The sequence below is a fragment of the Cryobacterium sp. M96 genome (assembly GCF_002929845.1).
Taxonomy (GTDB): Bacteria; Actinomycetota; Actinomycetes; order Actinomycetales; family Microbacteriaceae; genus Cryobacterium; species Cryobacterium sandaracinum.
Genome location: NZ_PJJS01000049.1, coordinates 56626 through 112682, shown reverse-complemented (window position 1 = coordinate 112682; position 56057 = coordinate 56626). Strand labels below are relative to the sequence as shown.

Here is a 56057-nt window from a genome sequence, read left to right as displayed (position 1 = left end):
GAGGAATACGAGGTTGACGCTCGCGACACCAAGCTGGGCAAGGAAGAGATCACCCGCGACCTGCCCAACGTGTCGCCTGATCTGCTCGCCGACCTCGACGAACGCGGCATCATCCGGATCGGTGCCGAGGTTCGCCCCGGCGACATCCTCGTCGGCAAGGTCACGCCCAAGGGCGAGACCGAGCTGTCCGCCGAGGAGCGCCTGCTGCGTGCCATCTTCAACGAGAAGAGCCGCGAAGTTCGCGACACGAGCCTCAAGGTTCCCCACGGTGAGCGCGGCACCATCATCGGTGTCAAAGTCTTCGACTCGCAGGACGGCGACGACGAGCTCGGCTCGGGCGTCAACCAGCGCGTCGCGGTCTTCATCGCGCAGAAGCGCAAGATCACCGAGGGTGACAAGCTCGCCGGCCGTCACGGCAACAAGGGTGTCATCTCCCGCATCCTGCCGATCGAGGACATGCCGTTCCTCGCCGACGGAACCCCGGTCGACATCATCCTCAACCCGCTGGGCATCCCGGGCCGAATGAACTTCGGTCAGGTTCTGGAAACCCACCTGGGCTGGATCGCCAAGCAGGGCTGGCAGGTGGAAGGCAAGCCCAAGTGGGCCGGCCGTCTGCCCGAGGCCGCGCACAGCGCAGCTCCGAACACCAAGGTCGCGACCCCGGTATTCGACGGCGCGCTCGAGGTCGAGATCGAGGGTCTTCTCGACTCGACGACCCCGACTCGTGACGGCGACCGCCTGATCGACCGCACCGGTAAGACCCAGTTGTTCGACGGCCGCTCCGGCGAACCGTTCCCCAACCCGGTTTCCGTGGGCTACATGTACATCCTGAAGCTGCACCACCTTGTCGATGACAAGATCCACGCCCGTTCCACCGGCCCCTACTCCATGATCACGCAGCAGCCGCTGGGTGGTAAGGCGCAGTTCGGCGGACAGCGTTTCGGTGAGATGGAGGTGTGGGCGCTCGAAGCATACGGAGCCGCTTATGCCCTGCAGGAACTCCTGACCATCAAGAGCGATGACATCCTCGGCCGGGTGAAGGTCTACGAGGCCATCGTCAAGGGCGAGAACATTCAGGAGCCGGGTATCCCCGAGAGCTTCAAGGTTCTGATCAAGGAAATGCAGTCGCTGTGCCTGAACGTCGAGGTGCTGTCGAGCGACGGTACCGCCGTCAGCCTGCGCGACACGGATGACGAGGTGTTCCGCGCTGCGGAAGAACTCGGCATCAACATTTCCACCCGGTTTGAGTCGTCTTCGATCGACGACATCTAGGCCCGGCCGATGACGAACACTTCGAATACTTTCCAAGGAGAGAAATTGCTCGACGTAACCACATTTGACGAGCTTCGCATTGGCCTTGCGACCGCCGACGACATCCGTCGCTGGTCTCACGGTGAAGTCAAGAAGCCCGAAACAATCAACTACCGCACGCTCAAGCCGGAAAAAGACGGCCTGTTCGGCGAGCAGATCTTCGGCCCGTCCAGGGACTGGGAATGCTCATGCGGCAAGTACAAGCGAGTGCGCTTCAAAGGCATCGTCTGCGAGCGCTGCGGCGTCGAGGTCACGAAGTCGTCGGTGCGCCGTGAGCGCATGGGCCACATCGAGCTCGCCGCCCCGGTCACCCACATCTGGTACTTCAAGGGTGTCCCCTCGCGTCTCGGCTACCTGCTGGACATGGCTCCGAAGGACCTCGAAAAGGTCATCTACTTCGCCGCGTACATGGTCATCACGGTTGACGAAGACGGCCGCCACCAAGACATGCCCGGCCTTGAGAACGAGCTCCGCCTCGAGATCAAGACCATCGAGGGCCAGCGCGATTCCCGCATCGCTGACCGTCTGCAGCGCCTGGAAACCGACCTCGCAGCGCTGGAGGCCGAAGGTGCCAAGAGCGACCAGAAGAAGCGCACCAAGGACGCCGCCGAAAAGGAGATGAGCCAGGTCCGCAAGTCTCTCGACGAGCAGATCGCTCACCTCGAGCGCGTTTGGGAAGACTTCCGCACCCTCAAGGTCGGCGACCTGAAGCCCGAAGACTCCGTCTTCCACGAGCTGCAGGACCGTTTCGGCATGTACTTCGAGGCCTACATGGGCGCCGAAGCCATCAAGAAGCGCCTGCTGGCCTTCGACCTGGTCACCGAGAGCGAAAACCTGCACCTGCAGATCGCCGAGGGCAAGGGCCAGAAGAAGATCCGTGCGATCAAGCGCCTCCGCGTGGTCAACGCGTTCATCATCACCGGCAACTCGCCGGCCGCGATGGTGCTCGACGTCGTCCCCGTGATCCCGCCCGAACTACGCCCGATGGTGCAGCTCGACGGTGGCCGCTTCGCGACCTCCGACCTCAACGACCTCTACCGTCGCGTGATCAACCGCAACAACCGCCTGCGTCGTCTGCTTGACCTCGGTGCCCCCGAGATCATTGTGAACAACGAGAAGCGGATGCTGCAGGAGGCCGTTGACGCGCTCTTCGACAACGGTCGTCGTGGCCGCCCCGTCACGGGTACCGGTAACCGCGCCCTCAAGTCACTGAGCGACATGCTCAAGGGCAAGCAGGGTCGTTTCCGTCAGAACCTGCTCGGCAAGCGCGTCGACTACTCCGGCCGTTCGGTCATCGTCGTCGGCCCGCAGCTCAAGCTGCACCAGTGTGGTCTGCCCAAGCAGATGGCACTCGAGCTGTTCAAGCCGTTCGTGATCAAGCGCCTGATCGACCTGAGCCACGCTCAGAACATCAAGGCCGCCAAGCGCATGGTCGAGCGTTCACGCCCGCAGGTCTGGGACGTGCTCGAGGAGATCATCCGCGAGCGCCCCGTGCTGCTGAACCGGGCACCGACGCTCCACCGCCTTGGCATCCAGGCGTTCGAGCCTCAACTCGTGGAGGGTAAGGCGATCCAGTTGCACCCTCTCGTCTGTGCCGCGTTCAACGCCGACTTCGACGGTGACCAGATGGCAGTTCACCTGCCACTGTCGATGGAAGCCCAGGCCGAAGCGCGCATCCTGATGCTCGCCTCGAACAACATCCTGAAGCCGTCTGACGGTCGCCCGGTGACCCTGCCCACCCAGGACATGATCATCGGTCTGCACCACCTGACCACGCTCAAGGAAGGCGTCATCGGCGAGGGCCGGGCGTTCTCCTCGATCGCGGAAGCGATTCTCGCTTTCGACCAGAAGAAGGACGCGAACCAGGGCCTCGACCTGAACGCCAAGGTGCGCATCCGTCTGGCCGACAAGTACTTCGAAGAGGGCACGCAGCCCGAAGGCGTCGAACTCGTCAACGGCCAGGCCGTCGGAACTGTGTTGGTGACCACCACGCTCGGCCGCGCGATCTTCAACGAGGCCATGCCGGTTGACTACCCGTACTTCGAAAAGGTCGCCGACAAGGGCAGCCTCTCGGCGATCGTCAACGACCTCGCCGAACGGTACCCGAAGGTGGAAGTCGCCGCGACGCTTGACCGCGTCAAGGACGCCGGTTTCTACTGGGCCACCCGGTCCGGTGTGACCGTGGCGCTCAGCGACATCCTGACCCCGCCGAACAAGCCGCAGATCGTTGCCGGCTACGAGAAGCAGGCCGCCAAGGTGCAGTCGCAGTTCGAGAAGGGTCTCACGACCGACCTCGAGCGTCGCCAGGAGCTCATCCAGATCTGGACCAAGGCAACCGAAGACGTCGCCGCGGCCATGCAGGAGAACTTCCCGGCTGACAACACCATCAACCGCATGGTCACCTCCGGTGCCCGTGGTAACTGGCTGCAGGTGCGGAACATCGCTGGTATGCGAGGCCTGGTCAACAACCCGAAGGGTGAGATCATTCCTCGCCCGATCATCTCGAGCTACCGCGAAGGCCTGTCCGTCGCCGAGTACTTCATTGCTACTCACGGTGCTCGTAAGGGTCTGGCCGACACGGCTCTGCGTACCGCCGACTCCGGGTACCTCACGCGTCGTCTCGTGGACGTCTCGCAGGATGTCATCATCCGCGAAGACGACTGTGGCACGACCAAGGGCCTGGAACTGCCGATCGCCGAGGTCAACCCGATGGGCGATCTCGTCCGCCACCCCAACGTGGAGAACGCGGTATACGCTCGCAGCCTGGCCACCCCGGCGGTCAACGCCAAGGGTGAGATCGTGGCTGACGCCGGCGACGACGTGGGTGACGTGCTCATCGACAAGCTGGTCGAGGCCGGTGTCGAGACCATCAAGGTGCGCTCCGTGCTGACCTGTGAGTCGGCCGTCGGAGTGTGTGCGGTCTGCTACGGCCGCTCGCTCGCCACCGGGCTGCTCGTCGACATCGGTGAGGCCGTCGGTATCATCGCCGCACAGTCCATCGGTGAACCGGGTACCCAGCTCACAATGCGTACTTTCCACACCGGTGGATCGGCATCCGCCGACGACATCACCCAGGGTCTGCCTCGTGTGCAGGAACTGTTTGAGGCCCGTACCCCCAAGGGTGCGTCGCCGATCGTCGACACCGCCGGTCGCATCACCATCGAGGACACCGACCGCAGCCGGAAGGTCATCCTGACCCCCGACAACGGCGATGAGCCGATTGCCTACCCGGTGCTCAAGCGCTCCACTCTCCTCGTCGAGGATGGCCAGCATGTCGAGCTCGGCACGCAGATCATCATCGGCGCCGTCGACCCGAAGGAAGTTCTTCGCGTCAAGGGTGTTCGCGCCGTGCAGAAGCACATCGTCGGTGGAGTGCAGGATGTCTACCGGTCGCAGGGTGTGCCGATTCACGACAAGCACATCGAGGTCATCGTTCGCCAGATGCTGCGCAAGGTGACCGTCGTCGAGCACGGCGACACCGGCCTGCTCCCCGGCGAGCTCGTTGACCGGTTGAAGTACAACGACCTCAACCGCACCGCGCTCACCGAGGGCAAGAAGACGGCGTCGGCTCGTCAAGAAGTCATGGGTATCACCAAGGCTTCGTTGGCGACCGAGTCCTGGCTGTCGGCCGCTTCCTTCCAGGAGACCACCCGGGTTCTGACCCAGGCGGCCATGGAAGGCAAGAGCGACCCGCTGATGGGCCTCAAGGAGAACGTGATCATCGGTAAGTTGATCCCGGCCGGCACCGGTCTTCCCCGCTACCGCGACGTCACCGTCGAGGCAACGGATGAAGCCAAGGCTGAGCGTTACCCGAACCGCATCTTCACCGATGATGCAGCGTTCAACGAGGGTGACCTGAGCTTCGTCGACTTCGACAGCTTTTCGTCGGATGACTTCACCCCCGGCACCTACAACTAGTCACTAGCGATAGGTTCCACGGACGGCCTCCTGCCTCGGCAGGGGGCCGTCCGTGGTTAAGCCCGTTCGCCCCCGCTGGTCGAGCCTGTCGAAACCCGAGCCTGTCGAGACCCGCGATAGGCTGGTCCAGAATCTTTCTGGGGGTATCGCATGGGTGCAGGTCCGGTGTCCGCTTCGGCAATGACGCGTCGACGGATGTGGGTGCTCCTCGGCGCCGTCGGCTCCATGCTGGTCATCGCCCTCATTGTCCTGCTCATTGTCTGGCGGGGCGGCGCGGGCGCGCCGGAGGGAGAGGCGGTCGGGCGGCCGCAGCCGCACTCGTCCCCTGCGCCCCTGGCCCTCGCCAGTGTGCCTGCTCCGACGGCCACGACGGATGGGCCGCATCCGTCGACCTGTGATGAGCTCTACAGCCCGGCGATCGTGGCCGCTTTCGATGACCTGGTGCTCAACCCGGCCTGGGTCGCTGAGGAGAACTCGGACGTCAACCGCGGGTCCGGGGACCCGGAGTTGATCGCCCTGATCGACGCTACCGGGGAGCGCCTCACCTGCGTGTGGGCGAACGCCAACGGCGGGTCCGGCCTGGGACTGACCACGGAGTTGGTGTGGGTGACCCCGGAACAGTCGACCAAGATTCAAAGCCGGCTGACCGCCGCAGGTATGAACTGCTACGAGGAACTCGGCGGAATGCGTTGCCTCATCGAGACAACCGAGGATGGTGAACTCGTCGGTGAGTCGCACTTTCTTCGCGACGACATCTGGCTGGCCACCAGATATGTCAATACCGGACCGGACGGCTACACGCACGACATCATCGCCAACGTGTGGGCCGACGAGTAGTCGCCCGGGAGATCCGCAATCCGCGCACAAAGTAGGGTAGAAGCAACGACCGGCAGACCTGCTTTTCGGGAGCAGAGGAACAGTATGCGGTTGGTCGGGCAGCTCGGTGGAGCGCTAGTCGGTGCCATGGGTCTCCTGGTGCTGGTCAGTTGGTACGTCGGAGTCGACGCCCTGCCGCCCGTGCTCCGCGACCTGCTGGCGATGAAGCCGATGGCAGCCCTGGGGCTCGTGCTGGTGGCGGTTGCCGTGCTGGCCGTCGATCGTCGCAGGCTGACCGTGATCCTGGGTCTGCTGGCACTGATGATCGGCGCCCTCACGATCGCGGAGTTCGTCGTCGGCCGATCACTCGGCATCGATGTGCTCCTGCCGGGAATCGACTTCGGCGGGCGGTCGGAGCGGATGGCGCCGTCCACGTCGGTGGCGCTGGTCCTGCTCGGTGCGTCCGTCATCGCCAGCCGGGCCGCTCGATCCGCCGTGATGCTCGGCTTCGCATTCGCGGCTCTGGGCGTCAGCCTGGTCGCGATCCTGGGTTATGCCTATGGCGTCTCCTCGCTGTATTCGCTGGGCGGCTACACGAGTATGGCCTGGCAGACGGCCTTGGGCGTCGGAATCCTCGCCACGGCCCTGTTGATTCAGCGCCCCGATGCCGGTCTGATCGGCCTCTTCCGAGACGGTGGCAGTGCGGGTCGGCTCCTCCGCCAGGTCATTCCATTCCTAGTTCTGGGACCGTTCATCCTCGGTTGGCTGCGGCTGTGGGGACAGCGCCAGGGCTGGTACGACACGGCCTTCGGCGTCGCCATCCTGATTCTCGGCATGACAGTGCTCAGCTGCGTGCTGGCGTGGGTCGCTGCCCGCCGGCTGCGTGACCTCGATCGTCAGCGTGATGGCGCGATGCAGGCTCTCGCTGAGGCCAACCACACGTTGGAGGCGACGGTCGAGAACCGAACCCGCCAGCTCGCGGAGACGGCCGACACGCTGCACACCCTCATCAAGATCGCACCCGTTGGAATCGTGCAGATGGATGCCGCGGGCGGGCTCGTGTCCGCCAACGACCAGTGGCTGGCACTCAGCGGCCTCACGAAGAGTCAGTCGCGCCGCGACGGCTGGGCCACCGCGCTCCATCCGGATGACGCGGAACGGGTGCTCCTCGGTTGGGAAGCGAGCGCCGCAGCCGGCGAGCCCTTCGAAACCACCCTGCGGTTCCGCACCCCTGAGGGCCACATCAACTGGGTGCAGGTGAACACCGCTCCGATGCGTGATGAGAAGGGCATCATCGGGCACCTGGCCAGCGTCACCGATGTCACCGCGCAGCGTGAGGCCGAGAACGCGGCCACGGCCGCCGCGGCCCGGTTCGAGGCTGCCTTCGCTTCCTCGCCGTTGGGAACGGCCATCGTGACGCTCGACGGACAGGTAGTGGCCGCCAACAGGCGGCTCCTGGAACTGGCGGGTCACCAGAACCCGCTTGTCAGCGCCCATATCGAGACGATCTTCATGCCGGCTGAGGACGCTGACGATGAGGAGATGGAGAGCGCTGGCCTGGAAGGTCCGTCGACCCGACAACGCATCGACCGGCGGATGCGCCACGAAGGCAATCAGGAAACCTGGGTCAAGGTCAGCATCGCCGAGATCTTCGAGGGCGACCAGGCCGGGGGACTGCTGTACCAGCTGGAGGACATCACCGCCCGACGCCTGGCCGAGGCGCGGGTTGAGCACCTGGCATTCCACGACCCGCTGACGAACCTGCCCAACCGTCTGCTCCTGCTCGACCGGTTGAAGCAGGCGCTTCTGCAGGCGTCGCGCCAGGGTCGCGGCGTTGCGGTGCTATTCATCGACCTCGACCGGTTCAAGTTCGTCAATGACAGCCTTGGGCACCACGCCGGTGACACAGTGCTGAACGAGGTTGCCATCCGCCTCCGGCAAAGCATCCGGGCCGGCGACACGGTGTCCCGAATCGGAGGCGACGAGTTCGTCGTGATCTGCCCGGATGTCGGTGGCAGCGAGGATGTGCACCGGATCGCCGATTCGATCCAGGCGGCCATCGCGCGGCCGATCACGATCGGCGACCAGTCGGCATCCGTCGACGCCAGCATCGGGATTGCTTTCGGCCTCGGGCACGACGATGCCGAACTGCTCCTGCGCAATGCGGATCAGGCCATGTACCTGGCGAAGGACCGCGGGCGCGCCCGCTACGAGGTCTTCGACGACGACCTGCGGTACCGCATCCATCAGCGGCTCGACAGCGAGTTGGCCCTGCGCGACGCGGTGGAACTGGGCCAGATCGAATCCTGGTATCAGCCGATCGTGGATCTGCAGGACCACAAGGTGGTGGCGACCGAGGCTTTGGCACGCTGGCGAAGGCCCGAGCGCGGGCTCGTGATGCCGGGTGACTTCATTGCTCTCGCCGAGGAAGTGGGTCTGATCAAGGGAATCGGATCGACGGTGCTCGGCCAGGCGTGCCGGGCGGCCAGGGGGCTGGCTCAGGGAGTGGCGGTCAGCGTCAACGTGTCCGCGCGGCAATTCGTGCAGGATGACTTCGGTGACGTCGTCAAGCGGGCCCTCGCCGAGTCGGGTCTGCCGCCGGAACAGCTCTGGCTGGAGCTGACCGAGAGCGCGGTGCTCGACGCCATCGATTCCGCGGCCCGGACCTTCCAGGAGCTGCGGAGCCTGGGCGTGCGGCTGGCCATCGACGACTTCGGCACGGGGTATTCATCTTTCACGCACCTGCGCGCGTTCACGGTTGACCTGCTCAAGATCGACCTGACGTTCATTCGCGACGTCGAGAGCTCCGATCACGATCGCGCGATCGTGGAGGGAATCCTGCGTCTGGCCGATTCCCTGAACCTGGATGTCGTCGCCGAGGGCATCGAGACGACGAGCCAGCGGGACCTGCTGAGATCCATGGGCTGCCGCTTCGGCCAGGGCTATCTTTTCTCCAAGCCCACGCCGTCCGTGCATCCCGAAGTGCAGTTCGCCCACTAGCCCTGGCGCTCTGCGGTGCCCGGGGCGGAGGGTGATGTCGCAGCCGCCCTATGAGAGTGCCACTGCTCGGCCTTATCCCGTCGGGTTCGCCCGGTCGAATTGAAGGCCGGCCTCGTAGCCCACCCAGCGTCGTTTCACCCACCGCACCTCGGCCACCTCCGGTTGTGCCAGGCTTCCGGGGATCTCGACGATGACGAGCGCTCCCGGTTCCAGACGGTGGCGGAGCGATAGGCGGCACCCGCCGAAGCCGATGTCCTCGACCGCTGCCGTGAGCGCCCCGGGATCCCGATCCAGGGATTCCGCTTCCGGATGATCGACGACGTCGAGTGCCAGCCCTCCCGCCGCGGCGGTGGGCACGCGGTCGACGGCGAACGCGGCCTCACGTTCCCGGGCGAGTTCGAGAGCTGGGCCGCGCTCGAAGAGGGTGACGGGATGCAAAACAGCCGACGAGCTGGTAGCCATCCGAACCTGGGCGCGCCGCCAGGGAAGCGTGGGCGTTGTGGCCCCACGTACTGCACGCCAGCCGGCAGTGGCGAGGTAGGCCTTCTCCTCCTCGTCTCCCCGGACCCAGCTCGGTGATTCGGTGATCACCTGTACCAGGTCCACGGTCTGCTCTGGGGTGAGCGGATCGAAACGGAAGCCGATCGTCACACCGTCCGAGGAGTTCACGATCCAGCTGCCTATTCCGGGCAGTTCGCCGACCTCAGGGATCTGAAGAGCGGTGACCGACGATGCCTTGGAGGCGAAGCCCTTCGGGTCGAGCCGCTCCGACCAGGGAATGGATATGCGTGCCCCCATCAGGCTCAGGTCGACGAGTTCACCCGGGTGAGCGCCAAAATTCTGGAAGGCTGCGGTCACCGGTGTACTCATCGGCGTGCGCTCGGCTGACCGGAGGCGTGGACGCTCAACGCACAGAGTGACGGCCAGCACCAGGCCGACCACGAAGTACAGGCACCAGAAGACGTTGATGTACAGCGCGCTCGTGTTGGCGAGTTCCGGGCTGAGGAAGATTCCTCGCACCAGGCCGACGGCCGCCAGGGTCAGAAGCACCAGGTGGGGGAGCGCGATTCGCCAGTGGAAGACCTGTTCTTTCAGGCCAACGCCCTTGGGGGTGACGTTGAAGGCTTTGACTCGCAGGCCCAGCGTCTCAGCTGCCGCGGAGAGCGCGATGGCGGGGGTCAGAGCCAATTCGTAGATGTTGCTCCAGGAATGGCTCCGGCGACGTCCGACGATGATGGCGAAACACAGCATCACGCAGAGATAGGTGGGCAGCCAGAAGATAAGCAGGGCCTCCACGCTCGTGTCCAGGGCGACCACCCCGAAGAGGAGGAAGAGCAGCGGTGTAATGATGTAGATCAGCTTGAAAACCCCGAAGTACCAGTAGACGACCGCATCGGAATAGAGCCACCTCTGCATGAGTGTGAGTCCGGGCAGGGTCAGTGGGTTCCACTTGCGGGCCGTCTGGATGTTGCCGCGGCACCAGCGGTCACGCTGCTTGAGCATGTCGGCCAGGTTCTCCGGGGCCAGCCCGGCCGCAATGATGTCCGGCACGAATTCGGTCCGGTACTTGGCCCCCTGGATCAGGAGGCCCGTGGCGAGATCCTCCGTGATCACACCCACTGCAAATCCGCCCACGCTTTCCAAAGCCGAGCGGCGGAACATCGTGTTGCTCCCCACGTACATCACCGCATTGAAGCGTGATTTGCCGGCCTGCAGGGTACGCATGAAGAAGTCCTGCTCGTTCGGCAAAGCCTGACCGGAGAACAGGTTGTACTGGAACGGGTCCTCGTTGTAGAACGCCTGGGGCGCCTGGACGAAGCCCAGCTCGGGGTCCTGAAAACGACCGACGGTGCGCTCCAGGAAGTCCGGCCGGGGAACCATGTCCGCGTCCAGGGTCACGATCAGGTCCCCGTCGCTCCGCCCAAGCGCATTGTTGAGGTTGCCGGCTTTGGCGTGAGCGTGGTCAGGCCGGGTGAGATGGATGGCCCCGTACTCTTCGGCAAGTTGGCGCACTTCCTCACGCGCGCCGTCATCGCAGACGAAAACGCGAACGCCGTCGGTCGGATAGCGCATGCCCACGGCGCCGGCGATGGTCATCCGGAGCATTGACACGGGCTCGTTGTAGGTGGCAATGAACACGTCGACCCGCGGGAGCTCGTCTGCTGGCGGCAACGGCACAGTGCGCCCGGCGTATGGGGTCCAGAGGGTGACATACACCGCCAGCGATTGTGCGAATCCGAGTACTTCGACCGTCAACAGCAGAATGCCGGTCGCAGTGTTCCACCAGGCGTCGGACGGGATGGTGAACAACACGCGCCACGTGAGGTAGATGATTCGCACGACAATGGTGATCACGATGGCACTCTTGTGCCCGAAGCCGGGGCGCCGGCGTGAACCGATCCAAAGCGTTTCCATCACGACCAGTATCAAGGCCGGATAGACAAGCATCCAGTACCAATTTTCAATCATCATGCAGCCCCCTGGTCGTTCCTAGGGAAAACCTAGCAGTGCTGGTTCAGATTCGGTGAGCGTCAGAATTTTCGGTTTCCCGGGGGTTTTGGTGATTGCAGGAGGGCGTTCTTGCCGGGCAGGGCCGCCGGCGTCTGCGAGCCATCGGTCGAGGTGGTGGGCTTCGGTCCAGGCGGGTGGGCGTTCGTAGCCGGGCCAGCGGCATCCGACGTAGCGGGCCACGATTCCCGCGCGTTGCTTCTCGGTGAAGAGACGCTGCGCGAGGCCGATGTTGACGCATTGTCCGTCGTCGAGAAGTGTGACTGGACTACAGCCCCGACCTCTTACTCGGCAACGCCACCAGCGTCTGCTTGGGGTCTACCTCGACCGGTGGCCTAAGCCAGTACTGCGTTCCGGTGCGAATGAACGTCCAGTTCTGGTTGTGCAGTAGCAAATGGTGCGGATGGCACAGCAGCACTCCGTCGGCCAGATCGGTGTACCCGTTTTCCTTCAACCATTCGTTGACGTGATGGGCCTCAGTCCACGCCGGTGGCCTGTCACAGTCGATCCAGAGGCATCCGCCGTCGCGTACTGCCATCGCGGCGCGCTGTTTCTCAGTGAAGAGCCGTTCGTCGCGGCCGACGTTGATGATTTGGCCGTTCGCGTCGAATTTGATGCCGCGGGTTCCGGTGTCGCAGAGGAGTCGGTCGATGGTCTCCTGCGAGATCGGGACCGGGTTGCCCTCGATCTGCCCGTGAGCGGCCGGCTGCCGCGCCTCTGCTTCCTGCGCGGCTGCTTCCGGCTTCAGCGCCTTTTCGGTCACGATCACGCGCACCGAGGGTCGGCGTCCGCCGAAGACCCGGCCCGGGTCAGCCTCGCCGGCGATCTTGAGCAGCTGCACCAGTGAGTCGGCGGCGATCTGTTCGGTCGTGCGGAGGTCGTCTTGCATCTTCTTTGCCCAGGCTGCCCGCTCTGCATCCACGAATCGCACCCCGCCGCGGCGGGGGCCCGTGATCGAGTCGAAGGTGGAGAGCACGAACTCGCCGTCTTCGGGGGCAAACAGCCCGCTGAGTCGTACGGTGCCGTTGCCCAGCCGGTAGACCCGCAGGTAGCGGTCGTCGTAGGCCTGCTTCTCGCGGGCGGCGATGCCGGCCTCGTCGAGCCGGTCGCGCATCCGTCTCGCCTGTTTGAACACCTGATCGGCATTCAGTGACGACGCCTCGGTGAGCAGCGCCGCCAGGGCCACCCGGAGCTTCTCCGCGGTAACTGCCGCATCGATCTGGCCGAGCCCGGCCCGGATCGCCTCGGCCGCGTCAACCGAGAGCGTGCCGGCGGTGACGGCCCGGGCGATCGGCGCCTGCCACGGCACCTTCGCCTCGACCTCGGCGACCTCGGCGACCTCGGCGGCATCCGCGTCGGGCGTCGAGAGCGCCGCCTCGACGAGCCTGTCGGCCGCCTCGGCATCGGCCATCATGGTGCCGACTGCGACCAGCTTGTAGGCGTCGCCCTTCGACGAGCCGGTCGAGTTCTGAATCAGGGCCACCGGCGAGAGATACCCCTGCTGCGCCGCCAAACCCGAGTGCCCGAGCTCCGGTCGGGAACGCTTGGCGATGGTCGCCGCCATCCAGGCAGCATAGGTATCGACGAGACGGCGGATCGAAGCGATTCGCTTCTGACCGGCCAACACCTCGGCATCAGGAAGGGCCGAGAAGTCAGCGCATGACGAGCCCAGCAGGGCCACGGCATCGGCCGCCTGCCTGAGGTCTTCCGCGAGGTTGGTCATGTTAAGAGAATACCTCAACTCGCACCCAGTGTCGAGAGTTACTCACATAATTTGAGAGAATAATCGAATTTATCTCTGAGCAACTCCGGCCGCTCCGAAGCCGTCCAAGGCCGCCGGTTGCCTCAATGGAGACCCCGGAGCGGTGAGGGTTTCCCGGGCGCAGGCGAGACCACCGGAACCGCCACCGGGATGCCCGCCCCGACCAATTCACTCACCGCTACAGGTTCTCCGACCACCACCACGCCCCCGGCAACCCTCAAGCCGACGCAATCCGCACCCGGGCAGACCGCGGCGCCGGGCGATCCACGTCCAACCGCGTGCACGCAGCTCTACAGCCCGGCCATGGTCGAGGCGCTCGGCGACCTGACCCTGAACCCCGTCTGGAGCCAGGACCCGGATGCCGGCGTGTCCCACGGCACCGACAATGCCGAGCTGCGCGTCCAGATCGACGCTCTCGACCACCTGACCTGCGTCTGGGCGAGCCCGTACGGGGGATCCGACACCGGGATTATCACCACCGTGGTCTGGGTGACCCCGGAACAGAGCGCCGCGGTGGAGGCCCGGCTCGTCGCAAACGGACTGGAGTGCTTCACCCAGTCGGAGGGCCGCCGCTGCGTCATCCAGACGAACACGGCAGACGGCGCTTTCGGTGAGTCCCACTTTCTGAGGGGCGGCATCCGGCTCGCCACGAAGTACACGAATGCCGGCCCGCTGGGCTACACACAGAACATCATCGAAAACCTTTGGATGGGTGTCTAGACCGTTTCGAGCAGGCCGAGACCGGCCCGGGCATCGCCCAGCAGCGGCCGCATTCCGCCTGCCGCTCCGCGGGCAGCATCCGTGTCGATGCCGGGCCGCAACCGGGTCGAGGCCGGGTCGAGGCCGTGTCGATGTCGAGTCGATGCCCCGCCCCGTTAGGATCGCTGAACACAGGCATTTTTTCTAACCGTGTCCCCCTCATTGTGGGTCTGGCCGGATTCCCTGCCCCCGAGATAGCGTTATTTGTTACTTACTTACCGAGCCTGTTCGAGAGGATCGCGTGGCCAGCCTCACCGAAATCTTGATCCTGCACGGTCTGCTGCCGATCGAGGAGCTCGACCACCTCATGGCCGGCGACCCCGCCGATGAGAGCGCCGTCCGCGCCCTCGTCGCCAAGGGCGTCATCACCGAGGTTCAGTTCGCCAAGGCTCGGGCCCAGCAGGCCAACCTGCCCTTCGTCGAGCTGATCGACTACCCGGTCGATCGCCTCGCCGTGGCTCTCGTTCCGGTGGCCGTCTGCAAACGCCACGAAGTGCTCCCGATCGCCGTCGACAACGGCCGCCTCATCCTCGCCATGGTCGACCCTGGCAACGTCTTCGCCGTCGACGACGTGCGCGAAGCATCACGGATGCGCGTCACCCAGGTTGTCGCCGAGCGCAGCGATCTACTCGCCGCCATCACCCGCTACCACCGCGCCGACGACGAGCTCAGCGACCTCACCTCCACACTCGAGGAAGAGAACGCCGCCACCGAGAGCTCCTCTTTCGGAGTCTCGGACTCCATCGACGACGATGCCCCGATCGTGCGGTTCGTGAACCTGTTGGTCAGCCAGGCCATCCAGGACCTGGCCTCGGACATCCACATCGAACCCGGCGAGCACAGCCTGCGGGTGCGCTACCGCATCGACGGCGTGCTGCACGAGATGCAGACCGCACCCAAGAGCATCCAGAACGGTGTTATCTCCAGGCTCAAAATCATGAGCGATATCGACATCGCCGAGCGGCGCAAACCCCAGGACGGCCGCATGACCGTGCGCCATGCCGGCCGTCAGATCGACCTGCGCGTTGCGACTCTCCCCACAGTGTGGGGCGAGAAGGTCGTCATGCGAATTCTCGATAACTCGAACACGACCCTCGACGTGCGCGCGCTGGCCCTGCTCGAGCACAACTTCGAGGCCTACAAGACCTCCTATTCCAAGCCTTACGGCATGATCCTGATCACCGGTCCGACCGGTTCGGGCAAGTCCACCACGCTCTACACGACCCTGGGTGCGGTCGCCCGCCCCGAGATCAACGTGATCACGGTCGAAGACCCGGTCGAATACCGCATGGCCGGCATCAACCAGGTGCAGGTGAACCCGAAGGCGGGCCTCACCTTCGCGAGTGCGCTGCGTTCCATCCTGCGAAGCGACCCGGATGTCGTTCTGCTGGGTGAGATCCGCGACCACGAGACCGCGCAGATCGCCATCGAGGCCTCGCTGACCGGCCACCTCGTGCTCTCCACTTTGCACACCAACGACGCGCCGAGCGCCATCACCCGGCTGACGGAAATGGGTATCGAGCCCTTCCTGGTGGGTTCCGCCCTGGACTGCGTGGTCGCCCAGCGCCTGGCGCGGCGCCTCTGCGACAAGTGCAAGACGCCATCCGTGCTGACCGTCGACTACCTGACGCGCCTCCGCTTCGCGTTCGACCCGGAGCGCCCGCTGCCCACGATCTTCGAGGCGGTCGGCTGCACGCAGTGTTCGAAGACCGGTTACCGGGGGCGCATCGCCGTGCACGAGGTGATGACCGTGACCGAGGAGATCGAGCGGCTCGCCGTGGCCCGAGCATCGAGCGCCGAAATCGGCCGGGTGGCGCGCGAACAGGGCATGATCACCCTCCGCGAGGATGGCTGGGCCAAGGCCCAAATGGGTTTGACATCGATCGAAGAAATCTTGCGAGTGGTCGCATAGTGCAAAAGGGGATATCTGCATGAGCCAGCCCATCTATGAAATTCCGGTCACGTCTCCTGGGGCCGCCGGGGGCAGCTGGAGCCTCGGCGATCCCGAGCGTCGTGGTGCCGAACCGACGGAGCACGATGCCGCGCCGGCCGCTCCTGACTCGGTGGAGTTCGAGTTCGTCGATGTGACGGATGCCGCGCAGCCGGCGACAACGGTCCTCCCGGTGGACACCGGCGCGGTCGAGACGACCGGGCGCCGCGCCCGTGCCAACCGCACCGGCGACAACGAGGTCTCCGACCTTGACCTGCTGAACGCCCTGGCCGAGGTTCTCGACCTGAACGCCTCCGACCTGCACATCACCGTCGGAGCGCCGCCGAGCATTCGTGTCGATGGCGGCCTGCGGCCGATTGAGGGCGCGAGCAAGTGGATGGGTGACAAGGTCACCTCTGCGCTCTACAGCATCCTCTCGGCGAAGCAGCGCGCGCAGTTCGAGGAGGAGCTCGAGCTCGACTTCGCGTATACGGCCGGCGGCGCGCGCTTTCGCGTCAACTACTATTACCAGCGCAACTCGATCGGCGGGGCGTTCCGCCTGATCCCGCGCGAGATCAAGCCGTTGAAAGACCTCGGTATCCCCGAGACGGTCGGTCAGTTCGCCAAGCTTCCCCGCGGCCTGGTTCTGGTGACCGGGCCCACCGGTTCGGGCAAGTCCACCACCCTGGCGGCCCTGATCGACTTGGTCAACCGCACCCGTGCCGACCACATCGTCACGGTCGAAGACCCGATCGAGTTTCTGCACAAGCACCAGAAGTCGCTGGTCAACCAGCGCGAGGTCGGCCACGACACGAAAAGCTTCGCCTCCGCGCTCAAGCACGTGCTGCGTCAGGACCCTGACGTGATTCTGATCGGCGAGCTGCGCGACCTGGAGACCATTTCGGTGGCCCTGACCGCGGCAGAGACCGGCCACCTCGTCTTCGCCACCCTGCACACCCAATCCGCGGCCCAGACCATCGACCGCGTGATCGACGTGTTCTCGCCGCACCAGCAGGGCCAGGTGCGTGCACAACTTGCCGCCACCCTGCAGGGTGTGGTCTGCCAGACCCTGGTCAAGAAGATCGGTGGCGGCCGCGTGGTCGCGACCGAGGTCATGGTGACCACACCAGCGGTAGCTAACTTGATTCGCGAGGGCAAGACGTACCAGATCGCGTCCTCAATGCAGGCCGGCCGAGCCCTCGGCATGCACACCATGGATCAGCACCTTGCCGAACTCGTGGATGCCGGTCTGATCACCCGAGCGTCGGCTGAGGAGAAGGCGCAGGACCAGGAGGGCCTTGCGCAACTGATCCGACGCGTTGACCCGACCGAGACATCGGTGAACTCAATGTCCGGCGGAATCGACTTCGGCGACTCTTTCTCCCCACGGGGGCGGTAGATGGTCGCGACAGTGGCTTATGCGTACAAGGCTCGTGATGCAGCCGGCAAGGCAGTTAAAGGTCGGTTGGATGCCGCCTCCGAAAGTGCCGCCATGACGCGCCTGCGCACGATGGGATTGTCTCCAATCTCGATGGTTGAGGTCCCGCAGGGCGCTGGCCTCAACATGGAGATCAACATCCCCGGTTTCACAAAGGGAGTGGGTCTGAAGGACTTGGCGATCATGAGTCGTCAGATGGCCACCATGATCGGCGCCGGCCTGTCGCTCCTGCGAACGCTAAATATCCTTGCGGAGCAAACTGAGAGCAAGCCACTCACGAAAGTTCTGATCGCTGTAAGGGACGACGTCGAGACTGGCGTATCGATCTCTGACTCGATGGCTCAACATGCCGAGGCGTTTCCCCCGCTGATGGTCAACATGGTTCGGGCTGGGGAGACCGGAGGTTTCCTTGAAGGCGCGCTCGAATCGATTGCAGAGAACTTCGAGAAAGAAGTGAAACTGCGCGGCACGATCAAGTCTGCAATGACATACCCCGTGATCGTTTTGATCATGTCTCTCGTGGCTGTTATCGCAATGTTGGTCTTCATCGTTCCAGTGTTTGAGAACATGTTCACGAACCTGGGAGGCCAGCTTCCGTTGCCGACCATGCTGCTCGTGTATCTGTCCCGGTCAATGGTTTATGTCGTGCCGATTCTCGCCGTGGTTGGGATCGCGTTTGCAATTTGGTGGCCGCGCAACAAGAACACCGAAGGTGTGCGCAAGCTCCTTGACCCGTTCAAGTTGAAGCTGCCTGTCTTTGGGCCGTTGCTCAAGAAGATCGCTGTAGCCAGATTTAGCCGGAATTTTGCCAACATGATCGGGGCTGGCGTGCCGATCCTGCAGGCCCTCCACATCGTAGGTGAGACTTCGGGCAACTGGGTGGTCGAGCAGGCGCTCATCAAAGTAGCCGACTCAGTGCGCCAAGGACACTCGATTGGCGCCCCTCTTGCGAACGAACCGGTGTTTCCGAACATGGTGACCCAGATGATCTCCGTTGGCGAGGACTCTGGTTCCCTCGAGCAGATGCTCAACAAGATCGCGGACTTTTACGATCAGGAGGTCGAGTCGGCCACCGAGCAGCTGACCGCCATGATCGAACCGCTGATGGTTGCCTTTCTTGGTGTCGTGGTTGGTGGCATGATCGTCGCCCTCTACCTCCCGATTTTTAACATCTCGACACTGATCGAGTAGTCCCCGAACTGGGGGCATGTTGATCAACCCATCCCTACTTCCTGGCGGAACCATTACATGACCCCCCCATAAGTGGGATTTTACTGGGGAATTTATCCCAATATCATCAATACGTGTTGGGTCAAATGATCCAGACTTCCCGCCCACAGCAGCACTAGATTGAATGGACATCCTCATGATTTCTCGCATCATGGGCGGGCTCAACAGCCGCCGTAATTCACTGCAGAAGAGCGAAAAGGGCTTCACCCTGATCGAGCTCCTCGTCGTCGTCATCATCATCGGCATCCTCGCCGCCATCGCCATTCCGGTGTACCTCGGTATCCAGAACAACGCGAAGGACAGTGCCGTGAAGTCGGACGTCTCCAACGCCAAAACGGCAGTCGTGGCCTACGCCACGGACAACAATGGCGCACTGCCTGCCGACCTCGCTACGTTGCCCGCGAAATACGGATACGTGCCGCCGACGGTTGCAGGAAACTACGCCTCGCCTGGCGCGATTCCGGTCCTCACGAAAGGAACGTCCCCTTCGACTGCATTCTGCGTTTACGCAGTAGCCGTCACTGGCACCAAGGTCGGCGCTAGCGACATTTCCGGTGTCGCCTCCAGCGCAACGACTGCATGTTCAAGCGTCGGAGTGCTCACGCAGTAGCAATTGCGGATTCAATCTGGGGGTGGGTTTTGTGCGCGGCCGCCCCCAGATTGTTTCCTCTCGAAACATTGTCATGCAGTATCGAACGGACAGGGTTGATGACTTCTCACACTTCCCTTGTGCTGCCTTCTCAGCAGACAGTGCTTCAGGCGGAGGAAAAGGGATTCACGTTGATTGAACTCCTCGTCGTGGTAATTATCATCGGTGTTCTTGCCGCAATCTCTTTCCCCCTTAACCTGGGCGTCCAGAAGGAAGCCCACGATAGCCCCGTAAAGTCGGACGTCGTAAACGCTAAGAGCGCTGTTGTCGCTTATGCGACGGACGAGAATGGGATGCTTCCCGCTGACCTGACTTCCGCGAATTTAGCATCCAAGTACGGGTATATTGCGTCGACCTCTGCTGGAAACTATGCTCCGCCGAGCGGCGCTAGCCCCGTGCTTAGCAAGGGCACGTCTCCGTCAACTGGCTCCTGCATCTACGCAGTCTCTGTTACCGATTCGGAAGTCCGCGCTAGCAATATCTTCGGAGTGGCTACCAGCGCTTCGACCGCGTATTCAGCTGCTGGGGTGCTCACTCAATAGCAGGTCATCAAGTCACGTGGTAGCGCACGCGTGCGCCGGTTCGACTACGGGCCATGGTCGCTTCGACACAACCACACCAGTTAAGCGAGGTAAGGATGAATGAGATCCGCGTTGATTCTCGTGCAGTGAGTATCGAGGAAAGCGGTTTTGGGATTATCGAGATCGTCGTCTCCATGTTCCTGCTTGGCTTGCTGATCATCTCCTTCGCTCCTGTTCTCATCAGTAACTTGCAGTTCACGGCGAGGAATACGACGATTGCCACCGCAACTCAGATTGTCAATCAGCAAATCGAGGCGGCTCGTGCCGTCCGCTCCGCCACAGCTACTGCGCCGAGCTGCAATGACATCAGCTTGTTTTTGGCCGTAACTCTGGCGCCTGTGGTCGATCCTCGCGGAGTGAACCTGCAGCCTGCATGGGACACCTTCGCCCCGTGCACACCCAGCGTGGTGCCGGGGTATATTCGGGTGACTGTGTCGGTAGCCCAAGTCGGTTATGCGAGTCCGACGGCCTCCGCCACCACGTTCGTCTTCGTCGCCTCGGGCGGATACTAGCCATGTCAGAACAGGCACCGACTCAAAAATGTCGCGAAGGGGGGTTTTCCCTTGCTGAACTCTTGATCTACATGGGTCTTCTCGTTCTCGTCTTGTTCGTCGCAGGTGGGCTGTTGATCAACGGCTTGCGAACACAGGAGACAACTCGGGTCGTCACGGGCGCCGCGACCACCGCTCAGCAGATTGCGCGTTCCGTCCAGGCTGGAGTGCGCAACGCCTCCGCGGTCACGGTAGTCAGCGATGCCGCAGCCGGTACGCAACTGCTGATAGTCCGGACCATCGGAACCGAGCCGTCTTCGACGGCGGCCTCCTGTCAGGCCTGGTACTACACGCCGCTGAACGGTGGTGCTGTCTACACGAAGCGGACATCCTCTCCGGCGTCCGTGATTACGGTGCCGGCCGCTGGCCCCCAGGGCGTCTGGTCTCTTCTCGGTACCGGGATAAGTCCCGCAGACCCCGTTACCGCGCGAGTCTTCAACGCTCCAAGCGGTTCTCGCGTGGACCTGAAGTTCAATGTCGCGGCCGGATCGCACCCATATGTCTTGATCAACACAACGACCTACACCCCACAAGTTTCGATGGTGAGCTCCCCGTGCTTCTAAGTAAGAGAATCTCAGACCGCTTGTGTCCAGAACGTGGCAGCGCCATGCTGGTGGCGATCGGCATGACAGCAGTGGCGGCGATCATAGCGATCACGATCACCTCGAGCTCGCTCTACGCGGTGGGGTACACAACAGCGACGCGATCCGGCGTGCAGGCGCAGGCCGCTGCCGGGGCAGGGATCGACTACGCTGCCGCTCGATTGGCAACTTCAGCCTGTCTGGCTGCGTATCCGGCCGTTCCGGCGGTCTCGGAACCCTTCTTCACCGTCTCGGTATGGTCTTCACTCCTGACGGCCTCTGCAACCGGTGACGTTGACACTTCGTGGGTGTCTGGTTGCCCCACCTCGGCCTCCTTCAAGAGGGTCAAACTCATATCCACCGGATCGGCGAAAACTCCCGGCCTGGTCGGAAACGCCTCTGGAAACAAGCGGAAAATTGAAGCCATTTATCCCTACATTCCGACGCCGCCGACTTGGATAACGGCTTCGGGTGCCGCGATCTACTCCTTCTCGCAGACCGATAGCACCATCAACAATCTAGATATTAACTCCACCGGCGGCACACCCGCCACGATTCAGTACCTATCGGGAAGCGCGAGCTGCACGTCCGGTTCCACGATCCACGGCAGCGTGATTCTTGGCCAGGGTGGGGCATCTTTGGCCAGCAATTGCCTTATCGACGGTGACCTCTATGCGTCGGGAAGTGTGGATCTGCAGAATGCAAAGGTCACCGGCAATGTGAGTGCCGACAGCGGAACCTATCCTTCGGTGTCTCTGTCAAACGCCGCGACCGTTCAGGGAAACATCTCTGCGGGTGGTGCGGTTCTGGTGCAGGGTGCAGGTGGTGGGAACGTCATCGCTGGACCCGCCGCTGGGGTGACTAAGATTACGGGCTCCGTGGCGGGTTCGGTCGTCGTAGCGGGCACTGTAAACAACACCGGAAGCGTCCTAGGAACCATCACCAAGAATAAGACGGGCATCGTCGCACCCGTCATTCCATTCGTACCTGGATGGGTGGACTACCCCTACGCCTTGGGCGATTGGACGCCTGGGGGCTTCACCGAGTTCCTCATGGCGGACTGCAGCGACGCAGGTTTCGTCAGCGCCATGAGCACAGTGCTTGCGTCTTCCACTCCGAAGGTGCTCAATGGGCTTGCCTGTGGACCCGGAGGTCTGGATTTCACCAAACTCAGCCCCACACAGACGTTGACGAGCAACGTGGCCATCATCGCTACCTCGTTCAACCTTGGTGGTAACGACTTCGTCTCGTCCAACTCGGCCCAGAAGAACATGTGGCTGATCAGTCCCGATCGCGGCGTCGCTGGCAACCTCGTGGCCAACCAGCTGCCGGACTGCCCAGCGGGCGGAGCCTTCAAGATGGCCAATCATGTCACTGTTAGCAGCCGTGTGAACGCCCTGATCTACTCGCCGTGCACGATCACCAACTCTGCCGACGTCTGGCAAGGGCAGATCTATGCGGCCGGAACCAAGACAGCTAATGCGTTCACCTTGAATTACGTTCCTATCGGGATTCCCGGTGTCAACCTGAGCGAAGGCACTACGACGCCCGGCGGTGGCCTCCCAGGAACAGGTGTCCTCGGCGCCCGTACCGCGATTCGCAACATTAACGTGTCCTAGCGTGGCGGTTCTTCTCGGGGTTTTCGGATCTTTTATAGGATCGTTCCTCAACGTCGTCATCTACCGGCTCCCACTCAAGATGTCCGTCGTGTCTCCGCCGAGCGCCTGCGGCGCTTGCGGCAGCAGAATTCGCCCTTGGGACAACGTTCCTGTTCTGTCGTGGTTGTACTTGCGTGGCCGTTGCAGAGACTGCAATGTGAGGATCTCTTCGAGATACCCGATCGTTGAGCTGGGCACTGCTGTGCTCTTCGGAGTCGTGGCCACATGGTTGCTTTCATGGAGCCCCGCCATCGGCCCCACAAGGGTGAGTCTCGGAACCGCATTCATCCTTCTCGCTCTGCTCTATCTTGTGTCAGTGAGCGTCGCGCTGGCAGCGATCGATCTGGACACGCACACGCTCCCTGACCGACTCGTGCTCCCGGCCTACCCGGCCGGGGCTGCATTGCTGGCCGTTGCCGCCTTGCTGACCGGTGAACCCGGTCGGTTGTTGGGCGCTCTCATCGGAGTTTGCGGGCTTTTTGCACTGTATTTATTGATGGCGTTGGCCTATCCGGCCGGCATGGGGTTGGGCGACGTCAAGCTCGCTGGGCTGCTCGGCCTCTACTTGGGATGGTTCGGCTGGGGGCAGCTCGCTGTCGGGGCGTTCAGTGCGTTTCTACTGGGTGGCCTGTTCGCGCTCTTGCTCCTCATCACCCGTCGTGCCAACCGCAAGAGCGGCATCCCGTTTGGCCCTTGGATGTTGGCTGGAGCATGGCTAGGCATCTTCTATGGTGAACAGATAGCCACTGGTTATCTGTCGCTTTTTGGTTTGGCATGACCGCAGCAGTCGCGAGGGAGAAGCAATGACGACAAGTGTCGTAGGAATCGACATCGGAACGTCCGGTGTGCGTGCCGCTGAGGTGAGTGACGCAGACAAGGGGAAGCCGACCTTACTTCGCTACCACTCGGTGGAATTGCCTGAAGGTGCGGTCAACCGTGGTGAGGTTGTTGAGCCCAACACTGTCGCGGCCGCGATCAAGACCTTGTGGTCATCAGGCGGTTTCAAGAGCAAGAAGGTAGTGCTGGGTATGGGCAACCATCGCGTACTTGCGCGCGATCTCACGGTGCCCAAAATGCCCATCAAACGCATCCGGGAGTCTCTTCCCTTCCAAGTGCAGGATCTGCTCGCGGTCCCGGTGGCCGACGCCCTGCTCGACTTTTATCCTATTTCCGAGAGCGAAGGAGAATCCGGGCCAGAGGTAAACGGGCTACTGATTGCAGCCGTCAAGGATGCGGTTCAGGGAAATGTCAAGGCGGTTCAGTTGGCTGGACTCACGCCCGTTGAAGTAGATCTGATCCCGTTCGCACTGACTCGGGTAATCCACAGAGGTGTGAAATCGGATGGCGGGGTGGTGCAGATCGACGTCGGTTTGGCAACCACCACTGTTGTTGTCACACTGCAGGGTGTCCCTCAATTCGTGCGGCTCATCCCCGCGGGAGGTGGAGACCTCACCCAAGCGATGGTCCTCCGTCTGGGTTTGACCGTCGAGGAGGCTGAGCTACTTAAACGTAAGATCGGTCTGGACCCAGCGACGGAGCATCCGCAGGCGACTTCGATCATCCACGAGGTGACGACCGAACTGCTCAACAGTCTGAGGAACACAGTCAACTATTTCGTGAACACGAGAAACCACATTCCAGTAACGCGGATTGTCCTTACTGGCGGTGGAGCTCACTTGCGTGGCTTCGCTGCCGCGCTAGGCGAGTTGACACGACTTCCAGTTTTTGAGGCCGATCCCGCTGCTTCAGTATTGCTTGCGCGTGGCGTCAACGTCGATGCGCTGCAGAACACTCGTGGTGCGTTTACCGTCGCACTGGGACTCGCCCTTGGGAGCCACGCATGAGCCGCTCCAAGGTCGGCGAGGAGCTTGTCTTTGGTGGAGAGCCGCGCGTTGACTTGTTGCCGCCGGAGGTCAAGGCAGGCAAGAAGGCTAACGCAACGCGTCGGCGTCTTGGGGCTACTCTCGTCGCCGTGGTACTGCTGATGATCACTGGCGTCGGCGCAGCCACATGGCATGCGCAGCAGAGCCGGGATGAGCTTGCCTCCGCCCAGGCGCGCACGGCAGAGTTGCTCGCCAGTCAGGCAAAGTATGCCGAAGTAAATCAGGTCCAAAATGAAGTCGACATCACCCTTGCAGCACGGCAATTCGGTGCGTCCACCGAAGTCGACTGGAAGGCCTACCTGTCTCAGGTTAGGGCCGCGCTGCCAGCAGACGTTTCCATCGATACGGTCGGCGTAGATGCCGCGTCGCCACTCGGCGTATACATCCAACCCACGGCACCCCTGCAAGCTGCGCGTGTTGCGACTCTCACGCTCACCGTGACCAGTCCGAACCTGCCGTCCGTACCGCAGTGGCTCGACGCAATCAAGGGGCTGCCTGGCTACGCGGATGCCACCCCCGGGTCGATCAAACGATCCGAGACGGGCGCGTATACCGTCAACCTGGTCATGCACATCAACGGTGGAGCGTATTCGAATCGCTTTGCCGACCCGGAAGGAAAGTAAGCATGGACCTGAACAGGCTCTGGGTTTTTGGCACCGTTGTGTTGATCGCGGCCACCGCCCTCCTCGGCTGGGTCCTCGGGATTTCCCCGAAACTCAGTGAAGCGAGTCTCGCCGACGCAGATCGTGTCGTGGTCGAGACCCAAAATTCAGCATCTGAGCTCAAAGTCGCTGCCCTAAAGGAGAAATTCGCCAGCATTGGAGAACTCAAGGGCGAATTGTCGGCGCTCAGATCGGCTGTCCCAGATGCGGCTGAGATCCCCGCATTCCTCACTCAGCTGGACTCCATCGCGCAGCAGCATCAAGTGACGCTGACCGACATTTCGGTGAACGACGCCCAGGCGTACGCACCCCTCGTTGTCGCTCCCCCCGCACTGGCAGCTGAGGCGGCGCCGACAGAGGGTGCTGCGTCACCAACACCCACTCCCACCCCAACCACGGCACCGACGGCGGCTGAGGAGGCCGCAGCCCTCGCTCCCGTGCCCAATGAGCTCATCACTGCCTCGAACTTCGTGTCCGTGCCCGTCTCCCTCACCGTTTCCGGCAGCTATGGGAACGTGCTCGACTTTATCGAGGGTCTTCAGAAGGGCACCCGGTTGGTCATGGTGACGACCTTTGCAACATCCATGGTTGAGTCTCCCCCCATTGCAGCGCCAGCGGCCACCGACAAGACCGCCATCGACACCCTCGGGGGTTCGGATCAGGTGACTACCACGATCTCGGCGCTCATCTACGTTCTTCTCGATCCCAATACGGCCGCCGCAACAACCCCCGCAGGCTAGCCCGACTTGACCAGCGCCGCGTCCGGTCACGCCTCCCTCGACCGGGGGAGTCGCATTGCTAAGATTGATGCTGATCGTCCCGGCCAACCACAAGGAGCGCACCATGAGCGACACAACGTCCCCTGAGGGCAACCGCAACCGTAACAACGACTCGAATCTTGAACCGGTCGACTACGCCGGCCATGAAGAGCGCACGGATGCCCCCGACTACACCGGCACCGGCTCCCACTCCGCTCCGGCCGAGTCCGGCGACGCGACCGATGCTGCCGCTGAGACACCGGCGCACTACCCGGCCACCCCCGTCGGCGAGCCGATCTCCTATGACACCCCCGCGACCTCCCGCGAGCCCGCGACGCCCACCTACGTGCCCGCCGCCTCCGTGAACATCGCCCCGGTGAACACCACCGCCGAGACCCGGCGCATCGAGCCCGGCGAGAACCCGGCTGCGACCCCATCAGAGGCCCCACCCGCCGAGGCCTATGCCCCCACGAACACCACGGCGCAGCCCCCCGTCTACATCCAGGCGCCGACCGCGCCCCGCTACAAGAGCAACCGCGGCCCCGGCGTGCTGATCGCCCTGCTCTCCACCGTCATCTTCGCCGTGATCTATGCCATCGTCGCCTTTGTCTTGTCCGGCATCGGCAGCCTCTCGATCACCGAGACGGCCTCGAAGTTCACCGACTTCATCGTGCTGCCCATCTTCTACGTGCCGGTCATCTTCTTCTTCGTCGCGTTCGCCCTGCTGGTGCTGATCGTGAACCGCGGCGGCTGGTGGGCCTACGTGCTCTTCGGCTTCCTGGTGGCCGTGGTCGTCTACTTCTCCTACATCGGGGCGGCGCTGTTGAGCGTGCAGGCCTGGAACTTCACGCCCGACCAGGCGGCGCGCTTCATCAGCCAGCAGTGGCTGAACCCGGGGGCCATCGCCGCTGCGGTCGTCGCCCGCGAGGTGCCGATCTGGGCCGGCGCCTGGATCGCCCGCAACGGCCGTGCCGTCACCGAACGCAACGCTGCAGCGAAGGCCGAATACGACCGCGTCCTCGCCGCCGGACCGCAGGACATCCGCAGCAACTAGTCGGTCGACGCCCGGCGCTCAGCGTGCCGGGCCCCAGCAGGTACGCCATCAAGGGGGAGCGATGCGAAATTACCAGAAGTACGCGACGGTCGTCGCCGTCTTCGCGGCAGTGCTCCTTGCCGCGCTCCTCGTCGCCGCCTTCGGAATGATCAGCCTGCTGACCGACACGGATGTCATCAGTGACCCCAACGCCGGACCTCTCGTCGGCCCGTTCATGACCGCCGCCGCCTTGGTGCTGGTGTTCACCCTGATGCTGCTGCTCGGGCTGCGCACCAGACCGGAGAACCAGCGGATCGCCGTCGGGTACTCCCTCGGCACCGGGGTCGCCGCGCTTGTCGTCTTCGTTCTGGTGGGCGGGGTGCTCTACGCGCTCGGCACCGGGGTGCCGACCGACACCGCCGGGCTCCCGGGCGACAGCGTCGGGTTCGCAGCCTCCGTGCTGCTGGGCCCGTTCGCGGTGACCACCGGCATCCTCTCCTTCATCGTCACCCTGCTCTACTCGCTGGTCCTCGCCTCACGGATGCCCGAACGCGGCCCCCCGAAATGGCCGTGGGAGCAAGGCGAAGACTGAAACACCGCCGGCCTGAAAGTCGCTGACTGCGGAGCACTCCGATCGGGTACCCTTGTCTTTCATGGGCGGTTCCATCGAGTTGCGGGTCAGCCAACAGGTTGACGACTGGCTCAACTGGCTGCCGCGCTGGCGCCCGGGCACGCATCGCGGCCGTTCACGCCTGTGCCGCACTTGCTTCGGGTCGCCGGTCATCGCCACCGCCGGCCTCGCCACGGATGTCCCGCACGCCGTGCAGCACGCCCTCGCCATGCGCCTGAAGCACCTGATCGACGCCGAGGTCGACGAGTTCACCGAGACGCACCTCCCCCTGCTGCTCCGGGAGATCCGCCTGAACGAGGAGCGCAAGCAGGCCGCGTTGACCTACCGCCCCGCTGAGGGTCTGGACCCGGCCTACACCGGCCTCGACCTCGACCCGCCGGCCATGCCCGACGCCCCCTACCTCTTCACCTTCGCCGAACTCGCCCGGCCCGAGGCATCCGTGGCCCTGCCCGTTGACCCGCCTCCCTTGACCGTCGAGGAGAAGGCGGCCATCCGCGCCGAGGTCACACGCGCCGACGAACACGCGGCACTGGTCGGCGGTCGGGTCTGCGCCGAACTGTCCCGGCACCGTGAACGGATGCGCAGCGCCGTCACCGAATTCGTCGAACCCTGGGTGCTCGCTCTCCTCGCCGACCTCGACACCGCGCTCGATTCCCCGCTCTGGCCGCGCGGCCCGTGAACAACACCTGAACGAACCCCCGGGGCCGCGTGATCCATTTGACCCAGCGGTCACCCCCGGGATATCCTTTCGAGGTGTGCGCTTTGTCGTGCGCTTGAGTCATGCCACCGCGATCTTGTCGTGCCGCACCTTAGGCGCCTTGATGTGGCACTCACACAGGGTGTGCTCTCCGAGCAGCCCCCACGGCATACCCACTACGGCCCGCGAAACTCATTCCGCGTGTTTCGGTGGGTCCAGATGAACTCGATCGGGCCGGAAACGGAGCGATTCGAATGCTAACCATCAATGAGCTGTCACCGTGCAGCACAAACAAGGAGTAATTAGTGCCCACCATTCAGCAGTTGGTACGAAAGGGCCGCAGCCCCAAGGTCACCAAGACCAAGGCGCCCGCCCTGAAGTCCAACCCCCAGCAGCGCGGCGTGTGCACCCGTGTTTACACGACCACGCCGAAGAAGCCGAACTCGGCCCTCCGCAAGGTCGCCCGCGTCAAGCTGTCGAACGGTACCGAGGTCACCGCCTACATTCCCGGCGAGGGTCACAACCTGCAGGAGCACTCGATGGTGCTCGTCCGCGGTGGTCGTGTGAAGGACCTCCCCGGTGTTCGATACAAGATCGTTCGCGGCGCACTGGACACCCAGGCCGTCAAGAACCGCAAGCAGGCTCGTAGCCGCTACGGCGCCAAGATGGAGAAGAAGTAATGCCTCGTAAAGGCCCAGCGCCCAAGCGTCCCGTTATCGCTGACCCGGTATACGGCGCCCCCATCGTCTCCCAGCTCGTCAACAAGATCCTCCTCGACGGCAAAAAGGGCCTGGCCGAGCGCATCGTTTACGATGCACTCGAAGGCGTCGTTGCCAAGAACGGTGCGGATGCCGTCGTCACCTTGAAGAAGGCACTCGACAACGTGCGCCCGACCCTTGAGGTGCGTTCGCGCCGCGTCGGTGGTTCCACCTACCAGGTGCCGGTCGAAGTCAAGCCGCACCGCGCCAACACCCTGGCTCTGCGCTGGTTGACCAGCTACGCCAAGGCTCGTCGCGAGAAGACGATGACCGAGCGTCTCACCAACGAAATCCTCGACGCGTCCAACGGCCTCGGCGCCGCTGTGAAGCGCCGCGAGGACACGCACAAGATGGCCGAGGCGAACAAGGCCTTCGCTCACTACCGCTGGTAGTCGCGCTCCGGAATCCGGGCTTGTCGAGAGCAGATCTCGATGGGCCCGGCGACCGGATGCCCTGTTTCGCCCCAAGATCCACAAGCAAACTTCCGGAGGACCCCCGTGGCACTTGACGTGCTCACCGACCTGAGTAAGGTCCGCAACATCGGCATCATGGCTCACATTGATGCTGGCAAGACCACCGTCACTGAGCGCATCCTGTACTACACGGGTGTCAATCACAAGATCGGCGAGACGCACGACGGCGCCTCGACCATGGACTGGATGGCGCAGGAGCAGGAACGTGGCATCACCATCACGTCTGCCGCGACTACCTGTTTCTGGGCCTCAAACCAGATCAACATCATCGACACCCCCGGCCACGTCGACTTCACCGTCGAGGTGGAGCGTTCGCTCCGCGTCCTCGACGGCGCCGTCGCAGTGTTCGACGGCAAGGAGGGCGTTGAGCCCCAGTCGGAGACCGTCTGGCGTCAGGCCGACAAGTACGACGTGCCCCGCATTTGCTTCGTCAACAAGATGGACAAGCTCGGCGCCGACTTCTTCTACACGGTCGACACCATTGTCAAGCGCCTCGGCGCGAAGCCGCTCGTCATCCAGCTGCCCATCGGCGCCGAGAACACCTTCGAAGGTGTTGTCGACCTCGTCGAAATGCGTGCACTGACCTGGCGCGGCGACTCCAAGGGTGACGTCGAGATGGGCTCCAAGTACGCCATCGAAGAGATCCCGGCCGACCTTGCCGAGCAGGCCGCGGAATACCGCAAGCTGCTCCTTGAAACCGTCGCCGAGACCGACGACGACCTCATGGAGAAGTACTTCTCCGGCGAAGAGCTCACGGTCTCCGAGATCAAGCACGCGATTCGGGGGCTCACGGTCTCCAGCGAAATCTATCCGGTCCTCTGCGGTTCCGCGTTCAAGAACCGCGGCGTTCAGCCGATGCTTGACGCAGTCGTCGACTACCTCCCCACCCCGCTCGACGTGCCGGCCATCGAGGCCCACGACGCGCGCGACGAGGAAAAGGTCATCATGCGTCACCCCGACGCGACGGAGCCGTTCACGGCCCTCGCGTTCAAGGTCGCCGTTCACCCGTTCTTCGGTCGTCTGACCTACGTTCGCGTGTACTCCGGTCACCTTGACTCCGGCGCCCAGGTCGTCAACTCGACCAAGGGCAAGAAGGAGCGCATCGGCAAGATCTTCCAGATGCACGCCAACAAGGAGAACCCGGTGGCCTTCGTGACCGCCGGTCACATCTACGCGGTCATCGGCCTCAAGGACACCACGACAGGCGATACCCTGTGCGACCCGAACGCGCAGGTCGTGCTCGAGTCGATGACGTTCCCTGACCCGGTCATCGAGGTTGCGATCGAGCCGAAGACGAAGCAGGACCAGGAGAAGCTGGGTCTTGCGATCCAGAAATTGGCCGAAGAAGACCCGACCTTCCGCACCGAGCAGAACCAGGAAACTGGTCAGACGGTCATCAAGGGAATGGGTGAACTTCACCTGGACATCCTGGTCGACCGGATGCGACGTGAATTCAACGTCGAAGCCAACGTCGGCAAGCCTCAGGTCGCCTACCGCGAGACCATCCGCAGGGCGGTCGAGCGTCACGACTACACGCACAAGAAGCAGACCGGTGGATCCGGGCAGTTCGCGAAGATTCAGATCGCGATCGAGCCGCTCGAGATCACTGCCGAGAAGAGCTACGAGTTCGTCAACAAGGTCACGGGTGGCCGCATCCCCCGGGAGTACATCCCCTCGGTGGACGCAGGAATCCAGGATGCGCTGCACGTTGGCGTCCTGGCCGGTTATCCGATGGTGGGCGTCAAGGCAAGCCTGCTTGACGGCGCCGCGCACGATGTCGACTCCTCGGAGATGGCGTTCAAGATTGCCGGTTCGATGGGCTTCAAGGAAGCCGTTCGTAAGGCTGACCCTGTTCTGCTCGAGCCGCTGATGGCCGTCGAGGTTCGTACGCCCGAGGAGTACATGGGCGACGTCATCGGCGACCTCAACTCGCGTCGTGGACAGATCCAGACCATGGAGGACGCTCAGGGCGTGAAGGTAATTCGCGCCAACGTGCCGCTGTCGGAGATGTTCGGATATATCGGTGACCTGAGGTCGAAGACCTCGGGCCGCGCGGTGTACTCGATGACCTTCGAGAGTTACGCGGAGGTCCCCCGGGCCGTGGCCGAAGAGATCATCCAGAAGAACAAGGGCGAATAGCCTGAGGCTTCCGGTCTCTCCGGGCCTTCGGGCCCAAATCGCTTCGGCCTCCCGGCCCGAGTAGCATAAGTACACAAATCCAGCAGTTTCACCGGCCGCAAACCAGCGGTCGATGGAGCCATGAGTCCTGAGGAGGACCCACAGTGGCCAAGGCCAAGTTCGAGCGGACCAAGCCGCACGTAAACATCGGAACGATCGGTCACGTTGACCACGGAAAGACCACGCTGACTGCAGCGATCTCCAAGGTCCTTGCCGACACGTACCCGTCCAAGACGAACGTTCAGCGCGACTTTGCGTCGATCGACTCTGCTCCGGAAGAACGCCAGCGCGGTATCACGATCAACATCTCGCACGTTGAGTACGAGACCGAAAAGCGTCACTATGCGCACGTAGACGCACCGGGCCACGCTGACTACATCAAGAACATGATCACCGGTGCTGCTCAGATGGACGGGGCGATCCTTGTGGTTGCCGCTACTGACGGCCCGATGGCTCAGACCCGTGAGCACGTCCTGCTCGCGAAGCAGGTCGGCGTGCCGTCCCTGCTCGTGGCACTGAACAAGTCCGACATGGTTGACGACGAAGAGATCCTCGAGCTCGTTGAGCTCGAGGTTCGCGAACTCCTCTCCGCCCAGGGCTTCGACGGCGACAACGCTCCCGTCGTGCGCGTTTCCGCACTCAAGGCGCTTGAAGGCGACGAGAAGTGGGTCGGCAACATCCTTGAGCTCATGAAGGCTGTCGACGACTACTTCCCGGAGCCCGTCCGCGACAAGGACAAGCCCTTCCTGATGCCGATCGAGGACGTCTTCACGATCACCGGTCGTGGAACCGTCGTCACCGGCCGCGCCGAGCGTGGAACCCTCAAGATCAACTCCGAGGTCGAGGTTGTCGGCATCCGCCCGACCATCAAGACCACGGTCACGGGTATCGAGATGTTCCACAAGCAGCTCGACGAGGCATGGGCCGGCGAGAACTGTGGCCTTCTTCTTCGTGGCACCAAGCGCGAAGACGTCGAGCGCGGCCAGGTTGTCGTCAAGCCGGGTTCGGTCACTCCGCACACCGACTTCGAGGGCACCGCGTACATCCTGTCCAAGGATGAGGGTGGGCGTCACAACCCGTTCTACGCGAACTACCGCCCGCAGTTCTACTTCCGCACCACGGACGTCACCGGCGTCATCACGCTGCCTGAGGGCACCGAGATGGTCATGCCCGGCGACACCACCGACATGAACGTCGCGCTGATCCAGCCGATCGCCATGGAAGAGGGCCTCGGCTTCGCCATTCGTGAAGGTGGCCGCACCGTCGGCGCCGGAACGGTGACCAAGATCGTCAAGTAGTTCCCTTCAGAAAATGGGGTCGGTCCTTCGGGGCCGGCCCTTTTTTCGTGCCCGACTTGCGGGGCCAGTTGATCCCGAATCGCCCAGGAACTAGCCTTGACATGAACCTCAACAGCCCCAGATCGGAGCACCCCGTGAATTTCAACGACATCAGCCGCAAAGCGCAGGAGTTCCTCAAAACAGAGAAGGGCGAGAAGATCGCCGACAAGATCCTCGACGGGGGCGCCGCCGCCGCGAACAAGGTCACCGGCAACAAGCACGCCGACAAGATCAAGGATGCCCGAGCGGCGGCGGACAAACACCTCGGTCGCGGGGACGGTCCGACCGACCGCGACGCTCGAGGCACTGGCCCCGACGGCAGGTAACCGCTGGTCGAGCTCACTTCGGTGACCGAGCGCACCGTGGCGCGGGTCGTGCGCCGGTTCGCGCGTGGCATGCCACCTGCGAACGGGTCCGCGGCTGTCCTGTGGGGACTCCCCACTCTTGCCGGCTGGCCGCCCGAGGTCCACTCCCTCACCGAACGCACCCGCGGCGGACGCTCGACGCCGGGTATCCGCAAGCATGCATTGGGACTCGACACGCGGGATATCGCCGTGGTGAACGGACTCCTGGTCACCAGCGTCGAACGCACGGTCGTCGACCTCGCCGCCACTCTGGATCTGAAGTCCGCGGTCGCCATGGCCGACCGCTCCATTGCGGTGGATCGCAGGGGGCGCATTCTGCCTCTGACCACCAGAGCCAGGCTGCTTGAGACCTGGGAAGGGTTGCTTCCCTTCCGCGGGTCCGTGCGGGCGCGGGCCGTGATCGACTTCTCTTCGACGCTGTCCGGTTCCCCCAACGAGTCCGGAAGCCGCGTCAACGTGGCGCTGAACGGATTTCCGGAGCCGGTGCTGCAGCATCCGTTCGTCGTCGAAGGCAAGACCGTCTTCACGGACTTCTACTGGATCGACGAGAACTCGGTGGGGGAGGCCGACGGCAAGGGCAAATACTTCGACCCCGTGTTGCGAGGCGATCGCACCACCGCCGAGGTGTTCTACGACGAGAAACGCCGTGAGGATGGCGTGCGGCACCAGGTGCACGCGTTCACCCGGTGGGACTTCCCGGTCGGGATGAGTCAGAGTCGGCTGCGCACTCGGCTGCTGCAGTTGGGGCTGCCGTTCGGGCGCCCGCGACTCCAGTTTCGGTGAGGTGCCGGTGGTGCGCGGGTGTTGCGCCGCTGCGCTGGTGGCGTGCCCCGCGCGGAGCGGCGCAGCACTCGCGCGAGGCGTGAATGGCGGCGGCGACGCGCCCGGGGCGAGAGCCGGCCGAGCCGCGGAACGACGCGGATGTGGCGACACGCCGCCCGCGACACGCCCGGGTTGCACAATGACCCAACCCTGTGGCAGACTCTTCTAGTTCAACACTTTCGACTGCCGCGCTGCACGCGGTGTCGGGATCACTGCCAGGCAGTGCATAGCTTGTGCCGTTCGCCGTAAAAGGCGCCAGGTGCACAGTTAGGCCGCGGGTAGCAGAACATAGCTCAAACCAACAGCCGGGACAGCTGGGTAAATCCATGCCTTCCCCCACGCGCGAGTGTGGAGAAGCGGGTTGGCTCGGCATGACCGCTCCGCGGCCCTGCCGAAATTGACAGATGAACAGTGGTGCGACAGCAGCAGTGCTACTACGGCGTCCAATGCAGCCCCTCGGGATGTACGAAGCCTTGACAAGAAAGCGAGTTCGACATGGCGGGACAGAAAATCCGCATTCGACTTAAGTCGTATGACCACGAGGTCATCGACATTTCGGCGCGCAAGATCGTCGACACAGTGACCCGCGCGGGTGCGACTGTCGTCGGCCCCGTGCCGCTTCCGACCGAGAAGAACGTGGTGTGTGTCATCCGTTCCCCTCACAAGTACAAGGACAGCCGGGAGCACTTTGAAATGCGCACCCACAAGCGTCTGATCGACATCATTGACCCGACCCCGAAGGCTGTCGACTCGCTCATGCGTCTCGACCTGCCGGCCGACGTCAACATCGAGATCAAGCTCTAGGGCCCGCGATGTCTTACTCAGATACCAAGACCACCAAGGGTCTCCTCGGCAAGAAGCTCGGCATGACGCAGGTGTGGGATGAGAACAACAAGCTCGTTCCCGTCACCGTCATCGAAATCTCGCCTAACGTTGTCACCCAGATCCGCAGCAAGGACATCGACGGTTACGCCGGCGTCCAGATCGCTGCCGGGGCCATCGATCCGCGCAAGGTCAACAAGCCTTCCGCCGGACACTTCGAAAAGGCAGGCGTCACGCCTCGCCGCCACCTCACCGAGCTCCGCACTGCGGATGCCGCTGACTACACCCTGGGTCAGGAGCTCACCGTTGACGGTGTGTTCGCTGCCGGTACCAAGGTCGACGTCATGGGCACCAGCAAGGGCAAGGGTTTCGCCGGTGTTATGAAGCGTCACAACTTCAAGGGTGTTTCCTCCTCTCACGGTTCGCACCGCAACCACCGCAAGCCCGGTTCCATCGGTGCTTCCTCGACCCCGAGCCGTGTCTTCAAGGGCATGCGCATGGCCGGTCGTATGGGTGGCGAGCGCGTCACCGTGCTGAACCTCAAGGTTCACGCCGTGGATGCCGAGAAGGGCCTCCTGCTGGTCAAGGGTGCCGTTCCCGGCGCCAAGGGCCGCCTCGTATTCGTCCGCAATGCAGTGAAGGGAGCCTAGTCGTATGACTACCTCACTCGATCTCATCGACGCCAAGGGTAAGAAGGCCGGCTCCGTTGAGTTGCCCGCCGAAATCTTTGACGTTCAGACCAACGTCCCGTTGATCCACCAGGTCGTCGTCGCGCAGCTCGCTGCCGCACGTCAGGGAACTCACAAGACCAAGCGTCGTGGCGAGGTTTCCGGTTCCGGCCGCAAGCCGTTCAAGCAGAAGGGAACCGGTCGCGCTCGTCAGGGCTCGATCCGCGCCCCTCAGATGACCGGTGGTGGAATCGTTCACGGACCGACCCCGCGTAACTACGAACAGCGCACCCCCAAGAAGATGATCGCGGCAGCACTGCGTGGATCCCTTTCCGACCGCGCCCGTGGCGACCGCCTGCACGTCGTGACCGCACTCTTCAGCGCCGAGACGCCCAGCACCAAGGGCGCCATCGAGCTGCTCAGCCAGATCGCCAGCAGCAAGCACGTGCTGGTCGTCCTGGAGCGCACCGACGAACTGACGCTGCGCAGCATCCGCAACCTGCCGACGGTGCACGTTCTGCCGTGGGACCAGCTGAATGCCTATGACGTTCTCGTCAGCGACGACATCGTCTTCACCAAGGGCGCGTTCGACGCGTTCGTGGCGAGCAAGACCAAGAAGGAAGAGGTGTCCGCATAATGGCTACCCCGATCAACAAGGATCCCCGCGACGTCATCATCGCTCCGGTCGTCTCTGAGAAGAGCTATGGCCTGATCGACGAAGGCAAGTACACCTTCATCGTGGACCCGCGCTCGAACAAGACCGAAATCAAGCTCGCGATCGAAAAGATCTTCAAGGTGGAGGTCGCTTCGATCAACACCATGAACCGCATCGGCAAGACGCGTCGCACGAAGTTCGGTCAGGGCAAGCGCAAGGACACCAAGCGTGCCATCGTCACGCTCAAGTCCGGTTCCATTGACATCTTCACGGCCGTCGGCTAAGCGGCGCGGACTAGAGGAATAAGAAATGGCTATTCGTAAGTTCAAGCCCACGACTCCCGGTCGTCGCGGTTCATCTGTTGCAGACTTCGCAGAGATCACCCGCTCCACGCCGGAGAAGTCCCTGCTTCGCCCCCTGTCCAAGACCGGTGGCCGTAACAACCAGGGTCGCATCACCACCCGTCACATCGGTGGTGGACACAAGCGCCAATACCGTCTGATCGACTTCCGTCGTAACGACAAGGACGGCGTCAACGCCAAGGTTGCTCACATCGAGTACGACCCCAACCGCACGGCGCGCATCGCGCTCCTGCACTTCATGGACGGCTCCAAGCGCTACATCATCGCCCCGAACAAGCTGAACCAGGGCGACATCGTAGAGTCGGGCGCCGGTGCTGACATCAAGCCCGGTAACAACCTGCCGCTGAAGAACATCCCGACCGGTACCATCATCCACGCGGTCGAACTGCGTCCGGGCGGTGGCGCCAAGATGGCCCGCTCCGCCGGATCATCCGTTCGCCTCGTTGCGAAGGATGGCATCTACGCCCAGCTGCGCCTGCCGTCCGGAGAAATCCGCAACGTCGACGCCCGCTGCCGCGCCACGATCGGCGAGGTCGGCAACGCCGAGCAGTCGAACATCAACTGGGGTAAGGCCGGCCGGATGCGCTGGAAAGGCGTTCGCCCGACCGTTCGTGGTGTCGCCATGAACCCGGTTGACCACCCGCACGGTGGTGGTGAGGGTAAGACGTCCGGTGGACGTCACCCCGTCAGCCCTTGGGGCCAGAAAGAAGGGCGTACCCGCCACCCGAACAAGGAAAGCGACAAGCTCATCGTTCGTCGCCGTACCGTCGGCAAGAAGCGTAAGTAGGAGTAGACGATGCCACGCAGTCTCAAGAAAGGCCCGTTCGTTGACGACCACCTGCTTCGCAAGGTTGTCAAGGCGAACGAAGCCAGCAGCAAGAACGTAATCAAGACCTGGTCGCGCCGTTCGATGATCATCCCCGGCATGCTCGGGCACACCATCGCCGTGCACGACGGACGCAAGCACATCCCGGTGTTCGTCACCGAGAGCATGGTCGGGCATAAGCTCGGCGAGTTTGCGCCCACCCGCACCTTCCGTGGACACGTGAAGGACGACAAGAAGGGCCGTCGCCGCTAACGCGGGGACGTGAAGGAGGATAAGAAATGGTGGAGTCGATCGCACGCGTGCGTCACATCCGCGTTACCCCCCAGAAGGCTCGTCGCGTTGTCAACCTGATCCGCGGCAAGCAGGCCTTCGAGGCCCTGGGAATTCTGAAGTTTGCGCCGCAGGGCGCGAGCGACCCGGTGTACAAGCTGGTTGCCTCGGCAATCGCCAACGCGCGAGTCAAGGCTGATGCAGCCAACACCTTCCTCGACGAGCAGGACCTGTTCGTCAGCCAGGCGTTCGTAGACGAGGGTACGACCCTCAAGCGTTTCCAGGCCCGTGCACAGGGTCGCGCATTCCAGATCAAGAAGCGCACGAGCCACATCACGGTTGTGCTCGCCACTCCTGAGGAGGGTACGAAGTAATGGGTCAGAAAGTAAACCCCTATGGCTTCCGTCTGGGAATCACGACCGACCACGTGTCGCGTTGGTTCTCTGACAGCACGAAGCCGGGCCAGCGTTACAGCGACTTCGTCGCTGAAGACGTCAAGATCCGCCGCCTGTTGAGCACCAGTCTCGACCGCGCCGGCGTGTCCCGCATCGAGATCGAGCGCACTCGTGACCGCGTTCGCGTCGACATCCACACCGCCCGTCCGGGCATTGTGATCGGTCGCCGCGGCGCGGAGGCTGAGCGCATTCGCTCCGACCTCGAGAAGCTCACCGCCAAGCAGATCCAGCTGAACATCCTCGAGGTGAAGAACCCCGAGGTCGACGCTCAGCTGGTCGCTCAGGGCATCGCCGAGCAGCTCTCCGCTCGCGTGGCATTCCGCCGCGCGATGCGTAAGGGCCTGCAGGGTGCCCAGCGCGCCGGTGCCAAGGGTGTTCGCATCCAGGTCTCCGGTCGCCTGGGTGGCGCCGAGATGAGCCGTTCGGAGTTCTACCGCGAAGGCCGTGTGCCCCTGCACACTCTGCGCGCGAACATCGACTACGGGTTCTACGAAGCCAAGACCACCTTCGGCCGCATCGGCGTGAAGGTCTGGATCTACAAGGGCGACATCACCAACAAGGAACTCGCTCGCGAGCAGGCCAACGCTAAGTCGACCCGCCCCGAGCGTCGTGACGACCGACCGCGTCGTGCGCCCCGCGCAGAGGCAGCGGCACCGGTTGCAGCAGGAGTTGAGGCATAACCATGTTGATTCCACGCAGAGTCAAGCACCGCAAGCAGCACCACCCGGGCCGTACCGGCCACGCAACCGGTGGTACCGAGCTGTCGTTCGGTGAGTACGGCATCCAGGCCCTCACGCCCGCCTATGTGACCAACCGTCAGATCGAGTCCGCTCGTATCGCGATCACCCGTCACATGAAGCGCGGCGGCAAGGTCTGGATCAACATCTACCCGGACCGCCCGCTCACCAAGAAGCCGGCCGAAACCCGCATGGGTTCCGGTAAGGGTTCCGTCGAGTGGTGGGTTGCCAACGTCAAGCCCGGTCGCGTGCTTTTCGAACTCAGCGGTGTCACTGACATCGTCGCAAAGGAAGCGCTGACCCGCGCTATCCATAAACTGCCCTTGAAGGCACGCATCATCAAGCGCGAGGAGGGCGACGCATAATGGCGATCGGATCCAAGGAGCTCGCCTCAGTCGAGCTCGACACTTTTGAAAACGAGCGTTTGTTCGATGAGCTGAAGAAGGCGAAGGAAGAACTCTTCAACCTTCGCTTCCAGTCGGCCACCGGCCAGCTCGAGAGCCACGGCCGCCTCCGCGCGGTCAAGCGCGACATCGCTCGCATCTACACGGTTCTCCGTGAGCGCGAGTTGGGCATTCGTCCGACTCCCGCACCAGTCGAGGCTCCGGCCAAGGCTGAGAAGAAGACCAAGAAGGCCAAGACTGCAGTGGAGTCCGTCGACGACTCCGCTGCGGCCGACGCCGCCCAGACGAAGGAGGCCTAGTCATGGCGAAGACTGACGAAAAGGTCGTCGCTGCCGAGGCTGAGGCTCTCGTTCGCGGCTACCGCAAGACGCTGCGTGGTTACGTGACCAGCGACAAGATGGACAAGACCATCGTTGTCGAGGTCGAAGACCGCGTGAAGCACCCCCTGTACGGCAAGGTCATCCGCCGTACGTCCAAGCTGAAGGCTCACGACGAGGCGAACATCGCCGGCGTCGGCGACCTGGTCCTAATCAGTGAGACCCGTCCGCTCAGCGCTTCCAAGCGCTGGCGCCTGGTCGAGATCCTCGAGAAGGCCAAGTAAGCCTCGCGCTTACTTGATAGAAGGGTATAAAAAGTGCTTCAGCAAGAATCACGACTCAAGGTTGCCGACAACACGGGTGCCAAGGAGCTGTTGACCATTCGCGTGCTCGGCGGCTCCGGCCGTCGCTACGCAGGCCTCGGCGACACCATCGTCGCCACGGTCAAGGACGCGATCCCGGGCGGCAACGTCAAGAAGGGCGACGTCGTCAAGGCCGTCGTCGTTCGCGTCAAAAAGCAGACCCGTCGTTCAGACGGTTCGTACATCAAGTTCGATGAGAACGCCGCAGTGATTTTGAAGAACGAAGGTGACCCCCGCGGCACCCGAATCTTCGGACCGGTCGGTCGCGAGCTTCGCGACAAGAAGTTCATGAAGATCATCTCGCTGGCACCGGAGGTTATCTAAATCATGGCCAGACTCAAAAAGGGTGACCTCGTAGAGATCATCACCGGCCGCACCCAGGCCCGCGGCGGAGACCGTGGCAAGCAGGGCAAGGTCATTGCCATCCTGGTGGAGAAGAACAGGGTCCTCGTTGAGGGCATCAACTTCGTCACCAAGCACGTTCGCGTGGGCCAGACCCAGCGCGGCACCAAGACCGGCGGCATCGAGACCATGGAGGCGCCGATTCACGTGTCCAACGTGGCCCTCGTCGACCCGGAGACCAAGAAGCCGACTCGCGTCGGATTCCGCCTCGAAGAAGTAACGAAGGACGGCGTCACCAAGACGGTCCGCATCCGTTACGCCAAGAAGTCAGGGAAGGACCTCTGATGACCGACACTTCAGTTGCAGCAGCAGAAGCGCCCGTTGAGGCCGCCCTGCCGCGTCTCAAGCAGAAGTACCGCGATGAGATCATGGCCCAGCTCAGCAAGGACCTCGGCTTCACCAACGTTCACCAGATTCCGAACCTGGTCAAGATCGTTGTGAACATGGGTGTCGGCGAGGCAGCACGCGACGGCAAGATCATGGATGGCGCCGTCTCCGACCTCACCAAGATCACCGGTCAGAAGCCGCAGGTCACCAAGGCCCGCAAGTCGATCGCGCAGTTCAAACTGCGTGAAGGACAGCCCATCGGCACGCACGTCACACTTCGTGGCGACCGCATGTGGGAGTTCCTCGACCGGCTCCTGAGCCTGGCGCTTCCGCGCATCCGCGACTTCCGTGGTCTGAGCGACAAGCAGTTCGATGGCAGCGGTAACTACACCTTCGGTCTCACCGAGCAGGTCATGTTCCACGAGATCGACCAGGACCGGATCGACCGTATCCGCGGTATGGATATCACGGTTGTGACGACGGCCAAGAACAACGAAGAAGGCCGCGCGCTGCTCAAGGCGCTGGGCTTCCCGTTCAAGACGGCCGAAAACACCAAGTAAAGTGGCTCTTTGGCTCTTGTAGTACAAATCCGGGGCTGGACAACCGTCCAGCCCCACCACGACCAAGGTCGTCACCCGTGTAACGGATGAACGAAACCAGGCGAGAAAGGCACCACAAATGACAATGACAGATCCGGTCGCAGACATGCTGACCAGACTGCGCAACGCTAACTCGGCGTTCCACGACACCGTGTCCATGCCGCACAGCAAGCTCAAAGCGAACATCGCAGACATTCTCAAGGCCCAGGGTTACATCTCGGCGTGGGATGTCAAGGATGCAGTGGTCGGCAAGACCCTCACGCTCAACCTCAAGTTCGGTCCGAACCGCGAGCGTTCCATCGTCGGCATCAAGCGGGTTTCCAAGCCCGGCCTGCGCGTGTACGCGAAGTCGACCGAAATCCCCACCGTTCTCGGTGGTCTCGGCGTTGCCATCCTGTCCACCTCCAGCGGTCTGCTCACCGACCGCCAGGCTGAGAAGAAGGGCGTAGGCGGAGAAGTTCTCGCCTACGTGTGGTAGCCGACAATGTCACGTATTGGAAGACTTCCCATCCCGATTCCCGCGGATGTCACGGTCGCCACTGAAGGCCAGCGCGTCAACGTCAAGGGTCCGAAGGGGGAGCTCGCGCTCACCGTCGCGAACCCCATCGAGGTCAAGATCGAGGACGGCCACGTCGTCGTCACACGCCCGAACGACGAGCGCAACTCGCGTTCGCTGCACGGACTGACTCGCACGCTGATCGCAAACCAGATCATCGGGGTGACGGTGGGTTACACCAAGTCTCTCGAGATCGTCGGTACCGGTTACCGCGTCGCCCAGAAGGGCAGCTCGATCGAGTTCGCCCTCGGCTTCTCGCACCCGGTCCTCGTCGAGGCACCTGCCGGCATCACCCTCACCGTGGAGAGCGTCAACCGCCTCACGGTCGGTGGCATCGACAAGCAGGCTGTCGGCGAGGTCGCCGCCAACATCCGTAAGATTCGCAAGCCGGAGCCCTACAAGGGCAAGGGTGTGCGTTACGCCGGCGAGATTGTTCGCCGCAAGGCCGGAAAGAGTGGTAAATAACCATGGGTCTCGGAACTAGAGGTAATAGCAAGGCCGCTGCCCGCGGACGCAGGCATGCACGTCTTCGCAAAAAGATCGAGGGGACCGCGCTTCGTCCGCGTCTCGTCGTGACCCGTTCGGCTCGCCACGTGTTCGTGCAGGTCGTCGATGACAGCAAGGGTTTCACCCTTGCTTCGGCGTCCACGCTCGAAGACGGTCTGCGCACCTTCGATGGTGACAAGACCGCCAAGGCCCGCAAGGTCGGCGAACTCGTCGCCGAGCGTGCGAAGGCCGCCGGCATCGACGCTGTCGTATTTGACCGTGGCGGAAGCAAGTACGCAGGACGCGTCGCTGCGATCGCCGATGGAGCTCGAGAGGGTGGATTGAACCTGTGAGCACTGAAACCGCTAGCACAGCAACCAAGGAGACCGTGGTGGCCGCAGAGGCACCCGTCGAAACCGCTGCCTCAACGGCACCTGCCCAGAACGAGCCTCGTGAGGCTCGTCGTGGCGGTCGTGAGCGCAACCCGAACAAGGACCGCGGAAGCCGCGATGCCGACAAGAGCCAGTTCCTGGAGCGCGTCGTCACCATCAACCGCGTTTCCAAGGTGGTGAAGGGTGGTCGTCGCTTCAGCTTCACCGCTCTCGTCGTCGTCGGTGACGGAAACGGCCTCGTCGGCGTCGGATACGGCAAGGCCCGCGAGGTGCCGACCGCCATTTCCAAGGGCGTCGAAGAAGCGAAGAAGAACTTCTTCCGCGTTCCCCGCGTCGGTCTGACGATCCCGCACCCCGTGCAGGGTGAAGCCGCAGCCGGCGTCGTCCTGCTGCGTCCCGCCGCCGCCGGTACCGGCGTTATCGCCGGTGGCCCGGTGCGCGCCGTTCTCGAGTGCGCGGGCATCCACGATGTCCTCAGCAAGTCGCTCGGTTCGTCGAACACCATCAACATCGTTCACGCCACGGTCGAGGCCCTGCACCAGCTCGAAGAGCCGCGTGCAGTTGCGGCTCGTCGTGGCCTCGCGTACGAAGACGTCGCTCCGGCGCGCTTCCTGCGTGCCGACGCCGCCGCAGCAGCAGCTGCAGCGGCAGCAAAGGCAGGTGCCTGATGGCTCGCCTCAAAGTGACACAGATCAAGTCCAAAATTAGTGAGAAGCAGAACCAGCGCGACACGCTTCGCAGCCTGGGTCTCAAGCGCATTGGCGCAGTCACGATTCGCGAGGACAACTCGCAGAACCGTGGCTACGTCAACACCGTTGCTCACCTCGTAAAGGTCGAGGAGATTGACTAATGGCTGACGAGAAGGAAGCTGCCACGGCAGCCGCCAAGCCCGCCACTGCACAGAAGGCAGCCCCCAAAAAGGCTGCCTCCGCCAAGGTCGCAGTGAAGGCTGCTCCGACCGAGAAGCGCGAGCAGGTTCTGAAGGTTCACCACCTTCGCCCCGCCCCCGGAGCCAAGAAGTCGCGCATGCGTGTCGGTCGTGGTGAAGGATCCAAGGGTAAGACCGCCGGCCGTGGAACCAAGGGTACGAAGGCGCGCTACAACGTGCGCATCGGGTTTGAGGGTGGCCAGATGCCGCTGCACATGCGTACTCCGAAGCTGCGCGGGTTCAAGAACCCGTTCCGCGTCGAGTACCAGGTCGTCAACCTCGAGAAGCTCGCCGAGCTTTACCCGAACGGCGGCGATGTAACCATCGCCGACCTGGTCGCCAAGGGTGCCGTTCGCGACAACGAGAAGGTCAAGGTTCTCGGCAATGGTGACATTGCGGTTAAGCTGAACATTGCAGTGGATAAGGTCTCCGGCTCAGCAGAGCAGAAGATCGTCGCTGCGGGTGGCTCAATCAAGTAAGTCCGTAGACGCTGAGCGAGCTTGTCGAGGCCACCAATCGAAATCTTTCGATGCTGGTCTCGACAAGCTCGTTTTTCACGTTATTAACTGGAGGCATTGTGTTCAGCGCCATCGCGCGGATATTCCGCACACCCGACCTGCGCAGGAAAATCGGGTTCAGCCTGGGTATCGTTGCCCTGTTCCGACTGGGCTCGTTCATCCCTGCCCCCTTCGTCGACTTCGGAAACGTTCAATCGTGTCTGGCGGCGAACCAGGACGCCAGCGGCCTCTATGAGCTCGTCAACCTCTTCAGCGGCGGCGCGCTGCTGCAACTGTCGGTCTTCGCGCTCGGCATCATGCCGTACATCACGGCCTCGATCATCGTGCAGCTCCTGCGCGTGGTCATCCCACATTTTGAGACACTGCACAAGGAAGGCGCGTCCGGACAGGGCACGCTCACCCAGTACACTCGGTACCTCACCATCGCCCTCGCGATCCTTCAGTCGACGACGCTGATCACGGTGGCCCGCAGCGGAGCGCTCTACGGCACGTCCGCCAGCGCCGAGTGCTCGCAGCTGCTCACCAACGACGCCTGGTACGCCATCATGCTCATGGTCATCACCATGACCGCCGGTACTGGCCTGATCATGTGGATGGGTGAGCTCATCACCGAGCGCGGCATCGGCAACGGCATGTCACTGTTGATCTTCACCTCGATCGCAGCCCTCTTTCCGGGATCGCTCGCCTCCATCGGGCAGCAGAAGGGCCTCGACATCCTGATGATCGTGATCGCGGTCGGTCTGGTCGTGGTCGCCGCGGTGGTCTTCGTCGAGCAGTCCCAGCGTCGCATCCCGGTGCAGTACGCCAAACGGATGGTCGGACGCCGCACCTACGGCGGGAACAACACGTACATCCCGATCAAGGTGAACATGGCCGGCGTCGTGCCCGTCATTTTCGCGTCGTCACTGCTGTACCTTCCGGCCCTGATCGCGCAGTTCAACCAGCCGGCGGCCGGACAGGCGCCGGCAGCGTGGGTCACCTGGGTCACCAACAACCTCACGCAGGGCAACGATCCGCTCTACATGGCGCTGTACTTCTTCCTCATCGTCGGATTCACCTACTTCTATGTCGCGATCACCTTCAACCCCGAAGAGGTCGCCGACAACATGAAGAAGTACGGCGGATTCATCCCGGGCATCCGTGCCGGTCGTCCGACCGCCGAGTACCTGGACTTCGTTCTCACCCGGGTGACGCTGCCCGGTGCCCTGTACCTGGGCCTGATCGCCCTGCTGCCGCTGATCGCGTTCTCCGCGATCGGAGCCGACCAGAACTTCCCGTTCGGTGGCGCCAGCATCCTGATCGTGGTCGGTGTCGGACTCGAGACGGTCAAACAGATCGACGCGCAACTCCAGCAGCGCCACTACGAAGGGCTTCTCCGATGACCCGTTTGCTGCTGATCGGCCCGCCCGGCGCGGGCAAGGGAACTCAGGCCGAGCGCCTGTCCGAGGCCTTCGACGTTCCGGCCATCTCCACCGGTGACATCTTCCGCTTCAACGTGAAGAACGACACCGAGCTGGGTCTTCAAGTCAAGGCGTTCATGGATGCCGGCGCGTACGTGCCCGATTCCCTCACCAACGCGATCGTGTCCGATCGGTTGCAGCAGCCCGACGCCACCGGGGGATTCCTGCTGGACGGCTACCCGCGCACGCAGGAGCAGGTTCTGGAACTGGACCGGTTGCTGGAGGCCGACGGTGACGCACTCGACGCCGTCGTGCTGATCGTCGCCGATACCGAAGAGGTCGTCGCCCGACTCCTCAAGCGTGCCGCCGAGCAGGGGCGTGCGGACGACACCGCTGACGTCATCCGGCACCGCCTTTCCGTCTACGAGGAGCAGACATCTCCTCTGATCGACGTTTACTCCTCCCGCGGTCTCGTGGTCACGGTCGACGGCCTCGGCGCCGTCGACGAAGTGACCGGGCGCATCCTCGCGGCTCTGACCGGGCGCGGACTCTCCGTGCCCGTCACCAGCGTGCCCGTCACCAGCGTGCCCGTCACCAGCGTGCCCGTCACCAGCGGAGACGCAGCCAGCGCCTCCTAACCCGGTCGTGCACGCCCAGCGTGCGCGTCCTCAGCAGTTTGCAGAGATCTTCACCATGAGCCTTCGACGATCCATCTACAAGTCGCCGGCGCAGATGCGGTTGATGATCGCGCCCGGACTGGCCACGGCCGCATCCCTGGATGCGGCCCGGGCGGCCATCCGGGTCGGTGCGACCACCCTCGAGCTCGACGCGGCCGCCGAGGCGGCCATCGTGGCTCAAGGCGGCCTGCCGAACTTCAAGCTGGAGCAGGGCTACCACCACACGGTCTGCGCGTCCGTCAACGAGGATGTCGTGCACGGCATCCCGGGGGCTCGCGTGCTCGCCGCCGGCGACATCGTGTCGATCGACAGCGGTGCCATCATCGACGGCTGGAACGGCGACGCGGCCTTCTCCTTCGTGATTCCGGACCCGGCCCGGCCCGAGGTCGTCGCCGAGCGCGAGAAACTGTCGCACGTCACGGAGCAGTCGCTGTGGCACGGGATCGCCCGGCTCGCGGTGGCGCGTCACCTCAACGAGGTCGGCGATGCCATCGAGGACTACGTCGAGTCTCAGGGGGACTACGGAATCCTCACCGACTATGTCGGTCACGGCATCGGCCGGTCCATGCACGAGGCCCCGCCCGTGTTCAACTATCGCGTTCGCCAGAAGGGTCCGGACGTGAAGCCCGGTCTGGTGATCGCGATCGAGCCCATGGTCGTCATGGGGTCCATCGAGACGTTCGTGCGCGACGACGACTGGACCGTCGCCACCAGCGACGGCCTGGCCGCCGCGCACTGGGAGCACAGCGTGGCCGTGCACAAGGACGGCATCTGGGTGCTCACCGCCGCCGACGGCGGCGCTGCGGGGCTGGCCCCGCTCGGCATCACGCCCGTTCCGCTCCCGTAGCCGCACACGGCCCGAACCAGCCGCACACGGAACGTCGGATCTCACCGCACTGCGTGGACGCCGTTCCGCACGCGAAACGTCGTGCCCGATGCCAAACCAATTCGACGGAGATTTTGGGTCAAACACCCGTTTTCGTGCCCGAAAGCGGTGTTTTGGGCAGAATCTCCGTCGAATTCGTTCGGGGTGAGTCGACCCCGGGCTCCGGGCTCGTACGAGACGGCGGTTGCAGCGCGCATCCACCCCGCGCTGCGGTCAACTTCTCGCCTGTCCGAGAAATGGACCAATCGCCACTCACCCGCCACCCGCGATCGCCCCTCACCCGCGGCAATCGGAACCCGCTCCCGGAGCCACACACGGCCCGAACCAGCCGCGCTCGGGGGCGGGGATCTGGTCTCTCCGGGACTCCGGAGGCGGGAGGATGGAGGAGAGGGCAAACCGTCCGTCGCGGCTCAGGGAAAGAGCGATTCCATGAAGATTCTCATCGTCTGCGGTGCTGGCGCCTCCAGTGCCTTTGTTGCACATCGGGTTCGGCACACCGCCGCGGCCCGCGGCCTGGATGTCCACGTCTTCGCGGGGAGCGAATCGGATCTGCCGGCCTCCCTCGGCCCGGTCGACGTGCTTCTAGTGGGTCCCCACCTGGCACCCAGGTTTGAGAAGATCCGCCTTCAGGCCGTGCACGCCGGGGTCGGCATCGCCCTGCTGGAGGAGACCGTCTTCGCCTCGCAGAACGGCGACGAAGCGCTCGATGCCGCGATCTATGCGTACAAGACGCGTGACTGGGGTGAAACGAAGAAGTAGCCCGACCGGTGGCCTACTGGTCCATCAGGTGCACGAGCTCGTCGATGAAGGATGCGAAGTCCACCGACCGCTTGACCAGCCGCTGCACGTCGGCCCGGTCTGAGAAGACCTCCACGAACTGGTCGAAGACGGTCTGGAAGCTCTTGCGCCCGGCGGCGCTGAAAGCGACCATCGCCACCACGTTGACGCGGTTCTCGCCCCACGCCATGGGTGTGTCGTTGATCACGACGGCGATCGAGGTACGGATTGCCGTCATCGACATCGAGTGCGGCACCGCCACGTTGTCCGTGAACGCCGTCGACGACATGAGCTCGCGCTCGATCGCGCCGTCGATGTAGCTCTCGTCGATATCGCCGTGTGCGATCATCCGTTCGCCGAGAGCGCGGATCATCGCGGTCTCGTCAGCGGCGTGGAAGTTGTGCGCGAACAGGGACTCGTCGAAGAATTGCAGCAGCTCGTCCTTGAGAGCGGCGCGACGCCGAAGACGGCGGATGCGGCTGGCGGCCTTCCGCACGCGGTCGATGTCGGCCTCGGTCAGGAACGGCTGGATCACGATGACGGCCTCGGCCGGCGACTGCGGTTCGATGGTGGAGAGCACGAGTTTCGCATCCAGGGCCTTCCAGTCGACGTCGCTGCGGGTTACCACCGACACAACTTCGAGCTCGTCACCGAGGACCCGCTCGATCCGTTCGCGCAGCAGCACGTGCATGTCGTAATAGTTCGGGCAGATCAGAGCGCACGTGACCAGGTCCTCGCGCCGGGACTGCTGCTGAAGGTGGGCACCGACGTGCATCGCGATGTACGCGATCTCATCGTCGTTGATCACGATCTGCTCCTGCCGCTGCAACAGGCTGGCGATGTAGACGGCGACCTCATAGATCATCGGGTAGGACGTCTTGATCGACCTGGTGAGCGGGTTGTGCGAGTACGAGCGGTCTGTCGCCCGGTTGATCAGGTTGCGCACGTGCAGCGTGAGCCTCACGATGAAGTTCTCCTCCGCGAGGTCCAGCAGGAACTCGTCCCCGGCCTGGCCGACGATCCGGCGCACGGCGTCGAGATCTTCGGGGCGGACGAAGCTCTCGATCAGAACCTGCGCCGGCTGGTCCTGCCCGGGTGTGATCACCCGGGTCTTGAGCAGGAGTGCGATGTAGTCGAGGTCACCGACACCCAGTTCGACGTGGAAGTGGCGCACGATCAGCCCGGAGAGGGCGAGGGTCATCGCGTCGGGGGAGCCGACGGATGCCGCGGTCTCGGCCACCACGGGGGAGGTGCGCCTCGTGACCCGGTCGATGGCGATGGCGACATGGAGTAGAACGTCGTTGGTGCCGTACTCGTTGACGAAATACCCCTGCGAGTCGAGCATCGCGATCAGATCCGTCTTGAACTCTCCGAGGCTCTCGGAGGCGAACTCGCGCTGGATCGCCTCGAGTTCGAGCAGACCGCGCGAACTCTCCTCGCGGAACAGCCGGCTGAGCAGCCTCCGCCGGTCGGTCTCGGAGCCGGCGAGCGTGACCACGCTGCCGTGGCGGGTGAGCGTGAGCCCGGTGGCGGGCAGTAGCTGTCGCACCTTGGTCAGGTCGGAGTCGATCGTGGAGTCACTGACGAACAGTTCGGCGGACAGAGCGTAGACGTCGAGCCCCTCGTGGGACTCCGTGAGCCGGCGCACCAAAGCGTAAAGGCGATCCGTCGGGGTCTCGGCTTCGTCCGAGTGAATGCGCCCCCTGGCGCGGAACACGGCGAACGCCTCGAGGTCCAGCCGGTACCCGGCCGGCCCCGACTCGATGATCTCGAGCGGCCCGGCTGCCAGTTTCAGGTTCGTGACGTAGCTGCGCACGGTTCGGGGCGTGACGCCCAGGAGGTCGGCAAGCTCGCCGGCGGTAACCCAGGCCGGTGTCTGCGACAGAAAATCCAGCATCCGTGTCTGTTTGTCGCTCATTGCATGAAACTCCCAAGTAAAACGCAAGTCTCCCACGCCGCTCCCGGCCGGATCTCTGCCACGAGATTTCCGGGGGTGCGGAAAAGTCTCTGGTGGCCCCGCACGACCACCTTGGTCAGACTTGAATAAGTCGCAACGTGACGGGGCAACTCCTCATCGCATCCCTACGAAAGGCAGAGAAATGACGACGACGTCAGCTACCAAAACCAAGAGCGGAGGAACCCGTGTGCACGTTCAGCGCTTCGGAACCTTCCTCAGCGGAATGGTCATGCCCAACATCCCTGCATTCATCGCGTGGGGATTGATCACCGCATTCTTCATTCCGACCGGTTGGACCCCGAACGCGACCTTGGAAACGCTCGTCGGACCGATGATCGTGTACTTGCTGCCGCTCCTGATCGCCAACACCGGTGGCCGGATGGTCTACGGAACGCGTGGTGCGGTCATCGCCTCGATCGCGACCATGGGTGTCATCGTGGGCAGCGAGATCCCGATGTTCATCGGCGCCATGATCGTCGGCCCGGGATCGGCGTACCTCCTGAAGAAGCTTGACAGCCTCTGGGCCGGCAAGATCAAGCCCGGGTTCGAGATGCTGGTCGACAACTTCGCGTCCGGCATCCTCGGAATGATCCTCGCGCTGGGTGCGTTCTTCGGAATCGCCCCGCTCGTGACCGGGATCAGCAATTTCCTCGAGATGATCGTCGACTGGCTCGTCTCCAACAGCCTGCTGCCCATCGCCAGCATCTTCATCGAGCCCGGCAAGATCCTGTTCCTCAACAACGCCATCAACCATGGCGTGCTCACGCCGATCGGTGTGCAGCAGGTTGCTGAAAACGGCCAGTCGGTGCTGTTCCTGCTGGAGGCGAACCCCGGCCCCGGCTTGGGCATCCTGCTCGCCTTCTCCTTCTTCGGAGTCGGCATCGCACGGGCAAGCGCACCGGGCGCCATCATCATCCACTTCTTCGGCGGCATCCACGAGATCTACTTCCCGTACGTGCTGATGAAGCCGGCACTGCTCCTCGCCGCAGTCGGCGGCGGCATGACCGGTGTCGCCATCAACGTGGCCTTCGCAACCGGCCTGCGCGCCCCAGCCTCACCCGGCAGCATCATCGCTATCCTGATCCAGACCGCCCCGGGTAGCTACGTCGGCGTCATCCTCTCCGTCATCGGCGCAGCCACGGTGTCATTCCTGATCGCAGCCGTCATCCTCCGTGCTAGCCGCAAGCGCGACCTGACCGCCGGCGATACCGGTGACATGGCCGAGGCCATCGCCAAGACCGAAGCGAACAAGGGCAAGGCCAGCACCATCCTCGGCGGCCTCGGAGCCTCCGGCACTTCGGCCACCGCCGCTCGCCGTGTCAAGAACATCATCTTCGCGTGCGACGCCGGAATGGGCTCCAGCGCCATGGGCGCTTCGGTGCTGCGTAACAAGATCAAGAAGGCCGGTCTCGACGGCATCACCGTGACCAACCAGGCGATCGCGAACCTCGACGGCACGGCCGACCTAATCATCACGCACCAGGACCTGACCGCCCGGGCCCAGTCGAAGTCTCCTGACTCGACGCATGTCTCGGTCGAGAATTTCATGAACAGCCCGAAATACGATGACGTCGTCGCCCTGATTCAGGGCCAGGCGGCCGAGGAGGTAGCGCGATGACCGACCGCATTCTGGAACTGGGCAACGTCGTGGCCGCGGGGTCGGCCACCACGAAGCTCGACGCAATCCGTGAGGCCGGCGCCCTGCTCGTCACCGCAGGCGCCGTGCGCGAAAACTACGTCGACTCGATGTTCGACCGCGAAGCCAGCGTGTCGACCTATATGGGAAATTTCCTGGCGATCCCGCACGGGACCAACGACGCCAAGGAGTCGATCGTCCGGTCGGCCCTGTCGCTCGTGCGTTACGCCGAACCGATCGATTGGAACGGCCAGCAGGTGCGTTTCGCCGTCGGGATCGCGGGGCTCAACAATGAGCACCTCGAAATCCTGCAGAAGATCGCGATCGTCTTCTCGGACGAGGACGAAGTGCAGAAATTGATTGACGCCGTCACAGCAGAGGACATCTTCATGCTCCTCGAGGAGGTAAACGCAGAATGAAGGCCATTCACTTCGGTGCAGGGAACATCGGCCGCGGATTTGTCGGCCTCCTGCTTCACGATGCCGGATACGAGGTTGTCTTCGCCGATGTGAATGTCTCCCTGATCGACGCTTTGCAGGCTGCCGGCAGCTACGCCGTGCACGAGGCAGGGGAAGTGTCGACCACCCGCGTGGTCGACACTTTCCGGGCCATCAACAGCGCCACGGATGAGGCCGCACTGATCGACGAGATCGCGACGGCCGATATCGTCACCACCGCGGTCGGCCCCACCGTCCTCCGCTTCGTGGCACCGGTCATCGCGGCCGGACTGGGGCGGCGGTCGGCCGAGTTGCCGCCCCTGGCCGTGATGGCGTGCGAGAACGCCATCAACGCCACGGATGTCCTCGCCGAACAGCTCTGGGCCAACGTGCCGGAGCCGGAGCGAGCGGCTGTGGCCGAGCGCGTCGTCTTCGCCAACACGGCAGTCGACCGCATCGTGCCCGGCCAGGCCGAGAGCGACGGCATCGACGTAACCGTCGAGGCCTTCTACGAGTGGGTCATCGAGCAGGGCGCCTTCAACGGCGCCGTGCCGGTCATCCCGGGTGCGACTTTCGTCGACAATCTCGCGCCGTATATCGAGCGCAAGCTGTTCACGGTGAACACCGGACACGCGACCGTCGCCTACCTCGGCGGTGTCGCCGGGGCTTCCAAGATCTCCGACGCGCTCCTGGTGCCGGCGGTGCTGGACGGCGTCCGAGCGGTACTCGAGGAAACCTCGGCCCTGCTCCTGGCCAAGCACGGCCTCGACGTAGACGCCCAGCGCGCCTACCGGGAGAAGATCCTGGTGCGCTTCGCCAACCCGTCCCTGCCCGACACGGTAGAGCGCGTCGGCCGCCAGCCGCTGCGCAAGCTCAGCCGCCACGAACGGTTCATCGGCCCTGCCGCCGAGATCGCCGAACACGGCACTCGCCCGGTCGCGCTGCTCGCAGCCGTCGAAGCCGCACTCCGGTTCGACGTCGCCGACGATGAGCAGAGCGCCCTGCTGCAACGGATGCTGCGCGACGAGACAGCCGAATCGTTCACCGCGTCGGTGTGCGGTCTGGACGTCGCGCATCCGCTGTTCGCCGACGTGGTCCTGGTCGTGGCCGCGGTGCAGAAGGCCCTCTGAGCGGAGAATCCCGCGAAGGATTATAGGGAAGAATTGCCAAAAGGCAACTCCGTACCATAGAGTAAATCCTTGGTGCCTTGTGCGCACGTATGCGGCGTATCAGTGCACCACAATCCACGCACGACCAGCAATCAATACCCTAGCGATAGTGAGTTATGGCCAAAAAAGACGGTGTCATCGAAATCGAGGGCGCGGTAGTCGAAGCTCTTCCCAACGCGATGTTTCGCGTCGAGTTGAGCAACGGCCACAAAGTTCTTGCCCACATTTCAGGCAAGATGCGTCAGCACTACATCCGCATTCTCCCGGAGGATCGTGTGATCGTGGAGCTGAGCCCGTACGACCTGACTCGCGGCCGGATCGTTTACCGCTACAAGTAGAGAGTGCTGTAAGTAACGGCCCGAGGCGTTCCTGGGGTACGAAGACAGCGAATACAAGGACACACCATGAAGGTCAAGCCCAGCGTCAAGAAGATCTGCGACAAGTGCAAGGTCATCCGCCGTAATGGCAACGTGATGGTCATCTGCGAGAACCCTCGTCACAAGCAGCGTCAGGGCTGATCTCGACAGGCTCGATCACGGTCGAGTCGGTCGAGATGCAACTGAATACAGAAAATAGCAGTGCCGGGAACCCTTCGGGGGGACACCATCGGTTGGAGGCCGATGAACAGGCACTGTCACAGACCTCCACTCATATACAGGAGAAGCCACAATGGCACGTCTAGCCGGCGTTGATATTCCTCGCGATAAGCGCGTGGAAGTTGCACTGACTTACATCTTTGGTGTTGGCCGCACGAGGGCACTCAAGACCCTCGCCGACACTGAAATCGATGGAAACATCCGAGTCAAGGACCTGAGTGACGAGCAGCTCGTCGCCCTCCGTGACTACATCGAAGGAACCTTCAAGGTTGAGGGTGACCTCCGCCGTGAGGTTGCCGCTGACATCCGCCGCAAGGTCGAGATCGGCAGCTACGAGGGCATCCGCCACCGCAAGGGCCTGCCCGTTCGTGGCCAGCGCACCAAGACCAACGCTCGCACCCGCAAGGGCCCGAAGCGCACCGTAGCCGGCAAGAAGAAGGCGCGCTAGGCCTCGGCCTGGCCCGTCTCGCCTTTAGGATTCAGGAGAAATTCATGGCAGCACCAAAGTCGGCCGTTCGGAAGCCGCGCAAGAAAGAAAAGAAGAACGTCGCTGTGGGCCAGGCCCACATCAAGAGCACCTTCAACAACACCATCGTCTCGATCACTGACACCACCGGTGCGGTCATCAGCTGGGCGTCCTCGGGTGGAGTCGGCTTCAAGGGTTCGCGCAAGTCGACCCCGTTCGCCGCGCAGCTGGCTGCCGAGTCGGCTGCCCGCCAGGCGCAGGAGCACGGCATGAAGAAGGTTGACGTCTTCGTCAAGGGACCGGGATCGGGCCGCGAGACCGCGATCCGTTCGCTCCAGGCCGCCGGCCTCGAGGTCGGTTCGATCAACGACGTCACCCCCCAGGCGCACAACGGATGCCGTCCGCCCAAGCGTCGTCGCGTCTAACCAACCGGCATCTCGCCATCGGCCGGGCCCGTCACAAGACGGGCCCGGCTGTGGCGGGTCGTGGGGCATCACCCCTCCCTCGTTCGACGATGTGCTCGATTGTCGGGCTTGTCGAGAGACACACAACTCAAAACCTCGCCACGCAAGTGTCATATAGCGGACACTTAGCCGAAAGGAATCAACAGTGCTTATTGCACAGCGCCCCACGCTCACCGAAGAGAACATCTCGGAGTTCCGATCCAGGTTCGTCATCGAACCTCTTGAGCCTGGTTTCGGTTACACCCTCGGCAACTCGATGCGCCGCACCCTCCTGTCATCGATCCCCGGAGCCGCTGTCACCAGCATCCGGATCGACGGTGTGCTGCACGAGTTCAGCACCGTTCCCGGTGTCAAGGAAGACGTCACCGAGATCATCCTCAACATCAAGGGCCTCGTCATCTCCAGCGAGCACGACGAGCCCATCACCGCGTACCTGCGCAAGCAGGGTGCCGGCCAGGTCACGGCCGCCGACATCTCGGCTCCGGCCGGTGTCGAGGTGCACAACCCCGAGCTGGTCATCGCCACGCTGAACGACAAGGCCAAGTTCGAACTCGAACTGACCATCGAACGCGGCCGCGGCTACGTGTCGGCCACCCAGAACCGCAACGAGTACTCTGAGGCCGGCCAGATTCCGGTTGACTCGATCTACTCGCCCGTGCTCAAGGTGACCTACCGTGTCGAGGCAACTCGTGCCGGTGAGCGCACCGACTTCGACCGCCTCGTCGTTGACGTGGAGACCAAGTCGGCCATTTCGCCTCGCGACGCCATCGCATCCGCCGGTCGTACGCTGACCGAGTTGTTCGGTCTGGCCCGTGAGCTGAACACCGCCGCCGAGGGCATCGAAATCGGCCCCGCGCCGGTCGATGTCGTGCTGTCGACCGAGCTGTCGATTCCGATCGAAGACCTCGATCTGTCGGTTCGCTCGTACAACTGCCTCAAGCGCGAGGGCATCAACAACGTCAGCGAACTGGTCGCCCTCTCGGAGACCCAGCTGATGAACATCCGCAACTTCGGACAGAAGTCGGTGGATGAGGTCAAGGACAAGCTCGTTGAGCTCGGACTGTCCCTGAAGGACTCGGTGCCCGGATTCGACGGCGCCCACTTCTACAGCGGCTACGACGAAGAAACCATCTAAAGCAGTCGTTCAGACTGACTTTCGACTTTGATACTGGAGATAACCAATGCCTACCCCCACTAAGGGAGCCCGCCTCGGAGGC

Annotated in this window: 62 protein-coding genes and 1 pseudogene (2 of these 63 only partly in view); 60 read left to right on the top strand and 3 right to left on the bottom strand. The window is 63.3% G+C overall.

Annotation, left to right across the window (positions count from 1 at the left end):
- The 4 genes from rpoB to CXY79_RS10065 form a co-directional block, all read left to right on the top strand.
- Window positions 1–1272, top strand: partial view of a DNA-directed RNA polymerase subunit beta gene (gene rpoB, locus CXY79_RS10080; protein ID WP_104100993.1) — the end only. Its footprint begins 2223 nt before the window's first position; only the last 1272 of its 3495 coding nucleotides appear in the window; its start codon lies off the left edge, out of view; the stop codon is at window positions 1270–1272.
- A gap of 45 nt (window positions 1273–1317) precedes the next feature.
- Window positions 1318–5229, top strand: a complete 3912-nt coding sequence (locus tag CXY79_RS10075; protein WP_104100992.1) for a DNA-directed RNA polymerase subunit beta' — start codon at window positions 1318–1320, stop codon at window positions 5227–5229.
- A gap of 180 nt (window positions 5230–5409) precedes the next feature.
- Window positions 5410–6066: a hypothetical protein gene (locus CXY79_RS10070; protein WP_146068124.1), complete on the top strand. Its 657-nt coding sequence runs from the start codon at window positions 5410–5412 to the stop codon at window positions 6064–6066.
- 84 nt (window positions 6067–6150) lie between these two features.
- Window positions 6151–9045 carry a bifunctional diguanylate cyclase/phosphodiesterase gene (locus tag CXY79_RS10065; protein WP_104100990.1) on the top strand — a complete coding sequence of 965 codons (2895 nt, stop codon included), beginning with the start codon at window positions 6151–6153 and terminating at the stop codon, window positions 9043–9045.
- A 72-nt stretch (window positions 9046–9117) separates the two neighbouring features.
- Here CXY79_RS10065 and CXY79_RS10060 read toward each other — a convergent pair whose 3' ends face one another.
- Together CXY79_RS10060 and CXY79_RS10055 are read right to left on the bottom strand one after the other, a co-directional pair.
- Complete coding sequence (locus CXY79_RS10060; protein WP_104100989.1) at window positions 9118–11517, bottom strand: glycosyltransferase family 2 protein; 2400 nt, start codon at window positions 11515–11517, stop codon at window positions 9118–9120.
- 304 nt (window positions 11518–11821) lie between these two features.
- Complete coding sequence (locus tag CXY79_RS10055; RefSeq protein WP_104100988.1) at window positions 11822–13276, bottom strand: DUF222 domain-containing protein; 1455 nt, start codon at window positions 13274–13276, stop codon at window positions 11822–11824.
- A 342-nt stretch (window positions 13277–13618) separates the two neighbouring features.
- Here CXY79_RS10055 and CXY79_RS10050 point away from each other — a divergent pair, with 342 nt between their 5' ends.
- The 47 genes and pseudogenes from CXY79_RS10050 to CXY79_RS09825 all read left to right on the top strand — a co-directional run bounded on the left by CXY79_RS10050 (window position 13619) and on the right by CXY79_RS09825 (window position 48097).
- The gene (locus CXY79_RS10050; protein WP_146068123.1) at window positions 13619–14035 is read left to right on the top strand and encodes a hypothetical protein; all 417 of its coding nucleotides are present in this window, start codon (window positions 13619–13621) and stop codon (window positions 14033–14035) included.
- A 280-nt stretch (window positions 14036–14315) separates the two neighbouring features.
- A complete protein-coding gene (locus CXY79_RS10045; protein ID WP_104100986.1) occupies window positions 14316–15986 on the top strand; it encodes a GspE/PulE family protein in 1671 nt (556 codons plus the stop codon).
- A gap of 19 nt (window positions 15987–16005) precedes the next feature.
- Window positions 16006–17403 carry a type IV pilus twitching motility protein PilT gene (locus CXY79_RS10040; protein WP_104100985.1) on the top strand — a complete coding sequence of 466 codons (1398 nt, stop codon included), beginning with the start codon at window positions 16006–16008 and terminating at the stop codon, window positions 17401–17403.
- The gene (locus tag CXY79_RS10035) at window positions 17404–18633 is read left to right on the top strand and encodes a type II secretion system F family protein (protein WP_158250266.1); all 1230 of its coding nucleotides are present in this window, start codon (window positions 17404–17406) and stop codon (window positions 18631–18633) included.
- 175 nt (window positions 18634–18808) lie between these two features.
- A complete protein-coding gene (locus tag CXY79_RS16805; protein WP_104101030.1) occupies window positions 18809–19282 on the top strand; it encodes a type II secretion system protein in 474 nt (157 codons plus the stop codon).
- Window positions 19252–19863 (top strand): type II secretion system protein, encoded by a 612-nt coding sequence (locus CXY79_RS16950; protein ID WP_369827971.1) that lies wholly within the window; start codon window positions 19252–19254, stop codon window positions 19861–19863. The genes CXY79_RS16805 and CXY79_RS16950 overlap by 31 nt, the downstream gene beginning before the upstream one ends.
- A 95-nt stretch (window positions 19864–19958) precedes the next feature.
- Window positions 19959–20414 carry a type II secretion system GspH family protein gene (locus tag CXY79_RS10020; protein WP_146068122.1) on the top strand — a complete coding sequence of 152 codons (456 nt, stop codon included), beginning with the start codon at window positions 19959–19961 and terminating at the stop codon, window positions 20412–20414.
- Window positions 20415–20416: 2 nt separating this feature from the next.
- On the top strand, window positions 20417–21016 hold the full coding sequence (locus CXY79_RS10015; protein ID WP_104100982.1) for a type II secretion system protein J: 600 nt from the start codon (window positions 20417–20419) through the stop codon (window positions 21014–21016).
- A 44-nt stretch (window positions 21017–21060) separates the two neighbouring features.
- Complete coding sequence (locus tag CXY79_RS10010) at window positions 21061–22653, top strand: polymer-forming cytoskeletal protein (RefSeq protein ID WP_104100981.1); 1593 nt, start codon at window positions 21061–21063, stop codon at window positions 22651–22653.
- Window positions 22589–22906: pseudogene (locus CXY79_RS16945) on the top strand (A24 family peptidase); the annotation flags it as partial. The gene CXY79_RS10010 and the pseudogene CXY79_RS16945, both read left to right, overlap by 65 nt.
- Before the next feature lie 102 nt (window positions 22907–23008).
- Window positions 23009–23470 carry a prepilin peptidase gene (locus CXY79_RS16940; RefSeq protein WP_369827972.1) on the top strand — a complete coding sequence of 154 codons (462 nt, stop codon included), beginning with the start codon at window positions 23009–23011 and terminating at the stop codon, window positions 23468–23470.
- 25 nt (window positions 23471–23495) lie between these two features.
- Window positions 23496–24536, top strand: coding sequence for a type IV pilus assembly protein PilM (pilM, locus tag CXY79_RS10000; RefSeq protein ID WP_104100979.1), 1041 nt, complete (start codon window positions 23496–23498; stop codon window positions 24534–24536).
- Window positions 24533–25198, top strand: coding sequence for a hypothetical protein (locus CXY79_RS09995; protein WP_104100978.1), 666 nt, complete (start codon window positions 24533–24535; stop codon window positions 25196–25198). Before pilM ends, CXY79_RS09995 begins: the two co-directional genes overlap by 4 nt.
- A gap of 38 nt (window positions 25199–25236) precedes the next feature.
- Window positions 25237–25977 (top strand): hypothetical protein, encoded by a 741-nt coding sequence (locus CXY79_RS09990; RefSeq protein ID WP_158250265.1) that lies wholly within the window; start codon window positions 25237–25239, stop codon window positions 25975–25977.
- A 103-nt stretch (window positions 25978–26080) separates the two neighbouring features.
- Window positions 26081–27049 (top strand): hypothetical protein, encoded by a 969-nt coding sequence (locus CXY79_RS09985; RefSeq protein ID WP_146068120.1) that lies wholly within the window; start codon window positions 26081–26083, stop codon window positions 27047–27049.
- 61 nt (window positions 27050–27110) lie between these two features.
- Window positions 27111–27620, top strand: a complete 510-nt coding sequence (locus CXY79_RS15985) for a DUF6121 family protein (protein ID WP_158250264.1) — start codon at window positions 27111–27113, stop codon at window positions 27618–27620.
- A 61-nt stretch (window positions 27621–27681) separates the two neighbouring features.
- Window positions 27682–28338, top strand: a complete 657-nt coding sequence (locus CXY79_RS09975) for a spermidine/putrescine ABC transporter substrate-binding protein (RefSeq protein WP_104100975.1) — start codon at window positions 27682–27684, stop codon at window positions 28336–28338.
- Between the two features lie 323 nt (window positions 28339–28661).
- On the top strand, window positions 28662–29036 hold the full coding sequence (gene rpsL / locus CXY79_RS09970) for a 30S ribosomal protein S12 (protein ID WP_055811472.1): 375 nt from the start codon (window positions 28662–28664) through the stop codon (window positions 29034–29036).
- Window positions 29036–29506, top strand: a complete 471-nt coding sequence (gene rpsG / locus CXY79_RS09965; RefSeq protein ID WP_066597688.1) for a 30S ribosomal protein S7 — start codon at window positions 29036–29038, stop codon at window positions 29504–29506. Before rpsL ends, rpsG begins: the two co-directional genes overlap by 1 nt.
- Window positions 29507–29611: 105 nt before the next feature.
- Window positions 29612–31726: an elongation factor G gene (gene fusA, locus CXY79_RS09960; RefSeq protein WP_104100974.1), complete on the top strand. Its 2115-nt coding sequence runs from the start codon at window positions 29612–29614 to the stop codon at window positions 31724–31726.
- 143 nt (window positions 31727–31869) lie between these two features.
- Window positions 31870–33063 carry an elongation factor Tu gene (gene tuf, locus CXY79_RS09955; RefSeq protein WP_104100973.1) on the top strand — a complete coding sequence of 398 codons (1194 nt, stop codon included), beginning with the start codon at window positions 31870–31872 and terminating at the stop codon, window positions 33061–33063.
- Between the two features lie 134 nt (window positions 33064–33197).
- Entirely contained in the window at window positions 33198–33428 is a 231-nt protein-coding gene (locus CXY79_RS09950; protein ID WP_134511889.1) for an Rv0909 family putative TA system antitoxin, read from the top strand.
- Window positions 33429–33449: 21 nt separating this feature from the next.
- On the top strand, window positions 33450–34250 hold the full coding sequence (locus CXY79_RS09945) for a hypothetical protein (protein ID WP_104100971.1): 801 nt from the start codon (window positions 33450–33452) through the stop codon (window positions 34248–34250).
- 534 nt (window positions 34251–34784) lie between these two features.
- The gene (gene rpsJ, locus CXY79_RS09940; RefSeq protein WP_035834607.1) at window positions 34785–35093 is read left to right on the top strand and encodes a 30S ribosomal protein S10; all 309 of its coding nucleotides are present in this window, start codon (window positions 34785–34787) and stop codon (window positions 35091–35093) included.
- Window positions 35094–35101: 8 nt separating this feature from the next.
- Window positions 35102–35761 carry a 50S ribosomal protein L3 gene (gene rplC, locus CXY79_RS09935; protein ID WP_104100970.1) on the top strand — a complete coding sequence of 220 codons (660 nt, stop codon included), beginning with the start codon at window positions 35102–35104 and terminating at the stop codon, window positions 35759–35761.
- 4 nt (window positions 35762–35765) lie between these two features.
- Window positions 35766–36416, top strand: coding sequence for a 50S ribosomal protein L4 (rplD, locus tag CXY79_RS09930; protein WP_104100969.1), 651 nt, complete (start codon window positions 35766–35768; stop codon window positions 36414–36416).
- Window positions 36416–36718: a 50S ribosomal protein L23 gene (gene rplW, locus CXY79_RS09925; protein WP_104100968.1), complete on the top strand. Its 303-nt coding sequence runs from the start codon at window positions 36416–36418 to the stop codon at window positions 36716–36718. Before rplD ends, rplW begins: the two co-directional genes overlap by 1 nt.
- Before the next feature lie 25 nt (window positions 36719–36743).
- Window positions 36744–37583: a 50S ribosomal protein L2 gene (gene rplB, locus CXY79_RS09920; protein WP_104100967.1), complete on the top strand. Its 840-nt coding sequence runs from the start codon at window positions 36744–36746 to the stop codon at window positions 37581–37583.
- A gap of 9 nt (window positions 37584–37592) precedes the next feature.
- Window positions 37593–37874, top strand: a complete 282-nt coding sequence (gene rpsS, locus CXY79_RS09915; protein WP_104100966.1) for a 30S ribosomal protein S19 — start codon at window positions 37593–37595, stop codon at window positions 37872–37874.
- Window positions 37875–37900: 26 nt separating this feature from the next.
- Entirely contained in the window at window positions 37901–38266 is a 366-nt protein-coding gene (gene rplV / locus CXY79_RS09910) for a 50S ribosomal protein L22 (protein WP_104100965.1), read from the top strand.
- Window positions 38266–39027, top strand: a complete 762-nt coding sequence (rpsC, locus tag CXY79_RS09905) for a 30S ribosomal protein S3 (RefSeq protein WP_104100964.1) — start codon at window positions 38266–38268, stop codon at window positions 39025–39027. Before rplV ends, rpsC begins: the two co-directional genes overlap by 1 nt.
- A 2-nt stretch (window positions 39028–39029) precedes the next feature.
- Complete coding sequence (gene rplP, locus CXY79_RS09900) at window positions 39030–39449, top strand: 50S ribosomal protein L16 (RefSeq protein ID WP_104100963.1); 420 nt, start codon at window positions 39030–39032, stop codon at window positions 39447–39449.
- Window positions 39449–39787: a 50S ribosomal protein L29 gene (gene rpmC, locus CXY79_RS16800; protein WP_104100962.1), complete on the top strand. Its 339-nt coding sequence runs from the start codon at window positions 39449–39451 to the stop codon at window positions 39785–39787. Before rplP ends, rpmC begins: the two co-directional genes overlap by 1 nt.
- Window positions 39788–39789: 2 nt before the next feature.
- Window positions 39790–40089 (top strand): 30S ribosomal protein S17, encoded by a 300-nt coding sequence (rpsQ, locus tag CXY79_RS09890; protein ID WP_104100961.1) that lies wholly within the window; start codon window positions 39790–39792, stop codon window positions 40087–40089.
- A 33-nt stretch (window positions 40090–40122) separates the two neighbouring features.
- Window positions 40123–40491, top strand: coding sequence for a 50S ribosomal protein L14 (gene rplN, locus CXY79_RS09885; protein ID WP_104100960.1), 369 nt, complete (start codon window positions 40123–40125; stop codon window positions 40489–40491).
- Window positions 40492–40494: 3 nt separating this feature from the next.
- Window positions 40495–40854, top strand: coding sequence for a 50S ribosomal protein L24 (gene rplX, locus CXY79_RS09880; RefSeq protein ID WP_104100959.1), 360 nt, complete (start codon window positions 40495–40497; stop codon window positions 40852–40854).
- The gene (gene rplE / locus CXY79_RS09875) at window positions 40854–41456 is read left to right on the top strand and encodes a 50S ribosomal protein L5 (protein ID WP_104100958.1); all 603 of its coding nucleotides are present in this window, start codon (window positions 40854–40856) and stop codon (window positions 41454–41456) included. Before rplX ends, rplE begins: the two co-directional genes overlap by 1 nt.
- A gap of 118 nt (window positions 41457–41574) precedes the next feature.
- Window positions 41575–41973 carry a 30S ribosomal protein S8 gene (gene rpsH, locus CXY79_RS09870; RefSeq protein WP_104100957.1) on the top strand — a complete coding sequence of 133 codons (399 nt, stop codon included), beginning with the start codon at window positions 41575–41577 and terminating at the stop codon, window positions 41971–41973.
- Window positions 41974–41979: 6 nt separating this feature from the next.
- Complete coding sequence (gene rplF, locus CXY79_RS09865; protein WP_104100956.1) at window positions 41980–42516, top strand: 50S ribosomal protein L6; 537 nt, start codon at window positions 41980–41982, stop codon at window positions 42514–42516.
- Window positions 42517–42518: 2 nt separating this feature from the next.
- Window positions 42519–42890 carry a 50S ribosomal protein L18 gene (gene rplR / locus CXY79_RS09860; protein WP_104100955.1) on the top strand — a complete coding sequence of 124 codons (372 nt, stop codon included), beginning with the start codon at window positions 42519–42521 and terminating at the stop codon, window positions 42888–42890.
- Entirely contained in the window at window positions 42887–43597 is a 711-nt protein-coding gene (rpsE, locus tag CXY79_RS09855) for a 30S ribosomal protein S5 (RefSeq protein ID WP_369827970.1), read from the top strand. The genes rplR and rpsE overlap by 4 nt, the downstream gene beginning before the upstream one ends.
- Window positions 43597–43779 (top strand): 50S ribosomal protein L30, encoded by a 183-nt coding sequence (gene rpmD / locus CXY79_RS09850; RefSeq protein WP_174235710.1) that lies wholly within the window; start codon window positions 43597–43599, stop codon window positions 43777–43779. Before rpsE ends, rpmD begins: the two co-directional genes overlap by 1 nt.
- Window positions 43779–44336, top strand: coding sequence for a 50S ribosomal protein L15 (gene rplO / locus CXY79_RS09845; protein WP_104100954.1), 558 nt, complete (start codon window positions 43779–43781; stop codon window positions 44334–44336). The genes rpmD and rplO overlap by 1 nt, the downstream gene beginning before the upstream one ends.
- 98 nt (window positions 44337–44434) lie before the next feature.
- The gene (gene secY, locus CXY79_RS09840) at window positions 44435–45757 is read left to right on the top strand and encodes a preprotein translocase subunit SecY (protein ID WP_104100953.1); all 1323 of its coding nucleotides are present in this window, start codon (window positions 44435–44437) and stop codon (window positions 45755–45757) included.
- Complete coding sequence (locus CXY79_RS09835) at window positions 45754–46413, top strand: adenylate kinase (protein ID WP_104100952.1); 660 nt, start codon at window positions 45754–45756, stop codon at window positions 46411–46413. Before secY ends, CXY79_RS09835 begins: the two co-directional genes overlap by 4 nt.
- A 55-nt stretch (window positions 46414–46468) precedes the next feature.
- Window positions 46469–47299, top strand: coding sequence for a type I methionyl aminopeptidase (map, locus tag CXY79_RS09830; protein WP_104101026.1), 831 nt, complete (start codon window positions 46469–46471; stop codon window positions 47297–47299).
- A 468-nt stretch (window positions 47300–47767) separates the two neighbouring features.
- Window positions 47768–48097: a PTS sugar transporter subunit IIB gene (locus CXY79_RS09825; RefSeq protein WP_104100951.1), complete on the top strand. Its 330-nt coding sequence runs from the start codon at window positions 47768–47770 to the stop codon at window positions 48095–48097.
- A gap of 13 nt (window positions 48098–48110) precedes the next feature.
- On the opposite strand, the gene CXY79_RS09820 is transcribed toward CXY79_RS09825, so the two are convergent.
- Window positions 48111–50033, bottom strand: coding sequence for a BglG family transcription antiterminator (locus CXY79_RS09820; RefSeq protein WP_104100950.1), 1923 nt, complete (start codon window positions 50031–50033; stop codon window positions 48111–48113).
- A 181-nt stretch (window positions 50034–50214) separates the two neighbouring features.
- On the opposite strand from CXY79_RS09820, the gene CXY79_RS09815 reads away from it, so the two are divergent.
- The 9 genes from CXY79_RS09815 to rplQ all read left to right on the top strand — a co-directional run.
- Window positions 50215–51690 carry a PTS mannitol transporter subunit IICB gene (locus CXY79_RS09815; RefSeq protein WP_104100949.1) on the top strand — a complete coding sequence of 492 codons (1476 nt, stop codon included), beginning with the start codon at window positions 50215–50217 and terminating at the stop codon, window positions 51688–51690.
- Window positions 51687–52127 (top strand): PTS sugar transporter subunit IIA, encoded by a 441-nt coding sequence (locus CXY79_RS09810; protein WP_104100948.1) that lies wholly within the window; start codon window positions 51687–51689, stop codon window positions 52125–52127. Before CXY79_RS09815 ends, CXY79_RS09810 begins: the two co-directional genes overlap by 4 nt.
- On the top strand, window positions 52124–53275 hold the full coding sequence (locus tag CXY79_RS09805) for a mannitol-1-phosphate 5-dehydrogenase (protein WP_104100947.1): 1152 nt from the start codon (window positions 52124–52126) through the stop codon (window positions 53273–53275). Before CXY79_RS09810 ends, CXY79_RS09805 begins: the two co-directional genes overlap by 4 nt.
- Window positions 53276–53430: 155 nt before the next feature.
- The gene (gene infA, locus CXY79_RS09800; protein ID WP_055965022.1) at window positions 53431–53652 is read left to right on the top strand and encodes a translation initiation factor IF-1; all 222 of its coding nucleotides are present in this window, start codon (window positions 53431–53433) and stop codon (window positions 53650–53652) included.
- Window positions 53653–53718: 66 nt separating this feature from the next.
- Window positions 53719–53832, top strand: a complete 114-nt coding sequence (gene rpmJ / locus CXY79_RS09795; RefSeq protein ID WP_035834639.1) for a 50S ribosomal protein L36 — start codon at window positions 53719–53721, stop codon at window positions 53830–53832.
- Window positions 53833–53983: 151 nt separating this feature from the next.
- On the top strand, window positions 53984–54358 hold the full coding sequence (rpsM, locus tag CXY79_RS09790; RefSeq protein WP_104100946.1) for a 30S ribosomal protein S13: 375 nt from the start codon (window positions 53984–53986) through the stop codon (window positions 54356–54358).
- Window positions 54359–54402: 44 nt separating this feature from the next.
- Window positions 54403–54801, top strand: coding sequence for a 30S ribosomal protein S11 (gene rpsK, locus CXY79_RS09785; RefSeq protein ID WP_022883249.1), 399 nt, complete (start codon window positions 54403–54405; stop codon window positions 54799–54801).
- Window positions 54802–54985: 184 nt separating this feature from the next.
- Window positions 54986–55975, top strand: coding sequence for a DNA-directed RNA polymerase subunit alpha (locus CXY79_RS09780; RefSeq protein ID WP_104100945.1), 990 nt, complete (start codon window positions 54986–54988; stop codon window positions 55973–55975).
- 46 nt (window positions 55976–56021) lie between these two features.
- Window positions 56022–56057, top strand: partial view of a 50S ribosomal protein L17 gene (gene rplQ, locus CXY79_RS09775; RefSeq protein WP_104100944.1) — the beginning only. The gene runs 480 nt beyond the window's last position; only the first 36 of its 516 coding nucleotides appear in the window; its start codon is at window positions 56022–56024; its stop codon lies beyond the right edge, outside the window.

Excerpts from the sequence above, each read along its gene's own strand:
- CXY79_RS10070 (WP_146068124.1), top strand. The coding sequence starts at position 5,410 with ATGACGCGTCGACGGATGTGGGTGCTCCTCGGCGCCGTCGGCTCCATG.
- CXY79_RS10065 (WP_104100990.1), top strand. The coding sequence starts at position 6,151 with ATGCGGTTGGTCGGGCAGCTCGGTGGAGCGCTAGTCGGTGCCATGGGT.
- CXY79_RS10060 (WP_104100989.1), bottom strand. The coding sequence starts at position 11,517 with ATGATGATTGAAAATTGGTACTGGATGCTTGTCTATCCGGCCTTGATA.
- CXY79_RS10055 (WP_104100988.1), bottom strand. The coding sequence starts at position 13,276 with ATGACCAACCTCGCGGAAGACCTCAGGCAGGCGGCCGATGCCGTGGCC.
- CXY79_RS10050 (WP_146068123.1), top strand. The coding sequence starts at position 13,619 with ATGGTCGAGGCGCTCGGCGACCTGACCCTGAACCCCGTCTGGAGCCAG.
- CXY79_RS10040 (WP_104100985.1), top strand. The coding sequence starts at position 16,006 with ATGAGCCAGCCCATCTATGAAATTCCGGTCACGTCTCCTGGGGCCGCC.
- CXY79_RS10035 (WP_158250266.1), top strand. The coding sequence starts at position 17,404 with ATGGTCGCGACAGTGGCTTATGCGTACAAGGCTCGTGATGCAGCCGGC.
- CXY79_RS16805 (WP_104101030.1), top strand. The coding sequence starts at position 18,809 with ATGATTTCTCGCATCATGGGCGGGCTCAACAGCCGCCGTAATTCACTG.
- CXY79_RS16950 (WP_369827971.1), top strand. The coding sequence starts at position 19,252 with ATGTTCAAGCGTCGGAGTGCTCACGCAGTAGCAATTGCGGATTCAATC.
- CXY79_RS10020 (WP_146068122.1), top strand. The coding sequence starts at position 19,959 with ATGAATGAGATCCGCGTTGATTCTCGTGCAGTGAGTATCGAGGAAAGC.
- CXY79_RS10015 (WP_104100982.1), top strand. The coding sequence starts at position 20,417 with ATGTCAGAACAGGCACCGACTCAAAAATGTCGCGAAGGGGGGTTTTCC.
- CXY79_RS10010 (WP_104100981.1), top strand. The coding sequence starts at position 21,061 with ATGCTGGTGGCGATCGGCATGACAGCAGTGGCGGCGATCATAGCGATC.
- pilM (WP_104100979.1), top strand. The coding sequence starts at position 23,496 with ATGACGACAAGTGTCGTAGGAATCGACATCGGAACGTCCGGTGTGCGT.
- CXY79_RS09995 (WP_104100978.1), top strand. The coding sequence starts at position 24,533 with ATGAGCCGCTCCAAGGTCGGCGAGGAGCTTGTCTTTGGTGGAGAGCCG.
- CXY79_RS09985 (WP_146068120.1), top strand. The coding sequence starts at position 26,081 with ATGAGCGACACAACGTCCCCTGAGGGCAACCGCAACCGTAACAACGAC.
- CXY79_RS15985 (WP_158250264.1), top strand. The coding sequence starts at position 27,111 with ATGCGAAATTACCAGAAGTACGCGACGGTCGTCGCCGTCTTCGCGGCA.
- CXY79_RS09975 (WP_104100975.1), top strand. The coding sequence starts at position 27,682 with ATGGGCGGTTCCATCGAGTTGCGGGTCAGCCAACAGGTTGACGACTGG.
- rpsG (WP_066597688.1), top strand. The coding sequence starts at position 29,036 with ATGCCTCGTAAAGGCCCAGCGCCCAAGCGTCCCGTTATCGCTGACCCG.
- rpsJ (WP_035834607.1), top strand. The coding sequence starts at position 34,785 with ATGGCGGGACAGAAAATCCGCATTCGACTTAAGTCGTATGACCACGAG.
- rplC (WP_104100970.1), top strand. The coding sequence starts at position 35,102 with ATGTCTTACTCAGATACCAAGACCACCAAGGGTCTCCTCGGCAAGAAG.
- rplD (WP_104100969.1), top strand. The coding sequence starts at position 35,766 with ATGACTACCTCACTCGATCTCATCGACGCCAAGGGTAAGAAGGCCGGC.
- rplW (WP_104100968.1), top strand. The coding sequence starts at position 36,416 with ATGGCTACCCCGATCAACAAGGATCCCCGCGACGTCATCATCGCTCCG.
- rplB (WP_104100967.1), top strand. The coding sequence starts at position 36,744 with ATGGCTATTCGTAAGTTCAAGCCCACGACTCCCGGTCGTCGCGGTTCA.
- rpsS (WP_104100966.1), top strand. The coding sequence starts at position 37,593 with ATGCCACGCAGTCTCAAGAAAGGCCCGTTCGTTGACGACCACCTGCTT.
- rplV (WP_104100965.1), top strand. The coding sequence starts at position 37,901 with ATGGTGGAGTCGATCGCACGCGTGCGTCACATCCGCGTTACCCCCCAG.
- rpsC (WP_104100964.1), top strand. The coding sequence starts at position 38,266 with ATGGGTCAGAAAGTAAACCCCTATGGCTTCCGTCTGGGAATCACGACC.
- rplP (WP_104100963.1), top strand. The coding sequence starts at position 39,030 with ATGTTGATTCCACGCAGAGTCAAGCACCGCAAGCAGCACCACCCGGGC.
- rpmC (WP_104100962.1), top strand. The coding sequence starts at position 39,449 with ATGGCGATCGGATCCAAGGAGCTCGCCTCAGTCGAGCTCGACACTTTT.
- rpsQ (WP_104100961.1), top strand. The coding sequence starts at position 39,790 with ATGGCGAAGACTGACGAAAAGGTCGTCGCTGCCGAGGCTGAGGCTCTC.
- rplX (WP_104100959.1), top strand. The coding sequence starts at position 40,495 with ATGGCCAGACTCAAAAAGGGTGACCTCGTAGAGATCATCACCGGCCGC.
- rplE (WP_104100958.1), top strand. The coding sequence starts at position 40,854 with ATGACCGACACTTCAGTTGCAGCAGCAGAAGCGCCCGTTGAGGCCGCC.
- rpsH (WP_104100957.1), top strand. The coding sequence starts at position 41,575 with ATGACAATGACAGATCCGGTCGCAGACATGCTGACCAGACTGCGCAAC.
- rplF (WP_104100956.1), top strand. The coding sequence starts at position 41,980 with ATGTCACGTATTGGAAGACTTCCCATCCCGATTCCCGCGGATGTCACG.
- rplR (WP_104100955.1), top strand. The coding sequence starts at position 42,519 with ATGGGTCTCGGAACTAGAGGTAATAGCAAGGCCGCTGCCCGCGGACGC.
- rpmD (WP_174235710.1), top strand. The coding sequence starts at position 43,597 with ATGGCTCGCCTCAAAGTGACACAGATCAAGTCCAAAATTAGTGAGAAG.
- rplO (WP_104100954.1), top strand. The coding sequence starts at position 43,779 with ATGGCTGACGAGAAGGAAGCTGCCACGGCAGCCGCCAAGCCCGCCACT.
- CXY79_RS09835 (WP_104100952.1), top strand. The coding sequence starts at position 45,754 with ATGACCCGTTTGCTGCTGATCGGCCCGCCCGGCGCGGGCAAGGGAACT.
- map (WP_104101026.1), top strand. The coding sequence starts at position 46,469 with ATGAGCCTTCGACGATCCATCTACAAGTCGCCGGCGCAGATGCGGTTG.
- CXY79_RS09825 (WP_104100951.1), top strand. The coding sequence starts at position 47,768 with ATGAAGATTCTCATCGTCTGCGGTGCTGGCGCCTCCAGTGCCTTTGTT.
- CXY79_RS09820 (WP_104100950.1), bottom strand. The coding sequence starts at position 50,033 with ATGAGCGACAAACAGACACGGATGCTGGATTTTCTGTCGCAGACACCG.
- CXY79_RS09815 (WP_104100949.1), top strand. The coding sequence starts at position 50,215 with ATGACGACGACGTCAGCTACCAAAACCAAGAGCGGAGGAACCCGTGTG.
- CXY79_RS09810 (WP_104100948.1), top strand. The coding sequence starts at position 51,687 with ATGACCGACCGCATTCTGGAACTGGGCAACGTCGTGGCCGCGGGGTCG.
- CXY79_RS09805 (WP_104100947.1), top strand. The coding sequence starts at position 52,124 with ATGAAGGCCATTCACTTCGGTGCAGGGAACATCGGCCGCGGATTTGTC.
- infA (WP_055965022.1), top strand. The coding sequence starts at position 53,431 with ATGGCCAAAAAAGACGGTGTCATCGAAATCGAGGGCGCGGTAGTCGAA.
- rpmJ (WP_035834639.1), top strand. The coding sequence starts at position 53,719 with ATGAAGGTCAAGCCCAGCGTCAAGAAGATCTGCGACAAGTGCAAGGTC.
- rpsM (WP_104100946.1), top strand. The coding sequence starts at position 53,984 with ATGGCACGTCTAGCCGGCGTTGATATTCCTCGCGATAAGCGCGTGGAA.
- rpsK (WP_022883249.1), top strand. The coding sequence starts at position 54,403 with ATGGCAGCACCAAAGTCGGCCGTTCGGAAGCCGCGCAAGAAAGAAAAG.